Origin of the sequence: Mesorhizobium caraganae (assembly GCF_016836705.1) — a bacterium.
Lineage (GTDB): Bacteria > Pseudomonadota > Alphaproteobacteria > Rhizobiales > Rhizobiaceae > Mesorhizobium > Mesorhizobium caraganae.
This window is the reverse complement of sequence record NZ_JAFCGY010000032.1, coordinates 1-57,671: the sequence shown is the minus strand read 5'-3', so window position 1 is coordinate 57,671 and position 57,671 is coordinate 1. Positions and strand designations below refer to the sequence as shown.

The window sequence follows — 57,671 nt, the reverse complement described above, 5'->3', positions numbered from 1 at the left end:
GTGAATGCCGAGGGCTTTAGCCTCGAGGAAGTAATCGACCGGTTTCGTAGACAAGAGGGCGAAGGTCTGATCGTCGGTCAGCTCAGGCACCATATAGTGATAGTTAGTGTCGAACCATTTGGTCATTTCCATCGCGGTCAAGCGGTGGCCCTGAGCCGCATGCTCGTGGCCGGCATGTCCACAACCCGCGGTCTCACCCTGCTTGCCGCGGGCCATCGCGAAGTAGATGTCGAGTGGGACCTCGCTACCCTTCCAGGCGTAACGGGACGGCACGGCACCGACCATGGCTGCGGTGTCGAGCACATGGTCGTAGAGTGAGAAGTCGTTCGACGGGATTTTCGATACGCCGCGATCGTGCTGCTCCCTCCAGCTAGCGGCACGCAGCGCCTTCGCCGTCGCCAAAAGGTTGGCAGCGGAAGATTTTCCGGACCAGTAGCTTTCAAGGGCGAATTTCAGTTCTCGGCGGCGGCCAATGCGCGGCATGCCGAGGGTTGCTACAGGAACTTGCTGAGAGATAGTCATGCCATACCCCGATGGTTGGGGGCGTGGGGACAAGGAAGGCGCTAGCAGGCCGGCACAAAACCCCCGGACTGCCGCGGCCACCGAGACACCCCGCCCGTGGACGTTGTTTGCCGTGGCAGGTCTCCTGGCTCGCGGGTCATAGCCTCTGCCCAGTCTTCCCGAGGCTATTTGCCTCAGTGACATCAATGGGGTTGGCTCGCCGCTAACAGTTGCGGGGGCAGCGCCGGCATCGCACCGGCTTCCCTCTTAGCTCCGCTGCGGCAACGCCGTACGGAGAACCACGACACGCAGACAATCACAGCAGTCCGTTCCTTTGTCAATGCCACATAAAGAAATGTTTATATGATTATGCGAATGCGCCTTTTGCGCTGTCGACGTGTTCCCAAAGTTGCGTGGATGAGGACCAAGAGGGCGACCTCTCCGACGACCAGACTGCGGGCTGTCAGCAGACGCACCGCATGGGTAGCCGAGATCGTAGGCAACATGCCTGTCGAGCACCGTCGTTTCCTTCTTTCCTTCAAGGCCGGCGAACCTAACTGGGACCTACTCGGAATAACGGGAGGCGCGTAACTGCCGGCGGTGCATTGGAAGGTCGATAAGTAGGCCAAACTTTCGGAGGACAGGCGCGGAAAGCTGCTGTCAGGTCCTCATGAGAGGACTTCTGAGCCTGGACACCAAGATCCGCGACGGAAAACCGCCGTCTCACGGGGATGCGCCTACGACATTCGATTTACCCGCGCTCCCCTGGACAGCCTGCACAAGGGGGAGGTCAGCAGCTCGCCCTTAAAAATGTCCGCCTAAAGCAGCCCAGCCTGTTCCGCCTCGCGGCGCAGGTTCTGGCGCGGGCGCGGGCCGATCTGCTGGATCACCAATCCGGCCGCCAGTGAACCAAGGTCGCCGCAGGTCTTGAGGTTGCGGCCTTGCGTGTAGCCATGCAGGAAACCGGCGGCGTAGAGGTCGCCGGCGCCTGTCGTGTCGACCAGTTCCTCAATCGCGGTCGCCTGGATGACCACGGTCTCGTCGCCGCGCACGATGACCGAGCCTTTTTCCGATCGGGTCACGGCGGCGATCCGGCAATCCTTGCGGATCTGCGCCAGCGCCTCGTCGAACGACGATGTCTGGTAGAGCGACTTGATCTCGTGGCTGTTGGCAAAGACGATGTCTACCGTGCCCGAGCGCATCAGATCGAGGAACTCGTCGCGGTAGCGGTCGACGCAGAACGAATCCGAGAGAGTCATCGACACTTCGCGGCCCGCCGCGTGCGCCAGCTTGGCTGTCTGCCGGATCGCCTCCTTGGCGCGCGGCGGATCCCACAGATAGCCTTCGAAATACGTGACCTTGGCGCCGGAAGCCTTGTCGGCCTCGACATCCTCCGGCCCGAGTTCGACGCAGGCGCCGAGATAGGTGTTCATCGAACGCTCGCCGTCGGGGGTGACGAAGATCATCGAGCGCGCCGTCGGCGGCTCGCCCTGGAGGGGCTTGGTGTCGAAGGCGACGCCTTGCGCATGCATGTCATGGGCATAGATCTCGCCGAGCGGGTCGTTCGACACCTTGCCGAAGAAGGCGGTGCGGCCGCCGAAGCTGGCGATGCCGGCCGCCGTGTTGCCGGCGCTGCCGCCGGAGGCTTCGATCGCCGGCCCCATGCGGCTGTAGAGCAGCTCGGCACGCTGGGTGTCGATCAGGTTCATCGCCCCCTTGATGATGCCGTTGGTCTCGAGGAACGCCTCGTCGCTCTGGGCGATGATGTCGACAATGGCATTGCCGATGCAAAGCACGTCATATTCGGGCATCAAAGTCTCCGCTCAACAGTCCGCTGGCCTTCTGCAATGCCGGCCGGGCGCGGGTCTAGCGATTTGGAATCGAGGTCCCGCATGCCGGCGGATCCAACATCGGCCGTCACGCAGCTGCCGGTCCTGCCTCACGCAGCAAGTCGTCAGCTCTGTCCGTTCTTTCCCAGGTGAACTCAGGCTCTTCACGGCCGAAGTGTCCGTATGTCGCGGTCTTGCGGTATATCGGGCGTAAGAGATCAAGCATCTTGATAATGCCCTTCGGTCGGAGATCGAAAAGCTCAAGAACGACGCGCTCGATTCTTTTTTCCTCGATCCTTGCGGTTCCGAAGGTGTTGACGAGGATAGACACCGGCGCGGCCACGCCGATCGCGTAAGCAAGCTGCACCTCGCAGAGCTCCGCAAGTCCGCTAGCGACGATATTCTTCGCGACATACCGGGCCGCATAGGCAGCCGAGCGGTCAACCTTGGACGGGTCCTTGCCCGAAAAGGCGCCGCCGCCGTGACGCCCCATCCCACCGTACGTGTCGACGATGATCTTGCGTCCGGTGAGCCCGCAGTCGCCGCGCGGCCCCCCGACCACGAACCGGCCGGTTGGATTGACCAGGAACCTGATCCCCGTCGTGTCCAAGTGGGGCGGCAAGACCGGCTTTATGATCTCCTCGATGACGCCTTCGCGGACTGTTTCTTGTGAGACCTCCTCCGCATGTTGCGTCGACAGGACTATGGTATCCAGCGCCACGGGGCGCAAACCTTCATAGCGGACGGACACTTGAGATTTTACGTCCGGGCGCAGCCAGTCAAGCTGTCCCGCCTTCCGGACCTCTGCCTGCCTTTTCGTCAAGCTGTGAGCGAGCTGGATCGGCAAGGGCATCAGTGTATCGGTCTCGCTGCATGCGAACCCGAACATGAGGCCCTGGTCCCCCGCTCCTTGGTCGAGATCCTGCCCTCGTCCCTCGTCTACGCCCTGGCTAATGTCGGGCGACTGCTCGGTGAGAGCCAGAACGACGGCGCAACGCCTACCATCAAAGCCGATCGCATCGTCATCGTATCCAATATCGAGAATCGTCTCGCGGGCAACTTGGCTGTAATCGACCTGCGCATCGCTGGTGATCTCGCCAGCCAGAACAACCATCCCTGTCTTCACCAACGCTTCGCACGCGACGCGCGCCTTCGGATCGGTGCGCAGGATCGCATCCAGGATGCCATCCGAGATGTTGTCGGCCATCTTATCCGGGTGTCCGGCGCCGACGGATTCGGAAGTGAACACGAACTGCCTGGTCATCGAATGTCCTCGCTTCAGCTGTTGGAGTTAGGTGGCGACCTTCGATTGCCCGCCTTACCTGTCGGTGATGCCGGGGACCTCAAACGCAGCGCAGAAGTCCGCAACCTCTCTTCGCACCCTGGCATGGACATCAGGGGCGTCGGGCTGGCGGCAGACCAGGTCGATGAAGGCGGCAATCTGCGCCATTTCCGCCTCGCGCATGCCCATGGACGTCGCTGCTGGTGTCCCCAGGCGAATTCCGCTTGTGACCGCCGGATGGCGCGGGTCGCCCGGCACCATGTTAAAATTCGTAATGATGCCTGCCTTTGCCAATCGCTCGGCATAGGCTTTGCCTGACAGTGGTCGATCGCGAAGATCAAGGATCAGCATATGATTGTCAGTCCCCCCGGTGACCAGGTCATACCCTCGCTCCAGAAGCGCCTGGGCCAGCGCCTTGGCATTCTTGACGATCTGCTGACCGTAGACACGGAAGGACGGGTTCGCGGCTTCCTGCAAAGCGACAGCCAGCGCGGCGATGATATTCAAATGCGGTCCGCCCTGCAGGAGAGGGAACACCGCACGGTCTATACGTTTGGCGAGATTGTGTTTGCTCTTCGGATGATAGAGCGCCTGATAGCGATCTTCATTCCTTGACAAAATGAAGCCCCCGCGGGGACCGCGGATTGACTTGTGAGACGTGCTGCTGACGACGTCGCAATGGCGGACGGGGTTCGGATGCGCTCCTGCGACAATCAGGCCACTGATGTGTGCGATGTCGGCCACCAGATAGGAGTTCACTTCCGAAGCGATTTCGGCCATTGCCGCATAGTCAAAGATACGCGGATAAGCAGTTCCGCCGACCCAAATGAGTTTCGGCCGTTCCCGCTGGGCCGTCTCGCGCAAGCGGTGATAGTCAATCTGCTGCGTCTTTTCGTGCAGCCCATAGGGGACGCGTTTGTAATCAGTGCCTGAGAAGTTGACGGCCCATCCATGTGTCAGATGACCCCCACCGGGGAGGGGCAAGCCCATCACTTTGTCTCCCGGGCTCAACAGTGCTCGATAGATGGCCTGATTGGCCGGCGAGCCGGAATAAGGCTGGACGTTGGCGTGTTCGCTGCCAAATAGTGTTTTCAAGCGCTCAATGGCGAGGTTCTCAAGCTCATCGACGATCTCGTTTCCCGCGTAGTAACGCGCACCGGGGTATCCCTCGGCGTACTTGTTCGTAAAAATCGAGCCGGTCGCTTCCAGCACGGACGAAGAGGCGAAGTTCTCGGAAGCGATCAGTTTGAGCGTCGTCCGCTCCTGCCGCTCCTGTCTTAGAAGCAGGTCGTGCACGCGGCAATCGACGGCGGCCAAGGAAGACCGTCTGTAGGTGTCGGGCTGCGCGGTCGCGGCGTCTGCGGAGTTGTCCATGACAGTGTCGCTCCCACTGGATTGATCTATTTCACGATCACGCGGGCGGGCCCCTTCGACCGCGCGTCGTGTATTGCTTTGAGGCGTTGCAGGTCTCGTTTATGAAAGCCATCGTCGTGGGGCAGGAGATCGATCAACAATTGAACCAGCCCACCGTCCTTGCTCCCCGCTTTGAGATGGTACGAGGGTCGTCGTTCGTTGGAGCAAAGAAAGTCGGCTCTGGCGAGCAGCCGGACGTGTCGCAAAACGTACTCGCGACGCCGCCCCAGAATCTCCGCCAGCTCGCAAACCGTTAGGTCCGCATGCGCGCAAAGGCCCAGGATTCGAAGACGATCAAGATGCGCTGCCGTCCGCAAGCGACTGACCAGTGCCATCATTGGTCAGCATCAAGCCATATGGAAAAGTTGGGCGTCCGTCTTACTGACCTTGTCATTTGGCGTTCTCCGTATGTGCGGCTTTCGAAAAGTTTATTTTGTTGGACCGAGGTCAAGATGCTTGTAAAATATGCGGCATCGCAAATAATAAATATCCTGTTCTCTCATATCAAGATAAAAACTCCTGTTGACATCGCCTTTAAATCGAGATGCAAGCTGTTCGGCGGTCGGAGATTGCACGGCATTACGGTTTTGACTCACTGATTTCAGAGGCTTCGATAAGCGTACCATTCCAAGCGGTTTAGAGTTGCTAAGAGTCTATGAATTTCTTTGAAGAATCTGTTGCAACGCCGGCGCGCGCATTGGCAAGGTGCTGATCAGGCGGCGAGCAGGGGAAGGCAGGCGGCCAAATCAAGAAGCGCCTAATATGCCGGACAAATCATCCAGGTCGCAGCCGTCACCGCCATTATTGCGATCGCCGTCTCAGCATTCAGGAGTGTCGGTAGACCTTTTGACCGGCCTGCTCGCGGTCGCGCCCAGAGAGCGCAGCGCTTCTGTCAGGCCTGGACGGCGACTGGCACGATAGTGTGCGAACCGCTCGTTCATTATTGCCACTATCGCGCGGGGCTATTCTAGAAGGTCTCGACAGAGTCGACGCGACAGGGAGGAGATGGGGCTCGCTGCTTGTCCGTGCCATGGCGTTGGTGGCCTTGGAACAGCCAAGTTTGGCGTTTCACCCGCGCTGCTTGGGCATCGGCGAGCGCGACCGGCAAGATGTTCGATGGCATAGTCGCGTCATCATTGCCGCGGTGCGTCCGCGAACCCTGAGGATCTGGTCGAGTTCGCGCCGGTCGAAGCGCAACTGGCTGGTCGCGGCGCGGGCGTCGCGCCTCGATCAGCCGATGCTTCCCCATCCTCCTGCCGCTGTGATTGATCATGCCCCGACCGATCGATTAAATCTGCGTCGGCTTTGTTCGCGGTTTCGCGTCTGATTGCAAAGGCCTGCCGAGCAAGCCGGCACAGCGCTATTTCCGAAACGTCCAGTCACGTTTGCGAAGTGCGTGTCGGAATTGGTGATTCTATGACACATTATCGGCACCATTTAGCCGCGCCATTGCCCCAATGTCCGAAGAGATAGTCGGCGTTGCCTGAGACGGTTCGGTCCGGCACCGGCTCGTAAACCCCAAGCCCCCCGCCCACGGGTCAGTGCCGGATCGAACCACCTGCATTTTTCTTGGAAAGAATCAGGTGCAACGATCCCAAAAGATAATTGGCCGGCGGCAGTAGGCCTACTCCAAGGGGACAGCGCATTCGCGCCGCGCCGAGCGAATCCGACCAACAGAGGAAGCAAACCACAGGGGGCGTGCTCGCGCTTGAGGCGGCTACGCGAGACGGGCCATAGGACGTGTGGACTCTTGAGATTGAAGAAGGGCGCTGACACAAAGGCTGGGCGCTCGCCTGCAGCCAGTCCGCATGGCCCAGCAGCAAAACGGTTATGATTGCGGCCTCTTTGTGCTGGATGGCACGCGGGAGCTGACTCGACGGTTGGCGGAACAATCGCGGCCACGGCTCAATCTCGAAAACCTCGTTACCGATCGGAGAGCACTCCAGCAGCGACTCTCGCGAATTCGATGACCCGCTTTGGGGGAGCCGGCATGAGGCCCCACCTGGCCATCGTGAGGTTTGCCTGCGATTACTGAAATGAACCCGCGGAGTGGGACGGCTTGAGCCGGTTTGTTAGTTGGAAACTGACCCCTCAGACGTCGGTCTCGAAAGACTGGCCGACTTCATCCGCGAGCACAAAGCTAATCGCGGCGACGGCCAAAAATGGCGCAGCCGACGATTGTGCGCCACATTCCCTTGGTGGACCTTTTGTCGCCCTCCCTTGCGGTGCGTGTCGGCAGACGCCCCAAAAAACGAGCTGCACTGAACTGACAAGGTCCGGGAAATGCTTCGAAGTTAGTGTTTGCGGACGGGCACTAGCTGGTGGCTCCCACCTGATGACGACATAAGAGCCCGATTTGCGATTCCGTTTCTGGCATGCGCGTGCGAGTCTGGTGCATGTGCACAGCTATCGTGGTTGTGCCAACGTACTCCGTTCGGACTTCCCGTCAAACGCAAGCGACAGGTTGAGATTGTGCTGCACCATCTGATTGCCTTTTTCTGTTTCGAGAGCTTGCCGATACAGCACTTGTGCCGCGTCGTGCCGCCCTTCAATATCCAAGATAACTCCCTTCGCATTCAATGCACGCAAGTTACCTGGATCCGCAGCTAAGACGCTGTCGAGTACCTGAAGCGCCTCATGCGGGCGTTTCTGCGCCACCAAAGCATTCGTAAGACCGATCGCCGCATCGACATGGTCGGGATGCTGCTTCAGATCATCCCGCAACGCTCTCTCTTGAGCATCCTGACTGACTGCGCGCAGAATGCGTTCGCGCATAGCCGGATCGATCTTATTGGCGCCTAGCAACTCTGGGGGCGACGTCTCCTTCACTGAAAGGGCCGGCTTGTCCCAGCTGGCGCAACCGCCAAGAGGCAGAATGGCGAGTATTGCGAAGAGAAGTGAGCCCAGACGAAATGACAGTAACGGCGGAGCGAGTGTATTCTCATGTAAATTCATGCTTCGTTCTCAGCTTTCATCGAGTGCTGTGCCTTTCAGTTGGTGGGCAGCCCGGATAGTGGGAGACCCCCCTAGCGTTCCACTGTTCATTCCAAGCGGAAGCTTGACGGATCCGGCGGGCTGAATCGTAAAGTCGGAGGCGAGGTCCTGATAAGACAGTACGGCAAGATCGATCCCGTTTCGGGTGAGAAAACCGCGGACGAAGCGTCGGACATCCATTGAAGTTAATACAACAGGGCGGGTCTGACCCGGTGCTGTGCTGGAAAGGATCTGACGCATCTGTGACAGCAGCGCTTCGCTTTGCCGATCCTCTAACACGAGGTAGGGGCCTGCAGCCGAATCCCGAACCGCACTGCGCACCACATCCTCAGTCTCACGTTCGATGATAAAGGCGGGTACGATACCGTGTGTGGCATAGCGGTGACAGATCTGCCGCTTCATACCAGAACGAACGTATTCCGTGAGCAGGGCGACGTTTTGCTCACGTTCGCTCCACTCGGCCAATGCCTCCAAGACGAGCCGGGTATTGCGGATCGGGATACCTTCATCCAGTAGGCGGCGCAGCACATCGGCAATCCGAGGGATCGGCGTCGTGCGCAGCACCTCCTTCACCAGATCAGCATATTCCCGCTCCATCCGGCCCAGCAATTGGCGGGTCTCTTGGATGCCCACCAAGCGCGGTGCATAGCGGGTCAACGTCGCATGGACACGCAACGCGAGGAGTTCGCTAGGCCGGTGATGCCCGATGCCGGCGGCATTGAGAGCCGGTGCATGGCTTTGTTCGACCCAGACTCTGTCCGTTTCTGCATCATGCCGAAAGGGGATGCCGCTCGATTCAATGTTCGCCAGATCGTCTGTGAGCGTGAGCTGTGTCGGATTAATCAAATCCTGTTCGACCGGCACGCCCTCGACATCTATCCTGAATTGCGACTCGGGCAGTTGCTGGTCGGCCGCGATTGGGATGCGGGGAACGATAATGCCGAGATCGGCTGAGACTAGTTGCGAAACGCGTGCAATGTGCTGTTGCAATTCGACTTGGTCGATCGCATGCGTAAGGCTCGGCGCAAGGAAGAAGGCGATCGGACATGTCTCCGCAGGCACGTTTTCCTTTTGAGGCTCTACGGAAGCTGCAATTTTAGCATCGACATTGCCGGCGCCCAGCACATTACCCTTGGCAAGGCTTGCCGTGGCGAAGACTGCGGCCAAGATCAGAAAGACGGGCAGAGGGAAACCAGGAACAAACCCCATCACAACCAAGACGCAGGCCGCAAGCCGCAATGCTCGCTTACTGGCGGTGAGTTGATTGACTATGTCGGTACCAAGGTTGAGGCTCGCAGCCCCAGTTACTCGAGTGACGATGGTCGCTGCGGTAATTGAGAGCAGCAGGGCCGGAATCTGCGAGATTAGCGCATCACCTATCGTCAGCAGAGTGTAGTGATGCAGCACCTCGCCGAAGGACATACCCTTCGAGAGCAGGCCGATCGAAGTCCCACCCAGCATGTTGATGCAGATAACCACCAGCCCGGCGATGGCGTCGCCCTTCACAAATTTCATCGCGCCATCCATCGCGCCATAAAGTTGGCTTTCCTTCTCCAGTGCGGCGCGCCGCCTGCGAGATTCGTTGGCATCGATGTGGCCGTTCCGCAACTCTGCGTCGACCGCCATTTGCTTGCCCGGCAGAGCGTCGAGCGTGAAGCGCGCCGCCACTTCTGCTACGCGTTCGGCGCCCTTCGCGAGGACCATGAATTGCACCATGGTCACGACCAGAAATATGACAAAACCGACGACGATATTGCCTGAGATTACGAAATCGCCGAACGTGTGGATGATGCTGCCTGCCTCCCCCTCGGCCAGGATCAGTCGCGTCGTTGCGATGGTGAGCGCCAGACGGAATACTGTGGAAATCAAAATGACGCCGGGCAAAGAGGAAAAATCAAGTGGCGTGCTGACATACAGGGCAACCATCAGCAGCAGTATGGCCAATCCCATATTGAATCCGATCAGCGTGTCGATCGCCACGACCGGGACTGGCATGACCATCATAGCTATGGCCAGAAGCAGCATCAACGCGACCATTAAGTCCGGGTTGGCCGGCGCGCGCTTGATGAAGTTACGCAGGACGTTGGCCATGGCGGCCCCTTTATGATCGTTTAAGAATTGCTCTGCTGCTACGCAGCTTTCGAAGACCCACCAGCGCATGGCTACGCTTGAGACTGAGAGGCAGGCGTGAAGAGAGCTGGCCCTGGGGGTATCCAGTCTTACACCGCAGAAACCTTCCTTGAGTGCATAGCCGAGAAGCCACAGCAGTTGAACATCCCGAAAATCACGGTGGGCAGCGAGCCGCATCAGGGGCAAGTTTCGTGCGCTTTGCCCACACGCAAGGTGGACGTAGGAAAGGGCGCGGAAGAAATCGCGCTCCTGCTCGGGGATCAGCACGCCGGTTTCGGAAACGTTCGTCGGTCACATTGAAGCGTTGCGCTCGATCCGGGTCCACCATCGGCTGATCAAGCCGGTTGCGGTTCTGCCGGAGCAGAACCACCCGCCGTAACCCGTTCCGCAGGACGACAATGCCTTCACGCACCGCCGATTGATATCGAGCGCGACAGGATAGGTGGGGCGGCTTGACCATTGGAGTTCTCCTTAATATGGCCTGCAAATCTGGAAACTTTTAATACGGGAGAGAAGCAAGGCGGCCATTTCGGCTCAGCAGCACGCGGCCATCCTCGATCCGATCGACCGTCCATCCATCCTCCAAAAGGGCGCCGACAAAGTACTTCTCACCATCGATGACAACATACGGCAGGGAGCCACGCCAAACAGCTTCAACGGCGATTGCGGCTGGCGCCTTCTCCTCTTTGATGACCACCCCATTGACCAGTGTTAGAGCGCCCTTCGTGCGATGATCGAACCACTGCTGAGCCTTCTGCCAACTGGTGGCCGACGCAGACGTGACGGTGCCCTCAGCGGTCACAACACCCTTTGCGGAGCCGATCTTAATATTGAGCAGGCCCTCTTTATCGACTTCCTCTTGCAGGTCTTTGGCCGCTGCCACGGTAGTCTGATCGTCAGCGCGGTTATTGGTCAGCTTGGACTCAAGTTCGGCACCAGGTGAATTGGCGCTCAATGCACCAGCGTTGCCGTAGTAGGAGAAAATGGCCGAGAGCGCGCCGATCCCGAGAGAGCCGAGCAACACCAAGGCGAGCACGGAGACGGAGATGGATCGGCGTGGTATCCCGATCGAACCAGCTGGCGCTGCATCCTGCGCTGACCAGAGAATGGACATCGCGCCTGCGTGAATGACGACAGGAAGCGGAACCACAACGCACTCGCCTGCGGCAATATTCCTGTTGCCCTCCACGCCGAGTCCGGCTGCAAGGGCCTCGACCTGGATCGAATTGCCAAGAAGAGCGATACGAAGATGATGCCGCGCAAGTCCTTGCTCGACGAAGATTATATCGGCATCGAGGCCACTACCGATTAAGCTCGTTTCGAGAGACGCCTTACCGGTCAGTCCGCAATAGAGCCCCGACAGAACTTCGAAATGAAGGGAAACGGCATCATTCAAGGATGATCTTCCGAACAAGGAGGAAGCCGCATGGCAATTGCCATGCGGCTCGTTTCGGTTCTACATCGCGCCAGCGCGATCGAGGCTCTAGAGTCCCGCTTTCGACGTTACTGAACGCGTTCGTCGGCCGCCTTCTTGATTGTCTGGAGTTCCATCGAAACAGTGCGCAGCTGCATACTCCTAGCCGTAGCCTCCGCGCTAACCGCCGCTAGATCCTTGATTTGCTCGTCGAACGCAGCAGCCCCAGCGCCTCGGGCAGCTGCGGTCCCAGCAACCGAAGCAGCGGTGCCAGCCATACTAGCAACGGTTCCAATGTTACCAAAGCCACTTAGGATATTGGCCATATTGTTTCCCTTTCTGTCGAATTGTGCCGTCAAACGACACGCCACGTCCTGACGAGGACCATCCAGCGTCAGGTATCCTCTTCCGTTTCTGCCATAGCGTCCTCGGCATCAGCCATGACATCACTCATAATGGTGAGCGCAACGGAACTGAGAGCTGCTTGGAAGGCTTCGCTTTGAGTTGCAGCTTGCGAGCCGTCCCCAGAGATGGTCGGACTATCCGCCCGATCGCTCCCGCGAACCGGCCTGTTATGACCAGAAGGCCCGCCGGATTGGTGCGGCGGCTGTCCATTCGAATGTCCATGACCCCCTGTACGAGCCAATGAAACATCGATGCTGCCAACTCCACTCCCAATTGCTGCGACCATCAGGTCCTCCGTTAATCGTCAATTCCGTCGACGGGCGACGATGCCGTGTAGGCATCGACACCCTCAAGCTATAGCCGCCAGCTTTCGACAAGCTGACGAGTCTCAGCAAGAACGGCGCTGTCGCAAATCACGGTTGCGGCGATCTGGCCTCTTCCTGTTGAGGCAGATTTCTTCCCAGGCATCATTTTCGCCGCGAGGTGGGGTGGGGCGGTGCGTTCTACTGCAGGCACCGGATCAGCTGTCGTGATCTTGAATTGTAGTGTCGCCTAGGCTGGCGCGAAGGAGACAGCGTTTGTCAGCCTGTGATCTATCGCCCGGCCGCCTGCGGGGTCCCGTTTACACGTCACCGGTCTCCAACGGAATTGTCAGCGGTGCTGTGTGGCCGTACTCCTGTTTTCAGCTCAGTCTCGGTCACCGAGTGCACGCACGCGGCGCCTGTTTGTGCCGAATAGTAGACGTCCGCGATCGGTGCGTCGGCCGCCAACGTTCGGCGCTAATGCGTCCGCATCACCTGGCTCTTCCATTCGGTCGTCCTACGCTCCCGGCGCGTCCAAGCCTGCGCGACCGCGATATCAATAGGCCTGAAGCTGCCGGTCAGTGACCCGTCCGCCTGAGCGCGCATGTGCCGTCCCGCCTTCGATGCCAACTTTTCTTCAGCGGGCCACCGACGCAGCTTCGGGGAAAATAAACGCGGTTTCCACTGGATCATTGCCATGCTTGTGAAAGTCGTCAGCTTCTCGAAAGCTCACGCTCGTTATGAGAGCGTGGACATCAGGCAGAAGGCCACGCCGGAATCGAAGCGACCGCGAAGAGAGGCGGCGGTTGCGGTTCATCTAGGCCAGGGAGCGCTCGACGACCCAGCGCCTTTGGATGGCCGACAACACTTAGGTAGCGCATTCTCGCCTGTATCGGAGATGGAATATGACGGGGATTGGCCGATCTCGCAAATCGCGCGTTGGGAATGCTGGAGCGGACAGCACGTGGGGATCGAGCAGTTTGCGCCCGGAATCAAGTCTTGCCCTTGCGGAAGGCAGTCAATCGTTCGATTCCGTCGTGGAGCGGATGCGCTCTGGGCCTCAAGATAGAGGGTCGTCCTCCGCTCAAACTGCGCCCGGTGCCGATGATGCCCTTGGCGACAGGTTTTCCGGCCTCTCCGTTGGCCCACAGCGGCTCCTGGACCCTGCGATACGCGCAGCCGCTGCCCCACGTGCAGGCACTGCGCGGCGGCGCGGTTTTCCCTCTATGTCGGAGGGTGAAGCCACGGCGCCGGTCGCCAGCCCGCCGCCAACTTCGGGTGTGGCAGGCGCCATTTCCCTGTCAGGCGAAGAAATCAACGCAACAAAGCGACAAATGGACGGACTGCTTGAGGGACTTGACGCTTGCCGAAACGCGGCCTTGCAAGCCCAGAACTCGGAGGAGGCGCAGGAGCTGATCGATCGGCTCGTCAATGCAGGCTCAACAGTTCTGGACTATTACGCGAGCCTGCCCCCGGCTGTGGCGCGGAGCATTCTGTCCGACGATCGGGCGCGTGGACTCCGCGACGAGGCGCTCGATGCGGCGAACCAATGCAACGAACTGGCCACCGCGACTCTCTACAACTTGGAAGGGCGCAGGAAGAGTGCGACCGCCGTGCTCAACGGGATGCAATCCAAAGCTACCCCCGACCAGCTGAGCCGAGTGGCTTCCAGTGTGGCGAAGCACTATGTGGCCTGCACGCAGTGGTGGGAAAAGAAGGCACGTCGCTGCGAACGAATGCGGTCGGTCTGTGCCGCCACTGCCAATTTGCCAAGTGCAACTGCCGAGATGCGGCAGGACGAAGAGGCCGCGCTGCGGCTGCACACCGGCTGGGCACTGAATACGAAGGTTATGCAGCTGCAATCGCGGGTCGCTCTCGCGCAGGTCAAGATTGAGCCGCACGCGAGCACGTTCGAAGCACCCGTGAGGGAAATCCTCATGGGTGAGAACGGGCAAGTGCGTCTGCTGGGAACCTTCATCGGCGACGTCTTTCCGGCATTCAACTCGACGTCCGACGCTGTTCTGAACAGCAAAGGACGCCCACTCGACGCAGAGCACTGCGCCGTTCTGGAAGGTGTCATGGAGCGGCTTTCGGGATTTGCGTCGGCGATGCACGACATCCTTGCCAAGCTTAGCGATGACCGAACAGGCCTCCCATTGGAACTATTGGGCCAGATCGTGGAGGGCGCGTGGATCACTGCGGACGAGGTCATGCACCTCCTGGCACTGCAGCCGAAGCCGCAAGCCACCATTGCACCGCCGGCCGACGCTAGCGCTGCGATGCCGGCCGACACTGCCGGCAAGGCTGCAGTGGCCGAAGGCACTGCAACGCGCAGCAGAAAGGGAAAAGGCAAGAGCAAGCCGGCCGCTGGCGCCGGGAGTTCGGCCACGGGGCGGCCGGAACCGCAAGTCGCTGCGGGCGTCGGCGACACGGCGCCTGCAGCCAAGGTTCTGGTGCGCCCGGATCTAGGGAAGAAGCTCGTGAGCGCGAAGGAGGCGCACGCGAGTGCGGCGGCGGCGGCAGACTTGGCAATCTGCCAGGCCCCGCCGTCCATGGGGGTCCTGACGCCACGACTGGAGCGGTTGGACGAACTTTTGCAGTTCGATCTGGCTGGTCAGCAAAGGACCGTCTCGCAAGCGCGCCAGATGAAACCCGAGGACGCCGACCACACCGTGGACACCGTGGTCAAGCGCCTGCAAACGCAGGCCACCGAGATGCAGGCCTGTCTGGCCGCGTTGGAGGAGCCTCGTCGACGCGTCCTACTCACGCCTGCGCAAGTGATTGAAGTGGACGACAAAACAGCCCGGCTCAAGGTGTTGTTATCCGAGGCCCAGAAACTGGCGAAGGCTGTGAACTCGGAACCAAGTCTTGTCCCTGGGAAAGGCAGCCAATCGTTCGATTCCGTCGTGGAGCGGATGCACTCTGGGCCTCAAGAAACGTCCTCCGCTCACATTGCGCGCGGTGCCGATGATGCCCTTGGCGACAAATCTTCCGGACCCTCCCTTGGCACACATCGAATCTTGGGCGCTGCGCCAGGTGAAGTCACTGCGCCGCGGCGCGGTTTTCCCTCAGTGCCGAAGGGTGGACCGCCAGCTCGAGAAGAAACCTCTTTGGGTTCTGATGGCAAACCCTGGCTCGGCCATCAAGGACCCAGAAGCTCGCAACCAGATACGCTGCTACCCCATAGGCAACCCGAGTCCGACCCGGGTGCAGGACCGGGAAGGCGGCGTTTCGACCAGGTAGCCGCACAGAGCTTCAACGAAGCATACTCGGAAAACCTAATTAATAACGCTTTGCATGACATTTCTTTCGCTCGCGACATCACTAGATTCTCATGCGCTGTGGTGGAGTATGACAGGAAGCTGCAGGGTCGAGCGCATCACGCAACATTCCTGCAAAGGGCCGCTTCCGAGTTCAAACGCGAATTTGTCCCAAGATGGGAACAAGATATCCGCGCCCGCAATACCTGGGGGTATGCCACCTCATGCAACGCGATGAGCCGGGAGCCTGGTGGTCAGGCAGGCATGGAAGCTTGCAGGGCCATGGCAGCTCAGGTGTCGAGGCTCGGCAATGCGCTAAACGATGTCGAAAGCAAAACGCTTTCGCTGTTCGTATTGTCGTTCAGTCGCTATCCCAGGGTGGCGGAATGTCGCAATGGAATGATTAGAATCGCCAAGTTTTTTCGTGAGCGCCGCGGAGCGCTTTCGGAGCTCAACAGTCAAAGTCTCGCCCTGCTGGTCAACGGTTTCAGCAAGTGGCCGCAACAGGAGAACTCTCGTGAGGCCACAATAGCAGTTGCCGCCGAGATTCGCCGTCGCCCTCCCGGGCTCTCTGATTTTGGTCCGCAAAACCTAGCTAACGTTGTGAACGGTTTGAGCAAGTGGCCGGAAGAGGCGGAGTGTCGCGGTGCAATAAGGGCAATCGCCAGCGAGATCCGTCACCGCGCTGACCGCCGCGATGTCTGGCTCTCCGACTTTGGCCCGCAGAACCTGGCTACCGTGGTGAACGGTTTGAGCAAGTGGCCGGAAGAAGCGGAGTGTCGCGGTGCTATAAAGGCAATCGCTAGCGAGGTCCGTCACCGCGCGGGTCGCCGCGATGTCTGGCTCTCTGATTTTGATCCACAGGCGTTGGCGAACCTGGTGAACGGCTTTAGCAAGTGGCCGCAGGACTGCCGAGACGCTATAGTTGCAATCGCCGACGAGGTCCATCACCGCGCGGGCCGCCGCGATGTCTGGCTCTCTGGTTTTGATCCACAGGCGTTGGCGAACCTGGTGAACGGCTTTAGCAAGTGGCCGCAGGACTGCCGAGACGCTATAGTTGCAATCGCCGACGAGGTCCATCACCGCGGCGACCGGCTCTCCAGTTTTACTCCCCAGCACTTGGCGAACCTGGTGAACGGCTTCAGCAGGTGGCCCGAGGGGGCGAAGTGCAACGACGCTATACTTGCAATCGCCGGCGAGGTTCGTCGCCGCGCCGGCCGAGCGGACCGGCTCTCCAGTTTTACTCCCCAGCACTTGTCGAGCCTGGTGAACGGCTTCAGCAGATGGCCAGAAAGGACAGACGGCCACAGCGTTATAGTTGAAATCGCCGACGAGGTCCGTCGCCGAGCCGACCGGCTGTCTGGGTTTGATCCGCAGGCGCTAGCGAACCTGGTGAATGGTTTCAGCAAGTGGCCTGACGAGACGCGCTGTGGCGACGCCACACTGGCGATCGCCGGTGAGCTCTGTCGCCGCGCCGACCGGCTATCTGGGTTTGATCCGCAGGGTCTGGCGAACCTGGTGAATGGTTTCAGCAAGTGGCCTGACGAGACGCGCTGTGGCGACGCCACGCTGGCGATCGCCGGTGAGCTCTGTCGCCGCGCCGACCGGCTATCTGGGTTTGATCCGCAGGCGCTAGCGAACCTGGTGAACGGTTTCAGCAAGTGGCCACAAGAGCAGAACTCACGTCACGCCACCGCTGTGATCGCCGGTGAGGTGCTTCATCGCGCCGACCGGCTCCCCGATTTTACCTCTCAGCACTTAGCGAATCTGGTGAACGGCTTTAGCAAGTGGCCACGAGAGGAGAACTCACGTCAGGCCACCGTTGTAATCGCCGATGAGGTGCTTCGCGCCGATCGGCTGTCTGATTTCACTCCGCAGGGTCTGGCGAGCATGGTGAACGGTTTCAGCAAGTGGCTGCAAGAGCAGGACACTCGCCAAGCCACAGTCGCGATCGCCAACGAGGTCTCTCGCCGTGACAACCGGCTCTCAGATTTTACTCCGCAGGGACTGGCGAACTTGATGAACGGGTTTAGCAAGTGGCCGGAAGAGGCGGCGTGCCATGGGGCGATAATCGACATGGCGGGCAAACTCGGCTCGGGAGACGTGCGATTCGGAGCGTTCACCACAACTCAGCTCAGCATGATCGCCAATGCTCTGGGGCGAGGTGTCACGAGGGGAGAGGGCACCGGAGAGATCATAGAGACCGCTCTGCTGAAGAATCGGCTGCACGATCTGGCCCACTACCTTCACTATGCCAGTGATCGTCTGGAGCAGGCCCAGGTGCTGAACATCGCCATGTTTTTCAAGGCGCTGGCTAAGGCTCAATTGTTTGACGATCTCGGTTTGCTCGCACGCACGGGGTTAGACCGGTTGACCGAACTGCATCATACCCCTGGTTTTGCCGCTGAGAACAACCTCGAAATCATGGGCAATCTGTGCGTCGCCCTGCTGCCGCTGGCGCGCAGCCCGCGCAAGGACTTGCGCTGGCACCGGAGGCAGGCTCTAAACTTGCTCAACGACATTCAACCGATCATCGAGCACAAGATCGAGGGGCATCTCAAAGCAGGCGATGCCGAGCGGACCCGTGGGCCGTGCTCGAGCCGTTGTCCCGCCTTGTCGATCTATCAAACGCTCAAGGCCCGTGCGGTTCTGGCGACAATGTTCAGGCGACCGTATGTCGAGGGCAAGAAGTCCGATTTGCGGGTGAGGCAGGAAGAGCTGCAGTTCAAGACCAAGGAGATTTTGGACAAAACGGGCGGCCTCGTCGAAGGCGACCTTTCCAACATGAGCTGGAACCTGATCGCGGAGATCGCGGCGGAGACACCGGTCGATGCGCTGGACACGTTCGTGGCGCAGAATGCAGCGACGGTCCAGGCCCAGCATCCGGCGTCCGTCTTCGACGTCCATCAAGTGTTGCGAGCCATGGACCATGAGCCCAGACCGCCGCAGGGTGAGGCGGGACTGATGCAGTTGCAGGTGGTGGACATGCAAGGCCGGCCAGTGGCCACGGAGCCCGAGACACGCTATTCGATTTTTCATCGCCTGACCTCGGGGGTTTTGCCCGTCGTCGCGGTGCAACTGCCAGGAAAGCCGAGCGCTTTCATGCTGGCACGCACGGTCACCGTCGAGGGTGTGCCATACCGCATGGACCTGTTCGGCGGAAGCAAGTTGAAGCCGCCGAAAAAGCCCGTTTCACAGGTCGCCGCCCGCGTTCCAGGTATGGTGGGGGCAGAGTCTTCCGGGGGGAAGCTGCTGGCGATTCCATATGCCGAAACCGCACCGGGCACTGCCTTCGAGCAGCTATCGCGTGCCTGGGCCCCTTTCAAGGAGGCTTATTATTACACTCAGCGCAGGGGTTTTGCCGCGCCGCCGGCAATCAAGGGCCTGGGGGTTCACGACTACGCGCTGGAGGGCACCTTCAAACTGTCGCTGCTGCCGGATCGCCCTGCCAACCAGGAGCATCCCTTCAAGCTGACTGGGCCGGAAGGCCCGATTGCCTTGCGACCGCATGACGGCTGCGGCTTCATCAAGGCCTCGCTGGCCAACCGTATGACAGCTGTTCGCCGGGCCGGCCGGCAGGAAGGCCCTGATCGGATGCCTGCTTTTGCTGAGGGAAGAAGAACGTCCGTTCCCGCATCAGCGCTGCAACACTATCCCCGCAGCGAGCCGGTGGCCGATGAGGCGCATGAGAAGGCCAAAACCTGGCTTGAGAGCAGACAAGGGCGAGGTTTGACGTCTGAAGAGTTGTTTCGCACCGTGACGGCCGGACACATCGACGGTCCCGGCGCTGTTGCCGTACCGTCCAGTGATGAGTGTCTCCATGTGCCGACGCTCAAGAGCGACACGTTGGGGACGAGCGGCGTGCTGGTCGGGCGATCCCCCTATGACAAGCCGAACCTGCGCCCGTTTGCCGCCCAACGAGTCAAGGCAGCAGTTGATGGGGATCCGACCGCTGTGTTTCTCGATAACTGCACAGCCATCCAATACAGTTTTAATGTCGCCCAGAAGTCGGGGGAAGAATTGGCGAGCGACGATCCGGCTTTTTTTGCCAAAGGCATTCTGATCGTTGTCCCGGATAAGATGTGGCCGGCCGCCTACGCCGACCGTGGACTGGTCATGTCTGCCGAGGACGTCAAGTGCCATTCGAGCTGGACCTCGAGCAAGGACCGCGTCAAGGTGGACACGCCGCTCGACTGCCTCGGCATCCTGCAGGCGACCGAGGTGTTCGCCCCTGGCTCGTTGGTTGCCGTCCCGACCGGTGAGCAGAAAAAGCTTGACGGCGACTTCGACGGGGACACCGTTGTCATCGTCGGGGACCGGCCCCAGCTTTATGAGCATGTGCGCCAGTTCGATCATAAGGAGCAAGCTCTCGGACGTCCGTCGCTGAAGCCGCCAAAGTCGCATACCCCGGCGCTTGAGGGCGACAATTACCAGTTCGGTCGTGCCCGCCAGATCCTCGCCGCCACGCAGGATGTCCTGGAAACCTATAGCTGCCTGCAGCGAAACTTTCTGGCTCAATCCCATGAAGCACAACGCTGGTTTGCCGAGCGTGCCGTCTTTGGCACCTACGAGGGCGTTCACCACGAGCTCAGGCGAGAGATCCGTCAGCTGTTGGGCCAGGAAGAGGTGAGTAGCCAGGAGATCCAGAACACGTTTGCGAAAGCGAGGCACGAGATCGAGGTCGCCAAACATCCGGTTGCTCGCGAAATGGCCGAGTTGCTCCTCGCCGACCTTGCGGCATGGGCAATGAAGCCGAATGAGCAACTCCGGCCCGAAACAATCGAAAGCGCGAACGCCGCAAACCCGACCCTCAGCGCAAGGCTCTGCGAGCTTTTTGCGGATCTGGTGGAGACCTATCCGGCAACGCCTCAGCCACGAGACCGCATCCAGGTTTTGCTCGACCACTATCCTCCTCGCATCGACCCTCGCCCGGATGGTTACAATCCGGACGACCTCGTACAAAGCGCAACCAACTTGCTGAGCCTTGGCATCAAGGTCGGCACCGACGCCTACAAATCCGATACTGGCGCCAACCTCTTTTTCAAGAAGAGCCAGAACCTTCAGCGGCTGCTGCATGCGACACCGGGTTTGAAGTCCGTGCCCTACGTCAAGGGCGTGGCGGCGACCCTCGCCCAGGGAAGGTTTGATGTCGATGCGACCTTGGAGGATCTGAGGGACAACCCCACGCTGGCGGCTTCAATCATGGAGACCTCGATCAAACTCGCTGCGGAGCGGGGCATTTTGCCCAAACCCTCCGGCCTCCGGCCCGCCGCCGAGGATGCTGACATGATCACACTGACCCGCGAGGAGGCCTCAGAGCGCGCCCAAAATGAGGCTGACCGCGCTAGGGCCGAAGAGACGAAAATCACCGAGGCGGCACTCGGCGTTGCCGCAAGCCTCGGAAAGACGGACATCCAGGTGAAGATGCCCCATCTGGATCACCGCTTGAAATCGCATGCCTCCATGACAGATCAGTTCACCGGCATGAGCATCCCGCCCGGCAGCGCTCCACAGCTCATCAGCAATGCTGTACGCCATGTCTTCGAAGTCTCTGACAAGGATTTTACACGAGCCTTCAAGAAAGCCATGCTGGCCTTCGAGGAGCGGGGCTACGCCGAACGCCAGACAACCAACTGGTTCAGAATGCGCAGTCCGACTTTCATCGGCATCAAGACAGTGCTCACCACGCCGGAAGCTTATCGCTTCGAGGTGGAGTTCCACACGCCAAGCAGCTACAGGGCCAAGCTTGCCAATCACGACACTTATAAAATCCTCGACAGGCTGCGGCGGCAAGCGAGCGGGGATGCTTTGGAGCAAGCTAAGGCCGAGGAACTGGTGCAGCGGACGAGAGAGGTCTGCACGGAGATTGAGATCCCCGATGACGTCCTGAGCATAGCTCACTGGGGAGCCGAAGGGGATCGTAGGGGTGGCGCCTCCGCGGCATTTGGATTGCGAGCTGTCGAACAATCAAGAATGCCCGAGATCGCCAGGTCACCGGAGGCAAGAGAGATTGTCGAGGCCCTCGACGTGCGGCCGATCGTGCTCGTCGGCATGCCAGGCGCCGGAAAATCCACCATTGGCTCAGCCATCGCCAAGCGACTGGGCCTGCGCTTCATCGATACCGACCAAAAAATCAAAAAAGAGGCCGGCAAATCGATATCGCAGATTTTCGTCGACCATGGCGAGAACCATTTCAGGGAGCTCGAGGCGAAGGTAATTGCGCGTGTGCTCGAGCAAGGGCCCGCGGTGATCGCGACTGGTGGAGGCTCGTTCATGCATAAGCAGACCCGGCGCCTCGTCGGCGAGAAAGCGGTCTCGCTCTGGCTCGATACCAGCCTGGACATAGTCCAACGTCGCCTCAGGAACGATACCAACCGCCCGCTGCTGCAAGGCCCTAACCCGGATCAGGAAATCACCCAACTAATGAGCGAGCGCAAGCCGCTTTATACACAAGCCGATGTCACGGTCGTCCCGCCCCACGAAAAAGATAAAAAGAACGTGGATCCCTGCGTTGAGGCGCTGCACGTCTATCTTCGCGGCGAGGCGACCGCGGACCGCAGCACCGCGAATGTCGTGGGGATGGCAGAATAACCGACAGCGAACTCCGCCACAGTCGAGGCCGTCCTCAGCGACTGTCCAGCGTCAGTGCTGATTGGACCGAATTGGCTCGAGTGCGAATGGAGGATTTCTGGTTCATCGTAGCCCTGAAGAAGGGAAGATAAGACAGAAATCCGGGACAGGGAAGCGCCACTGGAGAAGGACATCAAAGGAAATCCGCCGAGCGAGCCGCTCGCATTATTCGGCCGGGGCGAAGATCGGGATCGTTCTAGAAGGGTATGCAGTGGGGAATCGATTGCTGTGCCGACGCGAGCGAATGCCGAGAGCACACTACAACAGGTCGAAGGAGACTTCCGGCAAGCCGGGAAGGGCGGCTTGCCGGCGGCACGCTAAGTGTCGTGGACCATGTCATCCAGTGGCGCTCATCCCGATCCATCGAGTACCGCCACAATCCGCCGACCGACAACAACACATTCCCGCAAGAAGAGCAGGCGCGAAATTGTATTTCCTGGAGCAATAGTCCCTTTGGCAGTTGACCAGTGACCCCTTTCCTTACGTGAGCTTGACTCGGTTCGGTCAAAATAAGCTCGTCTAACCGCATCCATAGCCGGTGCGCAAGGAGGTTGCGGACCTGCCCTGTGGGGACGATTGAGCTTTGCTCACACCCTCGCGATTTGTCTGCACTTTTTTGCCGCCAGCGCATGATGGTTGAACGTTTCCAGGCCAACATTGTCGCCGAGCGATCCCGCCGGACTTCCCGATCCGGAACGCAGGTTCATAATCTGGTTTGGAGCTCCGGCCGGAAACCGGCGACACCGCAAAAGCGGCCGATGCTGCCTGCCAGCAATGACACGCCGATAAGGCTAATGGCGGCTCGCCTACCGACACGCTGCGTTGTCGCCTTCGATGATTGGACCTTTCGTCGCAAAGTTTTCAGGCCACGGTCTTGAGGTCCTGCTCCTGATGTGCGCCCAGGGCAGGGGGTTGCCGATCTGGCCGTTCGGGTGGCAGTTGATGATCCTTGCGAGCAGTCGGCCAGGTCGCCGAGTGGCTCAGCCGCACATGAGGGCCTGACAGAAGACCACGCTCGATCACGCGTCGAAAAGGGCAGAAGCCTCTTGCAATACGGGCGGCAACCACAGAAGGCTCCACAGCTATACTAAGCCTGCGGCGAAAAGTGCTTTCGCGACAGGCTCGAAATGTTGCGTAGGAACGGCGTCGCCCAGCTTCGTTGTGCTGATGAGCTGATGCGTAAGCACGTGATCATCGACAATGTGGAGACGTAGCGCCCGCGCCTCATTTAACCTGTCTGAAGCAGCCTCGCCCTCGGCGCGGCAAACCAAGACCGGCACCCCGATCTCGCTACGAACGTATCGCAGACCGACCAGTATCGCCCTCCCTTTGAAGATCAACGTGGCGCGGTGCACCCCAAGCGGAGGCTCGCCAGCAGACTCGTCGCGGAGGCGGCGTCGTTGACGCTTCAACTCCGGCGTACCTTGCTGTTCCTTCAACTCGCGCGTCACTTCGGTCTTAGTCATGCGCATTTCGCGCAGAAACAATGCACGCTGCAACAGGATATCGATCAGTCCGCCGACCAGAAGTGCACCGGCGCCGATTGCCATCAGCAGTTTCGCCTCCGTAAAGACGAAGCCGATACAGCCCATGCCACAGACCGGCAGATAGACCATCGTCTTCCATGTGCCGAGAAGGAAGAGGAGAAAGGTTGTGCTGAGGACCAATACCTTAAACAGCGTCTTCCCAACCTCCACTGCAGAACGCGCAGACGCCATGCGCTTCAGCCCTTGAAAGGGGTCAATTTTCTCAAAGTTGAGTTTCATCGGCTCTAGAGAGAAGACAAATCCACCATTGACTATTAATCCGGCCAAAATTACCGCGGCGACGAGAGTTCCAAGCAGCGGGCCAACAGTTTCCAGTGAGAGTTCTGTCAGCAGGACCAGTGCCTGCCGGACCGCGACATTGAAGGGCAGATTCTGCAGATTGCCGGTTAATAGTAGCGCTTCGTGGCATTTGTCTAGGATCACGCTCCCTCTTAGCCAAATGTAGCCGAGCCCAGCGCAAGTGGCGACCGCGCGGACGAAATCGGCGCTGCGTGGAATCTGCCCTTTTTTGCGCGCTTCGCTTAGCTTCTTCGGGGTGGCGGCGCGTGTCTTCTCTTCACTCGTGTCGCTCATTTCAGCAGCTTGTCGAACCACTCAAGCGCGCCATTCGCTTGTGTGATCTCCAGGTTCATCCCCTCGATGAGATAGGCAGTGTAGGTAATCATGATAATCGGAAAGCCGATATTCTTGATCGTCGGGGACAGTTGGCTCGACTTGAATTGGGGCGCAAAGCGCCGCAGTATCATCATTGACATGTCAACCAGCACCAGGAAGGACACTACAGGCCCGGAGACCAACAATGTCGTGCGCATGATGTGATCGAGGAGCCTTAATAACTCCGTGGCTCCTTGCGTGGTCAATGTGGGGTGAAACCGATACACGGGCCAGATCTGGAAGCTGCCATAAAGGGCGCTGATCATAGCCTCCAGGCCTCCTGATGCGACGAAGATCGTAATTGCAGTGATCCCGAGAAAAACCCCCATAGCGGAAGCCTGACTGTTCGTCGCGGGGTCGGACGGAGCAGACGGGCTGGTGATGCCGCGTTGGTTGTCGACAAACTCGCCGGCCGCCTGAAGGCTCCATAACGGGATGCCGAGAAAAGTGCCAAGTAGCAGGCCGACAAAAACCTCCTTCAATCCGAGCAGAGTTACCTGGATCAGACGTGTTTCAGGATCCAGCGCCTGCAACCCGTCACTGACGTGTGCCAAGCATGGTAGTCCGAAGGCAACAGCCAGGCAGCTGCGGATCAGCCCGCCGATCTGTGCCCGTGTAAACACAGGAAGAACCATCATAATGCCCATCGCGCGGCCCGCGCCAAGGCCGGCGGCAACGACGAGTTCGATAGCCGCATGGATCAGGATTTGAATCTCGGCCGATGACGCATACATGGTGGAAGCTAATAGCTAGGTGTCATTGCGGGAAACTCCGTAAAGACTTGGTCGGCCAGCCTTATGAGCGGGGCGCTCAGCACAGGGGCAAACAGGCCAATCACCGCCACAACGACCAGAAGCTTCACGGTGAGGGGCAAGCTTTCATCCTGGATCTGCGTTGCCGCCTGGACGATGCCAATGCCTAGGCCAACAATCACCGATGCAATGAGCGGTGGCAGAATCCAGATCATGAAAACCACCAACGACTGGCTCATAAGAGTGACAATACTGGATTGGGTAATGATCAACCTCCCGGTGTGGTGTAACTCAATACAAGTCCGTGCATCAATCTCGACCAACCATCAATAGCGACGAACAAAAAGAGCTTGAAAGGGACAGATATGACTGTTGGGGATACCATCGACATACCCATCGCCATCAAAATTGTCGTTACGATAAGATCGATGACGATAAAGGGAAGATAGAGAAGAAAGCCTATTTCGAAGGCACGCTTGAGTTCTGAAATTAGAAAAGATGGTACGAGAATGGCAAAATCATCAGGTGTGGCTCTGGCGCGCATTTCCTCTGGCCAGACTTTTTCGGTCGAGGAGAGGAAAAATCGCCGCTGCTCTTCGTTTGTGAATATCTTGAGATGATCGCGCAAGGGCTCACCTCCCGCTTTGGCAGCGCTTACCCAGTCATCGAGTGTCTGATAACGGAGCTTCGGATCCGTCATCCGATCATAGGTCTGTTCAACAACGGGCGCGCTAACGAACATGGTGAGGATCAATGCCGCGGCGTACAGTACTATGTTCGGTGGAATCGTCTGGGTGCCGAGCGCATTGCGGACGAGGAATAGAACAACTGATACCTTTACAAACGCCGTGGTTGTGACGACCGCTAAAACCAGCAGACCGAGTCCGGCGGTAACCGCAAGAAGCGACAGGATTGCCGGCTGAACCTCAGTCATTGGATGCCAACCTGCCGCGGAGTCTGATGCCCAGCTCATCTCCGATGCGCACGATGTCGCCACGACCGATACGCCGACCATTGGCAAGTATGTCGACCGGACCGTCAATCGGCCGACCAAGTTCGAAAACATGGCCTTCCCCGGCACTCCTCAGCTCCCCTAGAGGGATAGGCCAGCGGCCGCACTCAAAGACAAGCACGATCTCAACATCATCGAGATCGGCTTCCGACGGCCCTGGTTGCGATTCGGGTTGTGTCATATGCGCATTCTCCAAGGGGCACGATCGTGGGCGGAAAGGCCCCCGCAGGATTAGGTGGTCGCCCTCAAGATCTGCCCCGGCCCATAACTGGCCCACGGACAGGGTGATCTGGCCGCGGCCGAACGGCGATATGTCTGGCAACAGAGCATCCCCGACACATGCTTTGCGAAGAAGCGCCGCTGGAACGCGAAGCGTGCCGATCTCTCCTGCCACTGTGACCGGGAGCTCTGGGAATAGCTCGCGCGGCTGTCGCGGCAGCTGGCCAAGCAGTTCGCCTAACGCGCGGAAGGCAGACGGCACCAAGCCATCAAGAGGCGAGAACAGGAACAGACGACCCTTGCCATTGACTGGGCCGAAGACGATATCCAATTCGAGATGAGGAGCCAATGTCATGGCTTCACGGACATGGAGGAGTTGCACGTTCCGCTGCATCTGATCCTCCAGTCGAGCGATAAGCGGCTCGAATGCAAGTTGGAGAATGAGCGAAGCAGTTGGCTCGGAAGGGAAAGCAAGGCCGCTCTGCACTGTCGAGACGAGCGCCTCTAAAAGCCGTCGCGACAGCGACAAGACGATCGTTTCAGCTCCTACGCGCCAAATGCAGTCAAGCATCGGAATGGCAGAAGGTTCCTGCTGCCAGACAAGCCCTTCCATCCGCACCGATAACGTCTTGTCGCCGATCCGGCTCTGAAACGGCCTGCGGTAAGCCGCTATATCATTGAGCCACGAGACCACCACGTGAGACAGTGTTAGCACTGGTTCGAATATAGCGGGTCTGACCACAGTGGTTACCAAAGCGGGCTCTAAACTGCACGATCGCGTCACCCAGAGAACCTGCGCTTATCGGATCTGGTTGCGCGACATCTGGGCGAGCGAAAGCCTCCCATACCGAAGCGATATCTCGTCGTCGGCCTCAATTTCGCCTGCGGCCTCCGAATGCATATCGACGGCGCGCCGGACGTCGTCCTCGATTTGTTGCCATTTGCGCCTTGCGGCCGAACGTCTGACCCATAGGGCCCTGGTCTCAGATGCCGATGTCTCGGCCTTTTCTTGAGCGATGCGCGCATCATCAAGCATCTGGCTTTTGAAGGTGACCTCAGCCGCAAGCCGCTCAATGTGAAGGTGGTGATGGTCGAGTGCTGCGATAGCCAAGGTGTCGAGCGACATCAGTTCTTGGTAGAGTTGAGCTTCCGCCCTTGCGCGCTGTTGCCGTGCGATTGCAAGCCCCTGGAATGCATTCTGTACGGCTAGGGTGGCCATGCGGCGCTGACCTTCCTTCTTTGACAGCTCCCTCAGGGCGCTGCGCTCTTGCATTTCCTTCAGAAGCCGTAACCTCGAAGCGTGAACACGATTCACCCCGTCAAACGCGACATCCATGCGACCGTTTCCTCAAAATCTGACGCCTCGTCTTCGCTCTGGCGCAAAAACTCCCTCAACTCGCCAATCGATGCGACAGCCCGGTCAGTGAGGGGATCGCCGCCTTGCTTGTATTCGCCGACGTTGATCAAAAACTCGGACTCTGCATAGCGCGAGAGGAGATCACGGAAGAAGGATGCTGCCTTGCGATGTGTCCCAGAAACGACCGCATCCATTACGCGGCTGCGACTCTGCAGCACATCGATCGCGGGGAAATGCGATCGCGCCGCGATAGCGCGTGAGAGGACGACATGGCCGTCGAGAATGCCGCGCGATTCCTCGGCGATAGGATCGCCTGTGCCATCACCTTCGACAAGTACAGTATAGAAAGCCGTGATTGAGCCGCGCTCACCCATGCCGGCGCGTTCCAGCAGGCCTGGCAGCATGGCAAAAACGGAAGGAGGAAAGCCCCGCCGGGTCGGCGGCTCACCCGCAGCAAGACCTATTTCGCGCATGGCGCGGCAGAAGCGCGTGAGCGAGTCCAACATGAGTGCGACGCGTAGCCCTTGTTCGCGAAAGTATTCCGCGAGCGCGGTCGCCATAGGAGCACATTGCGCCCGCTCCACTGCCGAGCGGTCGGAGGTTTCAACGACAACGACCGTACGGCGGAGGCCCACCTCCCCAAGATGCCGCTCAATGAATTCACGAACTTCACGTCCACGCTCGCCTATCAGCGCGACTATGACAACGTCGGCGGCGGCACCTTTTACGATCTGCGACAACAACGTCGACTTGCCACAACCAGGCTCGCCATAAATCCCGATCCGCTGGCCCTCGCCGCACGTGAGGAGACCATCCAGGGCACGAACCCCGAGCGGGAATGGCAGCTCAACCATGCGCCTTGTCATTGGATTGGGCGCCCTGCCGTGCAACGGGCGAGTTTCGGCGGTTTTGACTTCGCCTTTGCCGTCGAGTGGGCGGCAACGGCTGTCAATCACACGGCCAAGCAAATCAGGGCCGACTGGCACTTCACGCATTCGTCCAGTCGACACGACTTCTGCGCGACTGGACAGGCCCACCAGGTCACCGATCGGCGTGAGCAACACGCCATTGTCCAACAAGCCGATCACCTCGGCTTCGAGCGCCAGCCCGGTTCGCGTATCCTGCAGCAGACAAAGTTCCCCAATCCGAGTATCTGGCAAGATGGCATGGACAAGTGTACCGGCAGCGCGCGTAATCCGTCCGCGCACGGCACGCGTGTCGATTTGCTGTGCTGCAGACCTCAAAGACGAGATCGCCGGATCGGAAGCCCGGCTGCCAGCCACTTTATTATGCTGTGGTACCGGCGTGGTCACAGTTCGCCTTCTTCAGGATGCGACGCAAAGCCGAGGCGCAGCGCGCGCATCTGTGCATCAAGTCCAAGATCGACATTGCCATACTCGCTCCACAGCACGCACTGTTGCGGCGACAACGTCGGATCCGGATCAATCTGAACCCTCGGCCGCCCCTCCCGTCCGTCGCAACCAGCAAACTCGCGCGCGAGCATATCGACTTGCGTGGGACACACATGAAGGCAAACTTCCGCGCCGCTATATTTGCGCTCAATCGCGTGACGAACAGCCCTCACCAACAGCTCGCCCGGATCGAAAGCGCCCAGAAGATCGCTTAGGATCTCTATCACGAGCTGTGGCAATTCCTGCTCCAGAACCGCCTTTCGTCGCGCCACTTCGGAGACTGCCCGTGCAATCAACCGTGCCATTTCCTCGGCGCCTGCATTCAAGCCCTCGGTATGGCCGCGCGCCCGCTCACGCTGATAAGCGGCGCGTACCCAGCTGCGAACCTGCTGCTGATGCCGTTCTGCTGCATCACGCGCTTCTGCGGCGCTGTGCCAGACCTCGAGCTCACTCGCCGGTATCAGTGGCCCCACCGGGCGCATCTGCGGCGCGACGGGCGCTGCGGAAACATCGGTTGTCACACGGGGATCTCCGTCTCAAAATGGGCTACGACAAGCGAAAACAACCGGCCCGAGGCATTACTGTGTTCGGGCGCTGGAGTCTCGGCGGGGGTTCCGACAGGCAACCGTAGAAGCACGCGGCTACGTTCAAGCGCTGGACTGTCATTGAGCCAAGCACCAAGGCAGGCATGTCCATCGTGTTCAATTTGCTGGGCGAGTTTTTCCGGATCAGCGATCAAGCTGTTTGCGATGGCATGCGCCAGATGTCGGATGCCAAACGCGTGGGCATCAGCGCCGATATGTCCAATAAGCACGGTGAGGTGAGGCTTTGTAACAAGCTTCAGCAGCGAACGGGCATGCCAGATACTACCGGCAAGGAGAGCGGCCCGACGCGGATCATGTCCGCGCAGAAGATCCGGCCCCCAGCCGCTTCCGTTCGAAGCCCTTTCATTGTCAAGCAGCAATTCTGCCAGTCTTGGCTGCAGCCTGGGACTCTTCTGCAACTGCACCAATGTCGCAGCGGACAACGCCGGATCAAGACGTGCAGCAAGACGAGTCGGATGGGCCAAAGCAGCAAGATCGCTCAGGCGCACGGAACGCAATCGGAACGACTGATCGTGTTCGGCAGTCTGTATCGGTATCGACATTGGGAATGTTACCTACGCCGTATCGCCGATGATCTTTTTGTGAATGGCCCCGACAGCGGAAACACCCGAGCGGCCCTCGACCTTGGATAGTTTGCCCGATGATTGCTTGCGCCGACGCCTAAGAACACTGGCTAAGAGATAGCACGCCACTACGAATACAGCTGCGGCAACACCGATCACGATTGCCAGCAGTGGCGCCGGAACGAACCTAGATGCTTGGGCCGAAACAGTCGCCGGTACGGCCCGTTGCTCATGCGCGGAAACCACTGGCACCAAAACCACTTCGACCTTTTCGTAGGACAGGCCTTCGATGCTGTCGGCGACGAGCAGCTTTATCTTCGGCAGCAGAACTGAGAGATTTGCTTTGGCGTCGTGCCGGATAAAAACCGAGGCCGAGGATGGCGTGCCGCCCGCTCGTAACAGGTCGTTGTTCGGCAAAACGACATGAACACGTACTGAGAAGACGCCATCGATATCGCTGATCGTACGCGACAACTCTTCGCTCAGGGCATAGACGTAACGAGCACGCTCCTCGGTCGGCGAGGCAATCAGGCCCGATCCATTGAATATCTCGCCGAGGTTCTTGAAAGACTGGCGCGGCAGCCCCTTGGCATTCAGGAGGTTGATTGAGAAGGCAAGCAGCTTTTCGTCGACCTGGATCGTGCTGGTCCCATCCTTGGCGGCAACCCGGACCGCATCAACCCCGCTGTCGATCAGAAGCGCGAGCATCTCATTCGCCTCGCGCTCCTGCAATTGCGTGTAGAGATCGACCTTGCACCCTGTCAGAGCGAGGAGAAGCGGCAGCACGACAAAATGAAGCGATCGCCAACCGGACGGGCGACTATGCATAATTTCGCCGTGGGCTAAGCCAATCATGTGCGCCGTTCATCCTTCCTTTAATAGTTTGTTCACAGATGAGGTGATGCCGCTGACACCTTTGGAAATAAGATCAACTTGGGTGACGCCGTTGTAGACATCCCGCAGATCAGCAATCATCGATTCGAAATCATGCCCCGCTTGCGGAACGCCCGACATCCGCATTCCCGCTCCCCCACCTTCGACAGGGAGCTTCTGCGCCGACACAGGTAGAGCGGCGCCCTTCGCAAGGCCTACCTGATGGTCAAGCGCGGCAGAAGTAACTGCATTGTCCCGGTACATGGAAGAAATCGTCTGGAGCACGCGATCGCCCAGTGGGCTTGTCTGCGCAGTCGCGCGTTGAACATCCAACTGTGGAGGAACTGGCACCGCTCTCCCTGGCCCCGACGCGGTATCGTTTTTTATCGAGGCGGCCGCCTGCGCCAGCGCGCGCTCAAACTGGGCCTGCTCGCCGAATGACGGTGACGCGACCCTGGGAAGAGAGTCCGTCAGACTGGCAGAGATCGACGCGACAGGCATCATCATGCAAGGACTCGATTGCTTTCTCTTTGACTTGGGATGAGTCCAGCCCCGGTTATCACCCGCTGTTGCGGTCGATACCTAGAGAGGCAACCTGACGACAAGCTGACGGGAGCGTCGTTTAGTCACGTAGTCATGTAAGAAGTCACATTGGCGACTTTAGTGATTGTGAGAAACTCAGCCTTTGGTTTATCAGGACGAGATGTCAAGAACGCTCATCCGATCCGCCATCCTGCACAGCTTGAAGAGACTTCTCTGGGTCGGATCTTTTCTCTCCATCGGAATCCACACAACTCTCGGCGTCCCTCTGTCGTTCCCCTCGACACCCTATAGGTATACGGTTCTAGATCAGGATCTCTCTGCCGCGTTGCAGGAATTCGGCACTAACCTGAATATCCGAGTCAACATCAGCGCCGAGGTGAAGGGGCGGATTCGCGGGCGTATGCCGGATTTGCCACCGCGCGAGTTCCTCGATCGGTTGACCAAGCTGTACGATCTCCAATGGTACTATGATGGGCTTGTGCTCTATGTGTCCGCTGCAAAGGAAGCCCAAACGCGGATGCTTGTGTTGACTCCGATTCGCTTCGACGCGTTCAAGGGCGCCCTCGATGAGCTTGAGATCTCCGATGACCGCTATGCCGTGAGACCCGCGCCGGGAAATGGCCTCGTCTTGGTTTCCGGTCCACCGCGCTTCATCGCGCTCGTGGAGCAGACGTTCAACGGCCTCGTGGCGGAGGCGCAGGCGCAGCCTCACGTCGCTGAGACGCCGCCAAGGGAAACGGTGCTGATATTGTTTCGGGGTTCCTCCACCATGGTCGTCCGCGATGGACGACCGGAAGCCTCTTATTCTTCTGACGTGCCGCAACCGGATGGCGTTGGCGGGAAGCCTGAACTGGGTCAGAAATGACATCTATGGATACGCCGCAGCTTCTGGAGAAAACATTACCGGCAGCCGCCTCCTCTTTATGAGTTCTTTTGAATCCGTCAGGTTCTCGAAAGCTGAACCGCTCATGATGAGACCCAGTATCAACGATCGCCGGCCATTGTGCTGGAGTTGAACCTTGGAGCCATCCAGGAGCGGAGCAATTAAAGTACGGCCAGGGGCAATTTGGTGACCCGGCCAATGCTCGGAATTGTCAACGTTCGTGAACACATTTGGCGTCGCCCTTGTGGGGGATTGCAAATTCACATCTGAGGAGCCAAAATTGTTAATCAATAACGCCACTGACGTTTACAACGGCCCGAACCTCCCGCAGTCCAACAGCCCGAACCCCTCACAGGCCGCACGGGTCTGGTCGGGCCCGATATCTGCGTTCGACAAGACCCAGCAAAACGCATCGTCCTTTGATGCGATGCTGTCCATTTACCGGATCGGGGGAATGGCCGGTCCCTTCGCGCTCCGGGACCCGCTGCCGGGGAATCTCGACTCGTCGATGGAAGGATTGTACCGGCACCCATCGGAATCGCTGTTGCCGGATGTCGAGTCGTCGTTGGAAGAATTGTGCCGGCACCCATTGGACCTGCTGCCGCCACATATGAGGGCAGCAATCGAATCAATGGAGCAGGACCCGCAGCCCTCTGCGGTTGCCTCCCGTTCCGTTGCGCCGGCGCCCATAAAAAGCGAGAGAATCACGTGGAACGGTGGCTCGCTGACCGAGCCCGAGTTGCAGATAGTGGCAGTGCTGAACCGTCACAAGGACCAATGCCCGCTCAGTTGGAAATCGTTGGGGGACAAAGCCAATGATCCCTCTACGCCGCCGGATCTGAAAGCGGCGATCGAGGGATTGCAGCAGGATCCAGAGCTTTTTCATGCGATCGGCTCGCAGGGCGATGGCTGCTGTGGCGGCAAGATCACGGAGAAGGATTTGTCCGGATTCTCCAGCCATCACTCACAAATTGCCGCATTTCAGGACCGACAGGCGCAAAGCTACACACAGAACTACATACCGTCCGACAGCACCGGAAATCCTCAGCCGTCGGTCATGACGTTGAGCGATGCCTTGCGCGAGCTTTACCGGTACTCCGACAACCTGCCCAAGGACCTGAGCCTGGCTGATTTCAAGCAGATCGTCGATGGCGAAGCGAAGACCGGCAAATGTCCGCCCCAGGTCATTGCGGCAGCTCAATACTTCGTCAGTCACCCCGATGCCTGGAAGCAGCTGTGCGGTGGTACGACAGACAAGGTCCACAAAGAGGACTTCCTGCAAGCTGCTTCATCGTCAATGAGCCTCACGCGAACCGAGCTGAATACGCTCAAGACGATTAACAGCCATCAGGACGCCTTCTTTGGACGCGGTGACCTGACTCGTGACAAGCTGGCGAGCATGGCAGACGACAAGAGCCTCGATCCGAAAGTACGGCAAACGGCCTCGCAGCTCCTCTCAGATCCTCTTTTGTTCGGTCTGCTGAACAATTCGATTACGGGCTATACGACCCACAGTGGGTTTTTCGACTTCGGCGGCGGACATACGGTCGATTCCGGTGACGTCAGCAAAAAAGACTTTGCCCACTTCAACGACAGCATGTCGTCTGCGAACCGCACCGTTCAGCAGCCAAAGACCCATGCGCCCAAAACCGCTGCAGAGCAGGACGCCGCCTCGGACATGATGATGGGCCGGGCGGACCAGCCTGATGTCAAGTCAGCCAAAAAGAACGGCGGAGCCTTCATGCACGCAGTCGACTCCGTACTCAAGGTGCACTCTCAAGTGCTTGACTGGGCTGCAACGGCGGTGGGATTGCTCAGCTTCATCCCGGCCATCGGACAAGTAGCCGATCTCGCATCGATGGCGCTTGCATCACAGGCGCAAGCGGAAAATCTTGTTCGTACAGCCATTACCGGAGGCAATATGAAGCAGGCGCTGGTACAAGCTGGCATCGGTGTCGGAGCGCAGGCGCTCAGCCTTGTCGCGGGTCCCGAGGTCAAGCTGGCAATTAAAAACGGGCTCGTGAAGAAGGCGATAGAAGAGGCCGCGACGGCCGGGATCAATCTGCCGGTTCCCATGGCGCAAACCTATGCGGAAGGCTATTTGAACAACCTGCAAGCACGCCTTGCGGCCGAGCCTGTGCAAGCCGCTGGCGTTCCCAGCCAGATCGGAACAACGCCATTATTCCAAGACGTGGCCTGACCAACAAATGCGCACCCTCCGCGTGCTTCGTCCATTCTATCAATCAGCCCGCCGCGCAAGTTTGCCTTTACCGCGCAGATCTGATCGGCGTCTGGAAGATCGGACGGTCGCGATCTAGCTGTGAGCTTTCAGTAGGTTGCCCATCCGGTCCAGACCGGGAAAGCTGAGGTTGTCGAAGCTTCAGTGATTCTCGGAGGACCGGATGAACGTTCATAAGAATGCCCGGCTTATGCCACGCGGTCGAGAGCGAATTGTAAGGCAGGTCGAGAGCGGGCAGACGCCGCAGGCCGTCGCCGAAGCCGCAGGCGTCTGCCCGCGGACGGTGCGGAAGTGGGTCGTTCGTCCCGGCCGTATCGCGGCGCCGGCCGACACCTGCAGCGATTATCGAGACCATCGAACGACTGCGCCGCCAGCGCTGGACGGGCAAACAGATCGCCGCTGAGGCCGGCGTCTCGCCAGCGACTGTCAGCCGTGTTTTACACCGCCTGGATTGCGCAGAAAGTTAAGCGCCGCGCCGGCCAGCTCGATCGCGCCGTGGACACCGGCCGCACGCCGGCAAGGTGTCCATGATAACGATGCCATCCAGCTTCACGATCGGGACGAGGACCTGCTCGATAGTGAGGAAAGGGAGCCTTATGGCACCATCAGTTGCGCACAGCGCGATCATGCTGATGAGGTGCAGCGCCCGTGAAGATGGGGGCCTCCGGTGGCCATGGGGACCCGCAACACCTGCCGCGTGGCGCGCGGCCACGTAGCCGCGCCACCTTGGTCGACACGACCTGGCCAAGATCGAGGCCGCCTGGCCATTGAACCAAGTCGCCGCGCTTCCAGGACACGCGAAGCCTTCAAAACCCCGCCAACAAAGATCGCCGCTCAGTGCTGTTGCTGTCGTCCCCATCGCCAAAAGGGTGCTTGGGGGGATCCGTCCCGACTCCGTCACACCATCAGCGTGACAGTGACCGCAGTTTCACCAAGCAAAGTCGCCAGCGCCGCGCCCACGCAAGAGCGCCGTAGTGAGGTGAGGCGCCAGGCTATTACCATCTGGGTCATCGAAGCTCAATGACCTCGATAAGGCGACGATCGTGCATTGACACGGTCTGCGCATCGCCAAATGCTACGACGCGATGGTGCGTGCTTGAGCAGGTGCCAGAGTCTACCGGGCGAAGAGGAAAGGACCTGGCGGCATCAGTCGCCACTTTTCTCCGTCGTGAATGTCCTGTATTTGGCAGCTGGTATGGCAGCGCGATCACCATTGCTTGGCTTGACTGCCTTGTTGTCGAATAAATCGCGCGGATCGTTGACCATCACCGCGAGGTTATGGCGTGTCGAACAGCCAAGCGTCTGGTCGAAGGACTTGTCATTGAGTAACGGACTGGAAAACGACGGACAGACAGGGGGGCGGGCATGATAGACGATCGCCTCTATTCGCGCTGCGCCCCCGACGTGTTGGTCGAGCAAATGGATGTTGTACGCATCGATGCCCATCTGCCTGGCCTGATGGATTGCCTCTGCGCTGAGCCGGGCCGACCCGCTGATAAGCAGATGAAGCGCATCGCGCCGACCGCGACTGGCCCTCTCAAGGAAAACACGCAAACGCTGCCGTTCGGAAGCGCGAAGACTCTCTAACATCAGGACGGCGGTCTCCTGCCGGATAAGGATCGGGGTCGATGGCTCGACATAGATCGGCGGGCTTACGCAGCCACTTAGGCTTGCCGTAAGAGCGACCAGGAGAACTTTGATCCGCAACGTCATTCGACCACAGCTATTCGATGATAAAGCCGGCACTGCCCTTGGCGCCTGGCGCGCCGGTGCGGGTAGTAGCGCCGCTTCGCGGCGGACTTGCCGGCGAATTCGTCACAGTGGCCCCGCCGTCCAAAGCCGGCGCGATCCGGTCCGTGGGTGCGCTCATCTGGTCGGGGCTGGAGCCCGGCCTTACGATGTAAGGCGTAACCAAAATAACCAGTTCCGACTCTTCCTTTTGAAACGAGGACGAACGGAACAGGGCGCCAAGGATCGGCATTTCGCCGAGCCAGGGAAAAGCACTGATATCATTGCTGACGTTACGCCTGATGAGACCACCGATTGCAAAGCTCTGCCCGCTGGCGAGTTCGACGACTGTATCGGCTCGGCGCGTGGAAACTGCCGGCACGGAGATACCGTTGATTTGAACGGCACCTTGTGACGATAGTTCACTGACTTCCGGCTTTACGTGAATGTTGATTAGATTGTTGTTGAGAACGGTTGGCACGAATTCCAAGCTGACGCCGAAGTGACGGAATTCAATCGAGACTTGCCCATTTTCCTGGGGGACAGGAATGGGGAATTCGCCGCCGGCGAGGAAGCTGGCGGTTTCACCGGACATCGCAGTGAGATTCGGCTCAGCCAAGACGGAAGCGATGTGCTCCTTGGCGAGCGCGTCGAGAACCGCGCCGACGCTGATATTGCCATCGTTGAATCCTATTTCGGCTGTACCACCACCATTAGCTGCACCAGAGCCAGCACCTCTGGCGCCGCGTAACAAACCCACTTTGAAAGTGCCGATTTGACCGAAGGCGGACAGGTTAATACCGAGTTCCTTCATGGCGTTACGGGAGACCTCCGCTACGCGCACACTCAGATTAACCTGCAAGGACCCAACGACCTTGATGTTATTGACGACCTGCGCACCGTCACCGAGAAATTGCTGAGTAACTCTTTTCGCAGTGTCGACGACTTCGGCATCGGGCGCTGTACCGCTAAGGATTGCGCCGCGCGGGGTATACTTGACGCGGATCGGATGGTCGCCGACCTGATCCCTCAACATGGCCCGCAGATCTCCAATCGGTTGCGTGACGACGATATGCAACTCGGCGAGAGCCTCGCCGTTGTCGTCCAAGGCGAATAGGCTGGTCCGCCCGGATTTCTTGCCAAAGACGAAAATGGTTTTGTTCGAGGGTGCCTGATAATCCGCGATCGTCGGGTCGGCGACAAAGATGGTCGCGGCTGGCGCGGGCAGATGAACTGTCTTGCCGAGCGAAGAGGAAAGGTTCAGCGTGGCATTGATACTATTGGAAGCGGCACGCGGCGCCCCTTCATCCCCGTTGTTTTGGGCCACGGCAGAACGTGGAGATAACAGCATGAGCGCGCAGAGGAGAGGGCCTAAGTAAAGACAAACGGTAGCTCTCGAACCGTCGATGAGGGTCGGCCGCCGATTGGTGCCAGGATGACGAGTTGGAACGATTTTCAAGACAGTCTTTTCTTTCACATTCGACCAACTATGCGGATGCCGCGCCCGGCAATTCAAGAATGTAACCAATGCCACGCACGGTCCTGATCCGTGGCGTTGCACCTGACCCACTCAGATGTCTACGTAAGCGATAGATTCCGACTTCAAGCGCGTTGGTAGATACCTCGTCGTTGAACGAATAGAGGTGACCCTCCAACTGCTCACGCGGCACGATGCGGCCTGCACGGTTAAGCAGATGCTCTAGAATACATAGTTCGCGGCGTGCGATCGTCAGCGGATGACCCGCAACGGAAACCTGTCGGCCGATCGGGTCGAAGGTGAGATTGCCAAACACAAGGATGGGGTCGGTCATCTGTATCGACCGGCGCTGAATGGCTCTCATTCTGGCGATGAGCTCAACAGGACAGACGGGCTTGACCAGAAAATCGTCCGCGCCACCGTTGAAAATGGCAATTCGGCTCTCGATATCGTTGATGTTACTCATAATGACGGCAGGAACTGAATGACCCTCGCTCCTTAGCTGCCTCAGCCAGTCCAAGCCATCGCCATCGGGCAGAGCCATCTCCAGCAGGAGAATTTCATAGCTCGCGCAATGAAATGCACTCGACGCCTGTTCCAGAGTACAAGCTACATCAACGGCGAAACCGCTATCCGCGAGCGCAACGCGCACCGCGCGTGCAAGATCCGCATGATGATCAACGAGCAGCGTTCGCATTTCATCTCTTAATCAAAGTAGGAGAATCCATTGAGCACGTCACCGTCGGCTATGAGGCCGGCGACGACAGCAGAAGTCGCGCAACTCGTCGCAGTACTCGTAACCGCTCTTTCGAACGGGTAATCGCAGGAGCATGCAAGCCGCACGCCTGCAATAGTCGCGGATAAGAGCATGTGAAGGCCTGTTGACGGAGCGAAACTGACGGTCGGCCGACCCAAAATGCCACCAACCCCGCCTGCGATTTTTCTGCGCATCGATTCTCCTACGTGCAGCCCCCCTTGATTTGTTAGGCCAGCGTCGCCGTCCAGAGCCTCATGATTCCATGACTAGGAGGGTTAGCTTTCGAGAAGCAGATCTAACAAATCGATTGTTCGGATGGGTACGCATCCACATGGTGGATGCTTCCCGCATATTCACCTCAGGTCTGGCTGCTAGTCCGCACGCTGCCTGCCGGTCGCATGAAGCATTCGAACCGAAAGGCAGGCCTCGATCCGATCGAAGAACGCGAGACGACACTGAAGGGATTAAGAACACACTCGGGATCCCGCATAACGGGCAAACCGAAGCGAGGACGCCTCGGAGAGGTTGACATGGCCGATCTGGGAAGTATCCCGTGTCCGGAGGGCAAGCCCGTGCTACGTATTTTCCGAAGTTGAAGCTGGCTGTCGTCGCGGTTTTTCCGGCATATTGGCAGTAGGCGCTTCCTTTTTGGCCCCGACAAACTCTCGGTCGCCCGGATGTCAAGGGTGGAAAGGATGCGGTGCTGAAGCGACCGATGGATGCCCGGAGCCTTTCCGGCTTTGGCGAAGGCCGGACGGACCTCTCGGTCGTCCGGCCTTCGGCTGGGATCAGTTCGTCTTCGTCACCTGGCTGAACAGCTCAGTGAATACGGTCCTGGCCTTGCCGACCTGCTTGACGGCCTGCGCCGCGTCGAGGTTCACGGGCTTGCCGATCACGATCAGCGCCACCATGCCCAGACCGTAATGCGGATTGCATTTCACGCCGTAGACGCCCTCTTGCGTCAGGGTCACGGTGATCGTTTCACCAACCTTGCCCTTGAACTCCTGGGCGCCGTCGGGGATCATTCCCTGGATGGTTTCGACATTGTGGGTCTTGTCGCCAGGCACAAACTTGACCGTGTCGCCCGGTGCCGCCTTCATGAAATTGGGCTGGAAGACCATGGAACCCTTGTCTCCCTTTGTCAGCAACTGGACAATGTGTTCCTCGGCATTTGCGGCGCCGGCAAGAGCGAGCAGGGCGGCGGCGGCGGTAATCAGGCGAAGTTTCAAGGGAAAGTCCTTTCTTGAGTGCGTCACGGCTTCAACCGCTGCAACTTTCGAGCCCACCGCGCGGGCTAGCGATTTGCGCTGGCGCAACTGCTGCGCGAAATATAGCTGGCCCGTCTGGCGCCGCTGTGGAGTCATGAGGCAGTGAGGAGCTGAGTTTGCCGCTTGACCGCTCGGTTATCGCGCGACTGTCGCTGTTCGGGGGCCTGAACTCCGCGGAACTCGACAGCGTTCTCAACGACCCCCGTCCGTACGGTTTGCGAAGGAGTCGCCGATCTTCGAGCGGGAGTCCGAGGCGCGCTCATTCTATGTGCTGCTTGCCGGGCATGAGCGGTGGGGTCGACTGCGTGGTTCCGGTTTGGCCGAACGCCGTGTGGCCGGATTTATCGCCACGTTTCCCTGTCCTTGCCGCGGGAACATTCAAGACGGTTGGCAGCAGACTTAGGAAACGCAGGCGCGGGTCATGGAATTGGCAACCGAACAGGTCGAGCAACGCTTGGCTAACGCGCTTCTTCGACTGGTGAACCAGACCGGCAAGCGACGGCTGAAGATCTTCAATGCGCTGTTTTTGGCGCTCAGTAAGCGCGGCCATGCCGGCGATGCCTACGAGCGCGATGGAGAAATTCACGCGCGAGCAATTATAGGCGATACCCATCTGGGTCTGGACATACAAATAGTCGGCAGCCACCGCACCGTGCGTCAGCATGGGTACATGCGGCCGGCGCCAGACCTGCCAGCATCAACCCCGTTTGCCGGCGGATCGATCCGGGTTTCGACCGCAAGAATACGGTTTCTTGGCAGGATGAGGGTGACGTCGAGCTCGAATCAAAGATCGCTGAGATTGCGGCTGCGATCATCGTGGCGAGCGAGAAAGAGTTTCGCCTTAGCCTGCGGGAAGCCGAGGAGCGTGCAGAGCGGGAGCGGATTGAAAAGGAGAAACAGCGCCAGGAACGGCTGGTTCAACTTAACCAAAAGCGCCTGCAAAAACCTGCGGAACAGCGGAGAGCTGCTACGTCAAGCTGAAGACATTCGCGCGCTTGTTGAGCGCGTCCGTCGCGCGATCGATGAAGGTTCGGCCTATATCGACGCCTCGGCACTGGAAGCATGGCAACGTTGGGCACTCGCAGAGGCAGACAGGATCGATCCAGTGCGGTCTGGTCAAATTTTGACGCATCTCAACGAGCCGTCGCTATAGTAAGTCGACGACGCCTTTCTGACCGACTGCCCCGCTGTTGGCGAACATCGCAGGGAGCGATATCGAATAGCGAAGTGAAGAGACGCGCGGAGCCATGGATCTTAATCTACGAAGTTTGCACCTTAGCATTTTCAGATCGCGCAAATGACGATCGAAGAACGCAAATATCCCGGTGAGCTTGCATCCCCGCAGCAGCTTCACGAGCTGGCGGAGGAATATCGCAAGGCGGCAAACTTGCTCCTTCAACAAGGCCGTCCCGGCAAACCGTTGACACGCGCGCCGTTCAGATTGTCGGCGATCCATGCGATCGAACTCTATCTGACCGCGCTTTTGCTCCACTGTGGGCACAATCCCAATCAGGTCCGCAAAATGCAGCACGACCTGTCGGCGCGAACAGAACACGCGCTGGCAGCCGGGCTGCGCCTTCGCGCGAAAACCGCCACGCATCTTCAGTCTTTAAGCCGGAACCGGGAGTATCTCGTTACCCGTTACGGCCCTGAACTGGCGGCAACCGCCTCGCAAATAAACCGCCTTACCGCCACCCTGGAAGAGGTGGCGGCAAAGGTCAAGATATTGATGGCGCTGCCCCCTAAAACGCCGCGGTAATCAGAGCTTGCTGCGGGCGAGGTTTAAGACCGGGATTCGGCGGCCTCTCTGTCCGCTTCGGTTGCCAATCCGATGACGTGATGCACCAGGAAGACGTCGATGTAGTACGCAACTTCGTCGCGCCGCATCGGCAACTTGTCGGGGGTGATCAGATCCGTAAACAGTTGATTGTCGACGTAGTCACCAGCATCCCAAAGGCCTCTGGTTAGCGCCTCATTGTTGGGTTCAATCCGCTCAAGGACAGCCTCGAAAGCCGCGTTGGCGGCAGCAATAAGTACAGAGCGGTCGGCCCCGGCGACTGGCAGGGACGCAATAACGGCATGGGAATCCATGACGAGTTTTCCTCTTGAAATGGCGGTCTCTTGCCTCAGCATTTTCGGCCGCCATGCCGACGCTGGTTCTTAAAATGGTGGCTGGTCGAGGCGCCAGGCGCCACCTTGTGCTCACGTGCGCTGCAGCAGGATACGCTGGAATTCGGCAGAAGCAATCCCAAGCGACCGCCGATGCGGTGGGGGTGGACTACGACGTATCAGCGCCGTGGTGCCGCTCATAACGCCGCCCACCTCGCGCCAATCGGACGGTGGCACGACAGACGGGCGATCTTCGATCAGATGGCGTGCTACGCGCGTTCGAGCTGCTGCGCGCACGCGCATCCAGTCCAAGTCGAACCGCGACCGCCTTGCCGTTGAAACTGCTGACTTTCGCGATTGGAGCGCAAAGCAACCTTACCGACAAGGAGGAAGAATGGTCCAGTTTTGATGTCGTTGAGCTGTCAGCAATGTCTCCATCTTGGCGGTCAGTCGTTGCCCGGGATCGAAGTCGGTGACGAAATCAATCCCGAAGATGCGCATGCCGACCGCCAAGTAGGCGGTGTCCTCTTCGCGGTATGGTGGCTCAAAGTGGTGATCATGGCGGCGAGAACCCGCGATAAGGACGGCGCTGAATTCGCCTCGGCCCTTTCGCACGAATTTCTTGACCGCAGCCATCTCCGGCGTGCTCGCAACTGCTGGACCGAGCCAGTAGACAGCAACACCGAAAGCGACTTTGTAGAGCGCTCTGACAAATTTTGGATCGTCCCCGAACCGCTGGGAGAACTTGACGGTCGCAAAGCCGTCCGTCGCCTTGAAAGACAGGTTTTCCAGATCCTTCGTCGCCTGAGCAGGCTTCAGTCTCTTGCCGAACGCTTCGGCGGGTCCCGGACCCCCATTGATGTGCAGTTCTGGCCCGGCTTCAGTATAGCGCCCAAGGATCGAACTCCAGCTGTCGAGCGATGGAGCCTTTCCGCGCTTTCGGGGGACGTTTCCGAGAAAGGTAATCAGCTCGAATTGGCGCAGTAGGGCTCGGTCGAGGTGCCCGAAACCGTTGTTGCACTTAGCGCAGACGTCATTGGAAAGTACGAAGCCGGGTGGGCATCCCAACGCCTCCGGGAGGATGTGCTCCAGGGATGGGTCGAATGTAGCAGCCCCGCACCAGATGCATGGTGCGGAATCGAAACAGCGGCGCTGCGAACTCGCAGTCATTTCTTCGGCGACGTTCACCGGACTCTCCATGCGCACAGACTCAATGGCGGATCATACGCTAAGCGGCGCGACCCGGACCGGGCCTCGGCAATCAAGGCAATCGCGGCCCTGGAGAAACAGTTCGACCGGATCATCCCGGTGGACGCCGCCGTTGTCGAGACCGGTGATTCAAATCACCTACTTTGTCGCCGGTGATCAAAATGCCCGACCGCTACGTCGTGTCTCACTATGATTTCGTTGTTCGCAATATCCCGTTGATGCTCGTTAGACAGCATCGAAGATCGTGTTCTCGTCGCATGCGGTTCAGGCGCATTTTGAGCCCCCGCACGTTCTCATCTGCTGCGCACTTCGCCCTGCGGACAACAGACGGCGAAGCCACCACGGCCGCGAAAATCTCGCGACGGCGTCTCGATGCCGGTACCGGCCTGCCATTTTTGAGAGGTGATCCGTGCAGGTGCCTGACGCAAACCATGCCATCCCGTCCCTGACCATATCATAGCCATCGCCCTCTTTCAGCCGGGCGGGCCTCCCGACCGCCGGATCGATGATGACGATCCCCCTGGAGAATATTTTTCTTTGAAGAGCGTGACGGTCTGCGCCGTCTTGTGGTGCCTCGGCTTGTACAATGGCCTCCTGGCCTTCCGTGACACGCAAGCGATGAGGTTCGGTTACTCTACCGTGCAATGGCGTTCGGAAATACGACAGGCGAACCACAATAGTCATGTTTAGGCTGAAGACTTTTTAGCGGACCGCGAAAAAAGAAAACGACCAGTTCTTGCAAAGCGTTCGAACTCGCTTTCGTTGGAGAAGCGTCGTCGCTAGTCCAGCTCTATCGATCGTCACTCGCTGTCATGTGACTGCATGCTTCGAGAGCTTCTCGAACACAAACAGTTTGGCGTCACGCACGCTGTCTTCAAGCGGGCTTGCCTTTGCCAAATGCGCCGCAATCGCACTGGCCAGCATGCATCCCGTCCCGCGCATTGATGTAGCAAGGCGCGGTGCGTCGAAGCGGACTGGTTCGTGATCGGAGCGCAACAGGATATCGGTCGACCGGGGTCCCGATGCATGGCCACCCTTGATAAGCAGAGCCCGCGCGCCGGCTTCCAGCAATTCCCGGCCTTGCCTGACTGCGCTGTCCTCATCGACCGCCAGTTCCGAGCCAACCAGGAGCGCCAGTTCGATGAGGTTGGGTGTGACCAGGCGGCAAAGCGGCAGCAGATCACGCTTCATGACGGCGATGGCGCCGGCTTCCAGGAGAGACCGGCCTGACGTCGACGCCAGCACCGGGTCCAGTATCGCCGGCACGTGCGGATTTTCACGCAGCACCGCCGCAACGGCAACGATGATCTCGGCAGTCGCCAGCATGCCGATCTTGATGGCCGTCACCTCGTTGGCCTGCAGCGCCGCGCACATTTGATTGGCCACCAGACGAGATTGCGAATGATGAATTTCCATGACGGCTTCGTGCGTCTGCACCGTCAGCGCGGTGACAGCAAGGCAGGTGCGCACGCCAATGGAAGAGATCGTCTCGATGTCGCGCGCAATTCCGGCACCACCGCTGGAGTCCGATCCACCGACAACAAGCACATGCGGTTCCCGCCTCAGCGCCATTGGTCCGTCTTTTCGATCCATTTCCGCGCGCGCGCTTCGGGATCGGCATTCAATGTGATGTCGGTGACCACCGCCGCGCTGTCCGCACCAGCCGCGAAGACTCCGTCGAGCCGGTCAGGGTTGAGGCCGCCTATGGCGACCAATGGGATCGGCGCGACCCGGCGCTTCCACGCGCTGATCCGTTCGACGCCTTGCGGAGCCCATTTCATCTTCTTCAGGATGGTCGGGTAGATGGGGCCGAGCGCGATGTAGTCTGGCTCGGCGGCCTTGGCCGTTTCCAGTTCGAGATGATCATGGGTGCTCAGTCCGAGCCCCACGCCGGCTGCCCGTATCCGCGCGAGGTCGGCGGTCCGCAAATCCTCCTGGCCGAGATGCACGAAGTCGCAGCCTTCCTCGATTGCCAGGCGCCAGTGGTCGTTGACGATGAGCTGGCACCGGTGTCGAGCACACAAGGCCTTCGCTTTCCGGATTTCGGTGCGCAACCCGGCTTCATGCATGGTCTTGATGCGGAGTTGCACCAGCTTGAGGCCAAGCGGCACCAGCCGCTCGATCCAGGCAGCGCTGTCGACGATCAGGTAGAAGGGATCGAGCTTCATGAAAAAACTGCCCTGCCGATCGTCGGTGTCGATGGCACGGCAACGTCGCGCGGTTCGAGCATTCCCGAGCTGAAGGCTTCACGACCGGCCTCGACCGCTTTGCCAAATGCGCGCGCCATGCCGATGGGGTCGGCCGCCTTGGCGACCGCCGTGTTCAGGAGCACGGCGTCAAAGCCGAGCTCCATGACGGTTGCTGCATGCGACGGTCGCCCGAGGCCTGCATCCACAATCAGTGGAACGTCAGGGAAATGCCTGCGCATCGCGCGCAACGCCGTGATGTTGACCGGCCCGAGGGCGGAGCCAATCGGCGCGCACCACGGCATCAGGACCTTGCAGCCTGCCCCAAGCAGCCGCTCGGCGACGACAAGGTCGTCGGTGGTATAGGGGAGTACTGCAAAGCCGTCTTCGCACAGGACGCGTGCAGCTTCGACCAGGCCGAACACGTCCGGCTGCAGCGTATCGTGATTGCCGATCACTTCGAGCTTGATCCAGCTCGTGCCGAAGACTTCGCGCGCCATTTTTGCGGTCGTGACCGCTTCCTTGACGGAGTGACAGCCAGCAGTGTTGGGCAGGATTTTCGTGCCAAGCGCGCTGATCAGCGCCCAGAATTTTTCGCCGGCCTTGCCGCCGGCCATTTCACGGCGCAACGAGACCGTCACCACCGACGTGCCTGACGCCTTGACCGCATCGGCAAGGATGGCAGGCGAAGGATATTGAGCCGTGCCGAGAAGCAGCCTGGAGGCAAGCCTCGTCCCGAGAAGGTCGAACATGCTAGCCTCCCTGCATGGGTGAAAGGATTTCGATCCGGTCGCCGTCGCTCAACTGGAACTCCGCCCGGTTGGCTTTGTGCACGAGATCGCTGTTGACGGCCGTTGCCAGCCAATCGCCCTCATAGTCGAGCGCGGCAAGCAATTCGGCCAGCGTAATGGCGGCAACTTCATGCGCTTCGCCGTTGACCATCAGTTTCACGAGCAAGCTCCTTGTTTCTGTCTTGACTGAAAACCAGGTCGGCAGCCTGGCGCGCCATGGCGGGGGCGAGGAGAAAACCGTGGCGATAGAGCCCATTGATCGCGACGCTGTCTCCGCTCGTTTCGACGCGCGGCAGGTTGTCGGGAAAGGCCGGACGAGCACCTGCGCCTGTCTCAATGATGCCAGCTTCGCCGAATGCCGGATGGAGAGCATAGGCCGCGCCCAAAAGCTCCATCATTGAACGCGCCGTGACCGGCCCTGTGGACTGGCTCTCGATCATCGTCGCGCCAACCATGAAACAGTGGTCGTTGCGCGGCACTATGTAGACCGGAAAGCGCGGATGAAGCAGCCGGACTGGGCGCGACAGCGAAATGTCCGGCGTGCGTAGGATCAGCATCTCGCCGCGAACGCCGCGCAGGCCGTCGTCTTCTGCCGCCATCCCCGTGCAGTCGATCCGGCGATCGAAACCGGAAATGTGCCGGGCATCGGCGCCGAAGCGGAATTCGACACCCATGGCAGCGAGCCTGTCATGAAGTGCCGCCATCGCGTGCCGGGGGTCGAGATGAGCCTCATCGGGGAACAACAGTCCGCGCCTGAAGCGGCCGGCGAGGTCGGGTTCCAGGAGCGCAATTTCGTCTTCATCGACACGCCGATGCCCCGACGTGCGACTTGCGAACCGGTCGAGTTCGCCAGTATCGCGCGGCGCGGCCACGACCAGTGTTCCGGCCCGCGTCACCTGACCGGGCAGCACCGCATCCCACCAGTCGGCAGCGTCGCATCCGAGATCCAGCACAGGCTGCTCGGCGCTTTCACGCTCGCACCATGGCGCCAGCATGCCGCCGGCGAACCACGATGCGTTGCCACCGATGCCATGCCGGGTCTCGGCGACTGTGACCGTCGCGCCGCGGGCGGCGAGTTCGAAGGCGGCGGTGAGGCCGGCAACACCGGCCCCTTTGACCAGCACCCTCATGACGGTTCCGGCGCCTCTGGCATGACCCGTACGCCGGTCTCGTCTACCGGCAGGTAGAGATCGCCGCCCTCGCGGTATTTCGCCGCCATCGCCGCCATGCCTTCTTTCTGTGCCTCGGCGCGGATGTCGTGGGAGATACGCATGGAGCAGAATTTCGGCCCGCACATCGAGCAGAAATGCGCCAGCTTGTGTGCCTCCTTGGGCAAGGTCTGGTCGTGGAAGGATCGCGCCGTTTCGGGATCGAGCGACAGGTTGAACTGGTCTTCCCAGCGGAACTCGAAGCGCGCGCGGGAAAGGGCATCATCCCTGACTTTCGCCGCCGGATGGCCCTTGGCGAGATCGGCGGCATGGGCGGCGATCTTATAGGTGATCACGCCGGTCTTGACGTCATTGCGGTCGGGCAGGCCGAGATGCTCCTTGGGCGTGACGTAGCAGAGCATGGCCGTGCCGAACCAGCCGATCATGGCAGCACCAATACCTGAGGTGATGTGATCGTAACCCGGCGCGATGTCGGTCGTCAGCGGTCCAAGCGTATAGAACGGCGCTTCGCCGCAGACGGCGAGCTGCTTGTCCATGTTCTGCTTGATCTTGTGCATCGGCACGTGGCCGGGCCCCTCGATCATCACCTGGCAATCCTTCGCCCAGGCGATCTGCGTCAGCTCGCCGAGCGTTTCCAGCTCGGCAAATTGCGCCGCGTCGTTGGCATCGGCAATCGAGCCGGGACGAAGGCCGTCGCCGAGCGAAAAGGACACATCATAGGCGCGGCAGATGTCGCAGATCTCCGCGAAATGCTCGTAGAGGAAGCTCTCCCGGTGATGATGCAGGCACCATTTGGCCATGATCGAGCCGCCGCGAGAAACGATACCCGTGACGCGGTCAACGGTCAGCGGGATGTAGTGCAGCCGCACGCCGGCATGGATGGTGAAATAGTCGACGCCCTGTTCGGCCTGTTCGATCAGCGTGTCGCGGTAGACCTCCCAGGTCAGGTCCTCGGCGATGCCGCCGACCTTCTCGAGCGCCTGGTAAAGCGGCACCGTGCCGATCGGCACTGGCGCATTGCGCACGATCCATTCGCGGATGTTGTGGATGTTGCGTCCCGTCGACAGATCCATCACCGTGTCGGCGCCCCAGCGGATCGCCCACACCATCTTTTCCACTTCCTCGGCCATCGAAGAGGTGACTGCCGAATTGCCGATATTGGCGTTGATCTTCACCAGGAAATTGCGGCCGATGATCATCGGCTCGCTCTCGGGATGATTGATGTTGGCGGGAATGATCGCCCGCCCGCGTGCCACCTCGTCGCGCACGAATTCGGGTGTGACGAAATCGGGGATCGCCGCGCCGAAGGCTTCGCCATCGCGCTCGAGCTTGCCATGCAGAATCGCCCGTCCAAGGTTCTCGCGGATGGCGACGAACTCCATTTCGGGCGTGATGATGCCGGCGCGCGCATAGGCAAGCTGGGTCACCGCCTTGCCGGCCTTGGCTCTGAGCGGGCGGTTGCGAACGGGAAACTCCGGCGTCAGGCGCTCGCCCGCCGCGAATCCGTTGTCTTCCGGCCGGACATGGCGGCCGTCATAGGCTTCGACGTCGCCGCGCGCCGTAATCCATTCGTGCCGACGCCGTGCGAGACCCTTTTCGATGCTGGTTTCGACAGTCGGGTCTGTATAGGGCCCCGACGGATCGTAGACGGTGACGGGCGGTTCGCCAGCCGTCGGATGGACGGCGATTTCGCGCATTGGCACCTTGATGTGCGGGTGGAGGACGCCGGGCTTGTGGATTTTCCGCGAGGCGGGCAGTGGTCCCGTCGACACGGCGGGGGTGAGGGCATTCATCGTGAGGCTCCTTTGCTCATGCATTGGAGACCCAGTTCTGTGCCGGAAGGATGAAAAGACGCTTTGGCCGGCCTGTTCGAAACAGGACTTCGGGCGTGAACTCCCGCAAAGCGCTTGCACCGTCCCTACGCCAGTATGAACTGGATCAGGTTCAACGGGTCACTGCGCCGCGAAAGCCAGCAGTATCTCAGCCCCTTGCCGGGACTCCCCTTGGTGAATGCCTCGAATTGAGCGGGCCGTCGCCGCTTTGTCAAGCGGCTTCGGGCGCCTTGGGCCGCGGCGACGATCTGCGGCCCGTCAGACCTGGGAGGAAAGCTCGCATGTGTCGGGCGCACGCCCGGGACACGAGGCAGGGATGAGGGGATCGCCAAACCGTCGGACTAAAGATCGATCCTTATGATGATCACGCCTTCAATCGGCACCAAAGGTTTGCGCGTAGATCGCCTCGATCCGCCCTGCCTCGTCATTGGTCAGCGCGGCGAATTCCTTTTCGCTGGCGCGGTTCGAAAGGTGGCCACCATTCTGGTGAAGGAAACCGAAGAGCAGATCGGTCAGCCGCTCGGGCATGTCGATAAAGGCATCCACCTGTTGCCGGAATTAATCGTAGCGCTGCACAAAAGCGGTTTCGTCGGGAAGATCCCGTTCGATCGTCCGCTGAACGCAGGCATAGAGGAATTCGGCGTGCGGGGCTGCATCGAGAATCGGTAGAAATCCCCGGTGTCATTCAGCACCCGGACGTTGAATTGCGGCGTCGGTTTCCATTCGATCAATGGCAGAAGGCGCTGCGAATAGCTCTCGAGCACGCGCCTGTACTCGTCGATCTGGTCTAGGATCGCGGCCGAGACGGGAAACACCACTCCCGGCGGATTGAAACGTGCAGGGCAAGGACATGGTGGATTAGGTAGCGGTGAATGCGGCCGTTTCCGTCCTCGAACGGGTGGATATAGACAAAGCCGAAGGCGAGGATTGCGGCGGCGATGATTGCATCAAGGTTTTGCGCGGGGCCTTGATCGAAGGCCACCATCCCATCGATGAGTCCTCAGGCCGAGCGCTGATGTGATCGGGCAGGGGCATGCGGTTGTCTCGGTCATGCTGGCCGACGAAGCCTCCTTCCTTTCGCAAGCCAAGTCTCACGAAACGGGCATCGCCGAGGACTCAGCAGCTCATCGCCATCGATCGGTTGGCGGCCGGCTTCGCCGATGGCGCGGCCCCAGCGTTGGATTCGGTCTTGCGGCGGGCGCTCGCCCTCGATCGCGTAGCTTGATCGCGAGGCTTTGAGCAAAAGAAAGGCGGCGGTCCGAGCAAGGAGGTCGCGCGGGACGTCCGCTACGATTGCCTCCGCGCGCCGCGGCAGTTCAAGGCCGATGAATTTTTCGAGAGTCCTGGTGCGAAACACCAGAGGGCAGAACTCAGGCGTGCCGGGGAGATTGTCCGTTATGCGGAGCGCGAAGCGGTCTGCTACCGTTCAGTAATGCGATGATGCTGGCCAGTGGCGGACAACGTACGAGGCAAGGGCACAGCGAGCCCGTAGGCTCCTATTAGGACGCTGTACCCGGCCGGGTCGCCGTCTCAGGAAGGCGTATTGCTGAGATGCCGCTACCGGCTTAAGGAAGCGCCTTCAGATAGCGAATGGCGCGTCCGGGACCGACAGCCCGGCCGCATGCTGAATGGCGTCAGCCTGCTTGGCAATTACCTCGGCTGACCCGTCTCAACGCAGGCTGTCGAATCTGCCCGTCAGCGCGGAACGACCGGCGCGATGGGTCACGTCGAGCGCCTGCTGGCGCCGCTGTCGCGCGACTGCGCAATAGTCACCGTGATCGACGGTCACCACGCGACCATTGCCTGGATCGGCGGTGTGAACGGCCATCGCGTCAAGGCGGCTGGGCGCAACAGGGCGGTGTTTTGTCTGAGCAGTAGCAACCCGGTGCCGATCATGCTGGACGGGCCAGGGATCCTTCCGCGCTCGAGCACGGCCATCGAAACGAAACGACCTGATCGTCCGCGCGAGCATAGGAGTGCGGCTGATCGGTGGCGACCAGCGGCTTCGCCCGCGTGCAATGTCATTGTCTCAGAGCCGACGGCGACCTTGAGACTTCCTTGCACGATCGAAGCAAGCTCACGAGTGCCCGACTGTGAGCGGCCGAGCGATGAACATCGTCCGGCCTGAGGTCTAGGCTTCCAATCTCGCTTCGATTCCATCCTATTTCTCTTAGAGTGTTGCGGGATTGGTCCGTTCAATCGGACGCCGAGATTCAACTTTTCATTCATTAGCTAGAATGCGCTTTGGAAACGGAGGATGCCGCCGACGCTGTTCTTTTTGTCAGCGTCAGTCCAGTTTGCGTTGGAAGGGCCGACCATGCCGACGCCGAAGTTGCCATAGTGGTCATAGTAGACTTCGACTATAACCGTGAAACCTGGGACGACCGTATAGGCGACGTTTGTAGCCAGACCATAGTTCTTGAGCTGATCACCCGAGACCTGAAGGTTGAACGAAGTTGTCTCGTTGAACTTGTAAGTGGCGCCGGCCCAGAAAGCCCAGTTGCCGCCCCAAATTTTGTAGAAGCCACGACCATGAGCGTCGATTGCGTTGGTCGAGTCATCGTTGAGCTTGCCGTTGGAGCCGTAGCCGAACATTCCGAATAGCGACAGTTCGTTGGTGACATCGACGTCGACGCGGACCTTGCCGGCCACCGATTCGTAGTTGCTATCATAAGCGACAACACCGGTGATCGCGCCCCAGCCTTGGGTGTATTTCACGCCGCCCACGACGTGCGGAACATAGCTGTTGATAGTGCCGACCACGCCCGAGCCCTCTTCGAGTGAAACCAAAGCCGAAAAGCCGTTATCGGCGTCAAAGTAGTACTGAACCACATTGGTATCGAAGTCGCCGTACGGAACAGCCATCTGATTGAGGACGTTGCCAGGGTAGCCAATAAACGTGTCGAAGGCCGACCAGTCCTTACCAACTCGGAGGCCACCAAGCTGAAGCCAGGCGAAAGTCAACTTGATGCCACTGTTGAAGGCATAGTTCTGAGGACTGTCCAGACCCGAGTAAGCGTTGCGGTTGCCGAAGTTCATGCCGGTTTCGGTATAGGTTTTCAAAGTGCCGAGTTCGGTCTCCTGGCCTGTCCAAGTTTTCAACGTGAAGCGCGTGTTGTTTCGCCATGTGCCCTGATCCTCGCCTGTCCTCACATCCGAGGTTCTTGCGCCGTCATACGATCTGACATCGCCGAGGCCGATGTCGTAACGGACATAGCCGCCGATACGCACGCAGCTCTCGGTGCCACGAATATAGAAATAGCCCGAACCGTAGACGTCGCAGATCTTGACATATTCGGTCGGTTCCGGCTCGGCGGCCGTCACCACGTCGGCGGCGCGAGCACCGGAAACTGCGATCAGGGCCGCAGCTGAGCCGAGCAGAATGCTCGTGATGTTCATTCTTGATCTCCGTTCAAAGCTTGAAAATGGAGGAAATGACGTCAAAGAACGAGAATTGTTCAAGAACAAAGTTGACGAAGCTAAAGTAAGATTTTTGGTATCTGTCCCATTTGTTTCTGAGCGAAGATTGGTTTCTGCAGTACTGCGCATTTGTACGATTAGGTGAATTGTAGACTTCGTACATGACCTGGAGCGCTAGAGAACTGGCCTGAGTTAGGCTCAAAAAATCGCAACATACTGCAGCTCTTTCGCCTCGGCTCGCTGCGCCTCGACGCAGCTCTTCAGCTAAAGTATTCGGTTGCCCCGGGGGAATTCAGCACTTCTGAGCCAATCGCCATGGTCATCTCCGCTAGTTCTGGGTAGACCGTCAGAACGGCTTCCAAAGTTGACTGCGCAAGTGACGTGCCATCCTGAAGACGTAGCTGCGCGCTGACACCCAAGTTGGCCGGCGCACTTTGGTCGCGCTTCATTCTTTTTGGCTTTGAGGTCAACTGAGCACGAAAAGCAAACGTTTAGGATGTGGTTCGTCTGTTCGATACGCGACAATTTCGTTCAATGGCGACAGCTTTTGTTTGCTATGAAACCTCGAGATTGAGACATCATGCGGCGGCACCGTCTCGGTACATCAGGCGAGATGCCCCACTGACGCCGACATAATAGTCACGAGCGAGGTCGGGCATGCGGCTCTTGGAGCATGGCCTCGGCCGTAAGCGTCATCGTTAGGGCGGAGGGCCACGCCCAGGTCGTGGCGAAGCTGGTCATGATCCCGGGCACCAACTTGCCAATCAGATCCGGACAAAGTGATTTTCGCAAAGCTGGGAAGATCGACACGAACCGTTGTAAATCGCCTCTGGATCGGAAGCCGTTGGCCCGTTCTGTTTTTGCAGCAGCACATGCGAGTTCTCGGCGCGATTGTTAAGCCCCCTTGTGCGAGCGATGCTCGACTTGCGGCACCACCTGGCGCTTTGCCGCATAGGAGCGCGATTTGTCGATGATCATTTGCTCAAGATCACCCGGCGCGGCGCGGCCACGCGGCGCGGCGCGGCCACGCCCGGTTCGCGTCACCTGGCCGGGCGTTGCCGCATCACACCAGTCGGCGGCGTCACGTCCAAGATCCAGCACCGGCTGCTCGGCGCTTTCACGCGCGCACCACGGCGCCAACATGCGCCGGCGACCCATTGCCACCAAGTCTAGGCATTATCTCCGCAACGGTCACTGCCGCACCGCGTATGGCGAGCTCGTAGGGCGCGGTGAGGTCGGCGACGCCGGCGCCTTAGACCAAGGACATTCATGATCGCTCATGCGCCTCAGTCGGATCGGTGCGCCAACGCCGGCGGCGCAGTATGCCGAACGAGCGCGCAGGAAGAACTGCATCGGAAAGAAGGGGCGAGGATTCACGGCTCCGTTCAGGGACCGGTTCATCAACTCGTCGATCTTGACCAGGCCGCTTTCCGCTTGTTGCCGAATGTCGCGAACTGGTTTCTTCGGAAAACGTCTAAATATGCCGTCAGCAAATCCTCTACTCACCCGTCCGGCGGACTCACCGATGCTCTCGACATGTTATTTGCCGAATCCCTCGAGCGTCTCGGCGACAAATTGCCAGCCTTCTCGTGTGACCAGGAACTCACTGGCGCTTTAATCGACGGTTAGCCCTTCTTCATCAAGGCGCCAGCCACCCCCTTATCAGGACGAAACGAAGTCCCATGCATCTCGATGCCCCGCAATGGGATGCGGCCGCCGGAAAACACGAGGTAAGACATGAACAGCGCACGGGTGCGTGGCGTGTCGTTCTTCGAGTCATTGTTGTCCCGCCCCCAATTGCCATAGTCGGCGAGGTTCTCGTATGGATAAGGATCGAAGCTCATCGCTGACGATTTCTCGCCGTCGATGGCGACAGCCAGCGCGTCGATGATCCGCTTCGCCGACTCTTGCTCAATGTCCAGCATGTTTGTCCCGTTGTCCTATCGCGCCGGTGATCACGACCCAGATGTAGCACGTGTGTCGGGCGCACGCCCGGGAGACCAGGCAGGGATAAGGGGATCGCCAAACCGTCGGACTAAAGATCGATCCTTATGATGATCACGCCTTCAATCGGCACCAAAGGTTTGCGCGTAGATCGCCTCGATCCGCCCTGCCTCGTCATTGGTCAGCGCGGCGAATTCCTTTTCGCTGGCGCGGTTCGAAAGGTGGCCACCATTCTGGTGAAGGAAACCGAAGAGCAGATCGGTCAGCCGCTCGGGCATGTCGATAAAGGCATCCACCTGTTGCCGGAATTGATCGTAGCGCTGCACAAAAGCGGTTTCGTCGGGAAGGTCTCGTTCGATCGTCCGCTGAACGCAGGCATAGAGAATTCGGCGTGCGGGGTTGCATCGAAGAATCGGTAGAAATCCCCGGTGTCATTCAGCACCCGGACGTTGAATTGCGGCGTCGGTTCCCATTCGACCAATGGCAGAAGGCGCTTTGAATAGCTCTCGAGCACGCGCCTGTACTCGTCGATCTGGTCTAGGATCGCGGCCGAGACGGGAACCGGCGGATTGAAGCCGTGCATGGCAAGGACATGGTGGATTAGGTAGCGGTGAATGCGGCCGTTTCCGTCCTCGAACGGGTGGATGTAGACATAGCCGAAGGCGAGGATTGCGGCGGCGATGACTGCATCAAGGTTTTGCGCGGGGCCTTGATCGAAGGCCACCATCCCATCGATGAGGCGCGGCAGGTCCTCAGGCCGAGCGGCGATGTGATCGGGCAGGGGCATGCGGTTGTCTCGGTCATGCTGGCCGACGAAGCCTCCTTCCTTTCGGAAGCCAAGTCTCACGAAACGGGCATCGCCGAGTACAATTCTTTGCAGGCGCAGCAGCTCATCGCCATCGATCGGTTGGCGGCCGGCTTCGCCGATGGCGCGGCCCCAGCGTTGGATTCGGTCTTGCGGCGGGCGCTCGCCCTCGATCGCGTAGCTTGATCGCGAGGCTTTGAGCAAAAGAAAGGCGGCGGTCCGAGCAAGGAGGTCGCGCGGGACGTCCGCTACGATTGCCTCCGCGCGCCGCGGCAGTTCAAGGCCGATGAATTTTTCGAGAGTCTTGGTGCGAAACACCAGAGGGGCAGAACTCAGGCGTGCCGGGGAGATTGTCCCTTATGCGGTAGCGCGAAGCGGTCTTCTCGGGTCCGGACCACTGCAGCTCGGGATCGACAACCGGAACGTAGCGTCCGGCATCCGCGTCGGGGAGATCGATACGCGCGCCCGTCAGCCATTCATATAGAAACCAGATGCGGCGGGCATAACTGCCGGTCGGGCGTTCACGGACCAACGCCTCGATCGGTGCGGGACCGGTCACCTGGAACAGCCGCTTGAGGACGGCAAGGTCGAGCCCCTCGTACTTGAGCGCGAAGGTTAGGTGGCTTTCGACGGTTGGATGTGGGGGATGGCGAACCATCGATGAACTCTGGTCGGTCGTGGCCAACTGCCTCGCAGCTTTCACAGCCTAGGAATGCAGGCCCTATTTCGAGGCAGCCGGCCATGACCGGAGTAAGTCGAGTCTGCTCTAGATTAGAAGTGATCGGGAGATGCCTATTTTATAGTTCCTTACTAGTTGAGTATGAAATATTATGTTTCATAGTGTCATTACTTAAGCTTTCTAATTGCGGCAACAGAGCCTCGTTGTTTGCTCGCCGCTGCCAAAACTTCCGATTTAGACATATTCTTTAATTTGCCAGGGCTCTCCAGCAGCGCGTGCACCGCTTGCGCTGCGCACGCCTTGCTCAGAATTTCGACGATATCGTCCTTGCTGAGCTTCTGGCGGCTGAACTCCAGCTTCGCCAGCGCCTCCGCCTTGTCCAGCAGGGTCTGCACCGCCTGCGCCGCGCCCACATTGCCCAGGATCTTGACGATATCGTCCTTGCTGAGCTTCTGGCCGCCGAACTCCAGCTTCGCCAGCGCCTCCGCCTTGTCCAGCAGGGTCTGCACCGCCTGGGTGGCACCATCATTGCCCAGGATCTGGACGATATCGTCCTTGCTGAGCTTCTGGCCGCCGAACTCCAGCTCCGCCAGCGCCTCCGCCTTGTCCAGCAGGGTCTGCACCGCCTGGGTGGCACCCTGATTGCCCAAGATCTTGACGATATCGTCCTTGCTGAGCTTCTGGCTGCCGAACTCCAGCTCCGCCAGCGCCTCTGCCTTGTCCAGCAGGGTCTGCACCGCCTGGGCGGCGCCAGCCTTGCCCAGGATTCTGACGATATCATCCTTGCTGAGCTTCTGGCCGCCGAACTCCAGCTTCGCCAGCGCCTCCGCCTTGTCCAGCAGGGTCTGCACCGCCTGGGCGGCACCATCATTGCTCAGGATCTGGACGATATCGTCCTTGCCCAGCTTCTGGCCGCCGAACTCCAGCTCCGCCAGCGCCTCCGCCTTGTCCAGCAGGGTCTGCACCGCCTGGGTGGCACCATCATTGCCCAGGATCTTGACGATATCGTCCTTGCTGAGCTTCCGGCCGCCGAACTCGAGGTTCGCCAGCGCCTCCGCATTGGCCGGCAGGGTCTGCACCGCTTGGGCGGCGCCCTTGGTACGAAGGATTTTGAGGATATTGTCCTTGCCGAGCTTCTGGCCACCGAACTCGAGGTTCGCCAGCGCCTCCGCATTGTCCACAAAGGACTTCAAAGCACGGGATCCGCCGGTGCGTATGCCAACGCGTTCGCACTCCTCGCGCGACAGCCCAAACCCCGTCGCCATGGTTTCACTCACCGATTCGGGAAGCTCTTCATGGAGCTTCTTTCGACTCCGACGTTTCGGTTTCGAGCTTGAAGCCGCCTCCGGACGACTCTCCTCCAAGGCGATTGCCGGTCGCGCCCCGTGCCGCGCCAGCAACGCCGTACGATCGGCGACGACGTCTCGAAGATCCAGCGATGCGCCCTCTGGCGGCCGGCTGTTCGCCAGCCTGGTCAC

General features: G+C 59.5%; 48 protein-coding genes, 3 pseudogenes and 2 riboswitches (1 of these 53 running past the window's edge). Of the genes and pseudogenes, 10 read left to right on the top strand and 41 right to left on the bottom strand.

Annotation, left to right across the window (positions count from 1 at the left end):
- From metE to glyA, 4 genes are all read right to left on the bottom strand, one after another.
- Positions 1–522 carry the 5' end (the start) of a 5-methyltetrahydropteroyltriglutamate--homocysteine S-methyltransferase gene (gene metE / locus JQK88_RS30130; RefSeq protein ID WP_203280360.1) on the bottom strand. The gene continues 1,824 nt to the left of window position 1, outside the view, so 522 of the gene's 2,346 nt are visible here — the first part of the coding sequence; it begins with the start codon at positions 520–522; its stop codon lies off the left edge, out of view.
- Between the two features lie 97 nt (positions 523–619).
- Positions 620–820, bottom strand: a riboswitch (cobalamin riboswitch).
- A gap of 499 nt (positions 821–1,319) precedes the next feature.
- A complete protein-coding gene (locus JQK88_RS30125; protein WP_203280359.1) occupies positions 1,320–2,312 on the bottom strand; it encodes an adenosine kinase in 993 nt (330 codons plus the stop codon).
- A 106-nt stretch (positions 2,313–2,418) separates the two neighbouring features.
- Positions 2,419–3,594, bottom strand: a complete 1,176-nt coding sequence (gene metK, locus JQK88_RS30120) for a methionine adenosyltransferase (RefSeq protein WP_203280358.1) — start codon at positions 3,592–3,594, stop codon at positions 2,419–2,421.
- 54 nt (positions 3,595–3,648) lie between these two features.
- The gene (gene glyA, locus JQK88_RS30115) at positions 3,649–4,986 is read right to left on the bottom strand and encodes a serine hydroxymethyltransferase (protein WP_246750110.1); all 1,338 of its coding nucleotides are present in this window, start codon (positions 4,984–4,986) and stop codon (positions 3,649–3,651) included.
- Positions 4,987–5,087: 101 nt separating this feature from the next.
- Between glyA and JQK88_RS30110 the strand changes: the two genes are divergently transcribed.
- Positions 5,088–5,282: a hypothetical protein gene (locus JQK88_RS30110; protein ID WP_203280357.1), complete on the top strand. Its 195-nt coding sequence runs from the start codon at positions 5,088–5,090 to the stop codon at positions 5,280–5,282.
- A 1,551-nt stretch (positions 5,283–6,833) separates the two neighbouring features.
- Positions 6,834–6,995: a Ulp1 family isopeptidase gene (locus JQK88_RS30105; RefSeq protein WP_203280356.1), complete on the top strand. Its 162-nt coding sequence runs from the start codon at positions 6,834–6,836 to the stop codon at positions 6,993–6,995.
- A 436-nt stretch (positions 6,996–7,431) separates the two neighbouring features.
- Here the strand turns inward: JQK88_RS30105 and JQK88_RS30100 are convergent, their stop codons facing one another.
- The 3 genes from JQK88_RS30100 to JQK88_RS30090 all read right to left on the bottom strand — a co-directional run bounded on the left by JQK88_RS30100 (position 7,432) and on the right by JQK88_RS30090 (position 11,545).
- A complete protein-coding gene (locus JQK88_RS30100) occupies positions 7,432–7,980 on the bottom strand; it encodes a tetratricopeptide repeat protein (protein ID WP_203280355.1) in 549 nt (182 codons plus the stop codon).
- Between the two features lie 9 nt (positions 7,981–7,989).
- Positions 7,990–10,110 carry a type III secretion system export apparatus subunit SctV gene (gene sctV, locus JQK88_RS30095; RefSeq protein WP_203280365.1) on the bottom strand — a complete coding sequence of 707 codons (2,121 nt, stop codon included), beginning with the start codon at positions 10,108–10,110 and terminating at the stop codon, positions 7,990–7,992.
- A 538-nt stretch (positions 10,111–10,648) separates the two neighbouring features.
- Complete coding sequence (locus JQK88_RS30090; RefSeq protein ID WP_203280354.1) at positions 10,649–11,545, bottom strand: SctD/MshK family protein; 897 nt, start codon at positions 11,543–11,545, stop codon at positions 10,649–10,651.
- A gap of 1,630 nt (positions 11,546–13,175) precedes the next feature.
- Between JQK88_RS30090 and JQK88_RS30085 the strand changes: the two genes are divergently transcribed.
- Complete coding sequence (locus JQK88_RS30085) at positions 13,176–22,121, top strand: shikimate kinase (RefSeq protein ID WP_203280353.1); 8,946 nt, start codon at positions 13,176–13,178, stop codon at positions 22,119–22,121.
- A gap of 1,121 nt (positions 22,122–23,242) precedes the next feature.
- On the opposite strand, the gene JQK88_RS30080 is transcribed toward JQK88_RS30085, so the two are convergent.
- From JQK88_RS30080 to JQK88_RS30030, 11 genes are all read right to left on the bottom strand, one after another.
- Positions 23,243–24,280, bottom strand: coding sequence for an EscU/YscU/HrcU family type III secretion system export apparatus switch protein (locus JQK88_RS30080; RefSeq protein ID WP_203280352.1), 1,038 nt, complete (start codon positions 24,278–24,280; stop codon positions 23,243–23,245).
- On the bottom strand, positions 24,277–25,095 hold the full coding sequence (gene sctT / locus JQK88_RS30075; protein ID WP_203280351.1) for a type III secretion system export apparatus subunit SctT: 819 nt from the start codon (positions 25,093–25,095) through the stop codon (positions 24,277–24,279). Before sctT ends, JQK88_RS30080 begins: the two co-directional genes overlap by 4 nt.
- Before the next feature lie 8 nt (positions 25,096–25,103).
- A complete protein-coding gene (locus JQK88_RS30070; protein WP_203280350.1) occupies positions 25,104–25,352 on the bottom strand; it encodes an EscS/YscS/HrcS family type III secretion system export apparatus protein in 249 nt (82 codons plus the stop codon).
- A 29-nt stretch (positions 25,353–25,381) separates the two neighbouring features.
- A complete protein-coding gene (gene sctR / locus JQK88_RS30065) occupies positions 25,382–26,047 on the bottom strand; it encodes a type III secretion system export apparatus subunit SctR (protein ID WP_203280349.1) in 666 nt (221 codons plus the stop codon).
- Positions 26,040–27,059: a type III secretion system cytoplasmic ring protein SctQ gene (sctQ, locus tag JQK88_RS30060; RefSeq protein WP_312037358.1), complete on the bottom strand. Its 1,020-nt coding sequence runs from the start codon at positions 27,057–27,059 to the stop codon at positions 26,040–26,042. The genes sctR and sctQ overlap by 8 nt, the downstream gene beginning before the upstream one ends.
- Positions 27,060–27,143: 84 nt before the next feature.
- Complete coding sequence (locus JQK88_RS30055; protein WP_203280347.1) at positions 27,144–27,680, bottom strand: hypothetical protein; 537 nt, start codon at positions 27,678–27,680, stop codon at positions 27,144–27,146.
- Entirely contained in the window at positions 27,656–29,014 is a 1,359-nt protein-coding gene (gene sctN / locus JQK88_RS30050; RefSeq protein WP_312037357.1) for a type III secretion system ATPase SctN, read from the bottom strand. The genes JQK88_RS30055 and sctN overlap by 25 nt, the downstream gene beginning before the upstream one ends.
- A complete protein-coding gene (sctL, locus tag JQK88_RS30045; RefSeq protein WP_203280346.1) occupies positions 29,011–29,634 on the bottom strand; it encodes a type III secretion system stator protein SctL in 624 nt (207 codons plus the stop codon). The genes sctN and sctL overlap by 4 nt, the downstream gene beginning before the upstream one ends.
- Positions 29,631–30,260 carry a nodulation protein NolU gene (locus JQK88_RS30040; protein WP_203280345.1) on the bottom strand — a complete coding sequence of 210 codons (630 nt, stop codon included), beginning with the start codon at positions 30,258–30,260 and terminating at the stop codon, positions 29,631–29,633. The genes sctL and JQK88_RS30040 overlap by 4 nt, the downstream gene beginning before the upstream one ends.
- Positions 30,261–30,272: 12 nt before the next feature.
- On the bottom strand, positions 30,273–31,136 hold the full coding sequence (sctJ, locus tag JQK88_RS30035) for a type III secretion system inner membrane ring lipoprotein SctJ (RefSeq protein ID WP_203280344.1): 864 nt from the start codon (positions 31,134–31,136) through the stop codon (positions 30,273–30,275).
- Positions 31,137–31,145: 9 nt separating this feature from the next.
- Entirely contained in the window at positions 31,146–31,661 is a 516-nt protein-coding gene (locus JQK88_RS30030; RefSeq protein WP_203280343.1) for a nodulation protein NolB, read from the bottom strand.
- 196 nt (positions 31,662–31,857) lie between these two features.
- On the opposite strand from JQK88_RS30030, the gene JQK88_RS30025 reads away from it, so the two are divergent.
- The 3 genes and pseudogenes from JQK88_RS30025 to JQK88_RS30015 all read left to right on the top strand — a co-directional run.
- A complete protein-coding gene (locus JQK88_RS30025; RefSeq protein ID WP_203280342.1) occupies positions 31,858–32,562 on the top strand; it encodes a secretin N-terminal domain-containing protein in 705 nt (234 codons plus the stop codon).
- Between the two features lie 298 nt (positions 32,563–32,860).
- Positions 32,861–34,780: an HrpF/NolX family T3SS translocon protein gene (locus tag JQK88_RS30020; protein ID WP_376740475.1), complete on the top strand. Its 1,920-nt coding sequence runs from the start codon at positions 32,861–32,863 to the stop codon at positions 34,778–34,780.
- Positions 34,781–34,982: 202 nt separating this feature from the next.
- A pseudogene (locus JQK88_RS30015) lies at positions 34,983–35,265 on the top strand (IS481 family transposase); the annotation flags it as partial.
- Between the two features lie 700 nt (positions 35,266–35,965).
- Here JQK88_RS30015 and JQK88_RS30010 read toward each other — a convergent pair.
- From JQK88_RS30010 to JQK88_RS29985, 6 genes are all read right to left on the bottom strand, one after another.
- Positions 35,966–36,532, bottom strand: coding sequence for a CpaD family pilus assembly lipoprotein (locus JQK88_RS30010; protein WP_203280341.1), 567 nt, complete (start codon positions 36,530–36,532; stop codon positions 35,966–35,968).
- 10 nt (positions 36,533–36,542) lie between these two features.
- A complete protein-coding gene (locus JQK88_RS30005; protein WP_203280362.1) occupies positions 36,543–38,006 on the bottom strand; it encodes a type II and III secretion system protein family protein in 1,464 nt (487 codons plus the stop codon).
- Between the two features lie 28 nt (positions 38,007–38,034).
- Positions 38,035–38,721, bottom strand: coding sequence for a response regulator (locus JQK88_RS30000; RefSeq protein WP_203280340.1), 687 nt, complete (start codon positions 38,719–38,721; stop codon positions 38,035–38,037).
- Between the two features lie 848 nt (positions 38,722–39,569).
- Positions 39,570–40,010: a pseudoazurin gene (locus tag JQK88_RS29995; RefSeq protein ID WP_203280361.1), complete on the bottom strand. Its 441-nt coding sequence runs from the start codon at positions 40,008–40,010 to the stop codon at positions 39,570–39,572.
- 298 nt (positions 40,011–40,308) lie between these two features.
- Positions 40,309–40,713 (bottom strand): hypothetical protein, encoded by a 405-nt coding sequence (locus JQK88_RS29990; RefSeq protein WP_203280339.1) that lies wholly within the window; start codon positions 40,711–40,713, stop codon positions 40,309–40,311.
- A gap of 119 nt (positions 40,714–40,832) precedes the next feature.
- The gene (locus tag JQK88_RS29985; RefSeq protein ID WP_203280338.1) at positions 40,833–40,970 is read right to left on the bottom strand and encodes a hypothetical protein; all 138 of its coding nucleotides are present in this window, start codon (positions 40,968–40,970) and stop codon (positions 40,833–40,835) included.
- A gap of 376 nt (positions 40,971–41,346) precedes the next feature.
- Between JQK88_RS29985 and JQK88_RS29980 the strand changes: the two genes are divergently transcribed.
- Entirely contained in the window at positions 41,347–41,808 is a 462-nt protein-coding gene (locus JQK88_RS29980; RefSeq protein ID WP_203280337.1) for a hypothetical protein, read from the top strand.
- A 23-nt stretch (positions 41,809–41,831) separates the two neighbouring features.
- On the opposite strand, the gene JQK88_RS29975 is transcribed toward JQK88_RS29980, so the two are convergent.
- Positions 41,832–42,140, bottom strand: a complete 309-nt coding sequence (locus JQK88_RS29975) for a hypothetical protein (RefSeq protein ID WP_203280336.1) — start codon at positions 42,138–42,140, stop codon at positions 41,832–41,834.
- A gap of 393 nt (positions 42,141–42,533) precedes the next feature.
- A complete protein-coding gene (locus tag JQK88_RS29970) occupies positions 42,534–43,346 on the bottom strand; it encodes an HNH endonuclease (protein WP_203280335.1) in 813 nt (270 codons plus the stop codon).
- A 130-nt stretch (positions 43,347–43,476) separates the two neighbouring features.
- Here JQK88_RS29970 and JQK88_RS36555 point away from each other — a divergent pair.
- A pseudogene (locus JQK88_RS36555) lies at positions 43,477–43,582 on the top strand (phospholipid N-methyltransferase PmtA); the annotation flags it as partial.
- Between the two features lie 595 nt (positions 43,583–44,177).
- On the opposite strand, the gene thiD reads toward JQK88_RS36555, so the two are convergent.
- The 6 genes from thiD to thiC are packed head-to-tail and all read right to left on the bottom strand — an operon-like array spanning position 44,178 to position 49,306.
- Entirely contained in the window at positions 44,178–44,939 is a 762-nt protein-coding gene (gene thiD, locus JQK88_RS29965) for a bifunctional hydroxymethylpyrimidine kinase/phosphomethylpyrimidine kinase (protein ID WP_203280334.1), read from the bottom strand.
- Positions 44,930–45,535, bottom strand: coding sequence for a thiamine phosphate synthase (locus tag JQK88_RS29960; protein WP_203280333.1), 606 nt, complete (start codon positions 45,533–45,535; stop codon positions 44,930–44,932). Before JQK88_RS29960 ends, thiD begins: the two co-directional genes overlap by 10 nt.
- On the bottom strand, positions 45,532–46,305 hold the full coding sequence (locus JQK88_RS29955) for a thiazole synthase (protein ID WP_203280332.1): 774 nt from the start codon (positions 46,303–46,305) through the stop codon (positions 45,532–45,534). Before JQK88_RS29955 ends, JQK88_RS29960 begins: the two co-directional genes overlap by 4 nt.
- A 1-nt stretch (position 46,306) precedes the next feature.
- The gene (gene thiS, locus JQK88_RS29950; protein WP_203280331.1) at positions 46,307–46,504 is read right to left on the bottom strand and encodes a sulfur carrier protein ThiS; all 198 of its coding nucleotides are present in this window, start codon (positions 46,502–46,504) and stop codon (positions 46,307–46,309) included.
- A complete protein-coding gene (gene thiO / locus JQK88_RS29945; protein ID WP_203280330.1) occupies positions 46,473–47,474 on the bottom strand; it encodes a glycine oxidase ThiO in 1,002 nt (333 codons plus the stop codon). Before thiO ends, thiS begins: the two co-directional genes overlap by 32 nt.
- Positions 47,471–49,306, bottom strand: a complete 1,836-nt coding sequence (gene thiC, locus JQK88_RS29940; RefSeq protein ID WP_203280329.1) for a phosphomethylpyrimidine synthase ThiC — start codon at positions 49,304–49,306, stop codon at positions 47,471–47,473. The genes thiO and thiC overlap by 4 nt, the downstream gene beginning before the upstream one ends.
- A 105-nt stretch (positions 49,307–49,411) precedes the next feature.
- Positions 49,412–49,527: riboswitch (TPP riboswitch) on the bottom strand.
- Between the two features lie 178 nt (positions 49,528–49,705).
- On the opposite strand from thiC, the gene JQK88_RS37270 reads away from it, so the two are divergent.
- On the top strand, positions 49,706–50,014 hold the full coding sequence (locus tag JQK88_RS37270; RefSeq protein WP_312037356.1) for a hypothetical protein: 309 nt from the start codon (positions 49,706–49,708) through the stop codon (positions 50,012–50,014).
- 118 nt (positions 50,015–50,132) lie between these two features.
- On the opposite strand, the gene JQK88_RS37265 is transcribed toward JQK88_RS37270, so the two are convergent.
- From JQK88_RS37265 to JQK88_RS36550, 4 genes and pseudogenes are all read right to left on the bottom strand, one after another.
- Complete coding sequence (locus JQK88_RS37265; protein WP_312037355.1) at positions 50,133–50,330, bottom strand: Fic family protein; 198 nt, start codon at positions 50,328–50,330, stop codon at positions 50,133–50,135.
- Between the two features lie 684 nt (positions 50,331–51,014).
- On the bottom strand, positions 51,015–51,173 hold the full coding sequence (locus JQK88_RS29930) for a hypothetical protein (protein ID WP_192247434.1): 159 nt from the start codon (positions 51,171–51,173) through the stop codon (positions 51,015–51,017).
- Between the two features lie 404 nt (positions 51,174–51,577).
- Entirely contained in the window at positions 51,578–52,744 is a 1,167-nt protein-coding gene (locus JQK88_RS29925) for a porin (protein WP_203280328.1), read from the bottom strand.
- A 792-nt stretch (positions 52,745–53,536) separates the two neighbouring features.
- A pseudogene (locus tag JQK88_RS36550) lies at positions 53,537–53,734 on the bottom strand (DDE-type integrase/transposase/recombinase); the annotation flags it as partial.
- Between the two features lie 300 nt (positions 53,735–54,034).
- Between JQK88_RS36550 and JQK88_RS29915 the strand changes: the two are divergent.
- A complete protein-coding gene (locus tag JQK88_RS29915) occupies positions 54,035–54,394 on the top strand; it encodes a hypothetical protein (protein ID WP_192247440.1) in 360 nt (119 codons plus the stop codon).
- Here the strand turns inward: JQK88_RS29915 and JQK88_RS29910 are convergent.
- From JQK88_RS29910 to JQK88_RS29900, 5 genes are all read right to left on the bottom strand, one after another.
- Positions 54,391–54,690, bottom strand: coding sequence for a hypothetical protein (locus JQK88_RS29910; RefSeq protein WP_192247443.1), 300 nt, complete (start codon positions 54,688–54,690; stop codon positions 54,391–54,393). The genes JQK88_RS29915 and JQK88_RS29910 overlap by 4 nt on opposite strands.
- A gap of 141 nt (positions 54,691–54,831) precedes the next feature.
- A complete protein-coding gene (locus JQK88_RS37255) occupies positions 54,832–54,987 on the bottom strand; it encodes a hypothetical protein (RefSeq protein WP_312037354.1) in 156 nt (51 codons plus the stop codon).
- Positions 54,972–55,832 carry a Fic family protein gene (locus JQK88_RS29905; protein ID WP_312037353.1) on the bottom strand — a complete coding sequence of 287 codons (861 nt, stop codon included), beginning with the start codon at positions 55,830–55,832 and terminating at the stop codon, positions 54,972–54,974. Before JQK88_RS29905 ends, JQK88_RS37255 begins: the two co-directional genes overlap by 16 nt.
- Entirely contained in the window at positions 55,792–56,199 is a 408-nt protein-coding gene (locus tag JQK88_RS37250) for a hypothetical protein (RefSeq protein ID WP_312037352.1), read from the bottom strand. Before JQK88_RS37250 ends, JQK88_RS29905 begins: the two co-directional genes overlap by 41 nt.
- A gap of 161 nt (positions 56,200–56,360) precedes the next feature.
- Positions 56,361–57,671 (bottom strand): hypothetical protein (locus JQK88_RS29900; RefSeq protein ID WP_203280327.1); only part of this gene is annotated, 1,311 nt, incomplete at its 5' end.

Coding starts and splice junctions, on each gene's coding strand:
- JQK88_RS30085 (WP_203280353.1), top strand. CDS start 13,176: ATGACGGGGATTGGCCGATCTCGCAAATCGCGCGTTGGGAATGCTGGA.
- JQK88_RS30025 (WP_203280342.1), top strand. CDS start 31,858: ATGTCAAGAACGCTCATCCGATCCGCCATCCTGCACAGCTTGAAGAGA.
- JQK88_RS29930 (WP_192247434.1), bottom strand. CDS start 51,173: ATGGCCGTTCACACCGCCGATCCAGGCAATGGTCGCGTGGTGACCGTC.
- JQK88_RS30070 (WP_203280350.1), bottom strand. CDS start 25,352: ATGAGCCAGTCGTTGGTGGTTTTCATGATCTGGATTCTGCCACCGCTC.
- JQK88_RS29925 (WP_203280328.1), bottom strand. CDS start 52,744: ATGAACATCACGAGCATTCTGCTCGGCTCAGCTGCGGCCCTGATCGCA.
- JQK88_RS30000 (WP_203280340.1), bottom strand. CDS start 38,721: ATGCGAACGCTGCTCGTTGATCATCATGCGGATCTTGCACGCGCGGTG.
- JQK88_RS29960 (WP_203280333.1), bottom strand. CDS start 45,535: ATGAAGCTCGATCCCTTCTACCTGATCGTCGACAGCGCTGCCTGGATC.
- JQK88_RS30100 (WP_203280355.1), bottom strand. CDS start 7,980: ATGAATTTACATGAGAATACACTCGCTCCGCCGTTACTGTCATTTCGT.
- sctV (WP_203280365.1), bottom strand. CDS start 10,110: ATGGCCAACGTCCTGCGTAACTTCATCAAGCGCGCGCCGGCCAACCCG.
- JQK88_RS30080 (WP_203280352.1), bottom strand. CDS start 24,280: ATGAGCGACACGAGTGAAGAGAAGACACGCGCCGCCACCCCGAAGAAG.
- sctT (WP_203280351.1), bottom strand. CDS start 25,095: ATGTATGCGTCATCGGCCGAGATTCAAATCCTGATCCATGCGGCTATC.
- JQK88_RS30010 (WP_203280341.1), bottom strand. CDS start 36,532: ATGACGTTGCGGATCAAAGTTCTCCTGGTCGCTCTTACGGCAAGCCTA.
- sctJ (WP_203280344.1), bottom strand. CDS start 31,136: ATGATTGGCTTAGCCCACGGCGAAATTATGCATAGTCGCCCGTCCGGT.
- JQK88_RS29990 (WP_203280339.1), bottom strand. CDS start 40,713: ATGCTGACGCACGGTGCGGTGGCTGCCGACTATTTGTATGTCCAGACC.
- JQK88_RS30040 (WP_203280345.1), bottom strand. CDS start 30,260: ATGTCGATACCGATACAGACTGCCGAACACGATCAGTCGTTCCGATTG.
- JQK88_RS30110 (WP_203280357.1), top strand. CDS start 5,088: ATGAAAGCCATCGTCGTGGGGCAGGAGATCGATCAACAATTGAACCAG.
- JQK88_RS29980 (WP_203280337.1), top strand. CDS start 41,347: ATGACGATCGAAGAACGCAAATATCCCGGTGAGCTTGCATCCCCGCAG.
- thiD (WP_203280334.1), bottom strand. CDS start 44,939: ATGGCGCTGAGGCGGGAACCGCATGTGCTTGTTGTCGGTGGATCGGAC.
- JQK88_RS29910 (WP_192247443.1), bottom strand. CDS start 54,690: ATGCTGGACATTGAGCAAGAGTCGGCGAAGCGGATCATCGACGCGCTG.
- JQK88_RS29955 (WP_203280332.1), bottom strand. CDS start 46,305: ATGTTCGACCTTCTCGGGACGAGGCTTGCCTCCAGGCTGCTTCTCGGC.
- JQK88_RS37255 (WP_312037354.1), bottom strand. CDS start 54,987: ATGCCCGAGCGGCTGACCGATCTGCTCTTCGGTTTCCTTCACCAGAAT.
- JQK88_RS30105 (WP_203280356.1), top strand. CDS start 6,834: ATGGCCCAGCAGCAAAACGGTTATGATTGCGGCCTCTTTGTGCTGGAT.
- thiC (WP_203280329.1), bottom strand. CDS start 49,306: ATGAATGCCCTCACCCCCGCCGTGTCGACGGGACCACTGCCCGCCTCG.
- JQK88_RS29915 (WP_192247440.1), top strand. CDS start 54,035: ATGATCGCTCATGCGCCTCAGTCGGATCGGTGCGCCAACGCCGGCGGC.
- JQK88_RS30030 (WP_203280343.1), bottom strand. CDS start 31,661: ATGATGATGCCTGTCGCGTCGATCTCTGCCAGTCTGACGGACTCTCTT.
- sctR (WP_203280349.1), bottom strand. CDS start 26,047: ATGACTGAGGTTCAGCCGGCAATCCTGTCGCTTCTTGCGGTTACCGCC.
- JQK88_RS37270 (WP_312037356.1), top strand. CDS start 49,706: ATGATCACGCCTTCAATCGGCACCAAAGGTTTGCGCGTAGATCGCCTC.
- metK (WP_203280358.1), bottom strand. CDS start 3,594: ATGACCAGGCAGTTCGTGTTCACTTCCGAATCCGTCGGCGCCGGACAC.
- JQK88_RS37265 (WP_312037355.1), bottom strand. CDS start 50,330: ATGGTGGCCTTCGATCAAGGCCCCGCGCAAAACCTTGATGCAATCATC.
- thiO (WP_203280330.1), bottom strand. CDS start 47,474: ATGAGGGTGCTGGTCAAAGGGGCCGGTGTTGCCGGCCTCACCGCCGCC.
- JQK88_RS30125 (WP_203280359.1), bottom strand. CDS start 2,312: ATGCCCGAATATGACGTGCTTTGCATCGGCAATGCCATTGTCGACATC.
- JQK88_RS29975 (WP_203280336.1), bottom strand. CDS start 42,140: ATGGATTCCCATGCCGTTATTGCGTCCCTGCCAGTCGCCGGGGCCGAC.
- glyA (WP_246750110.1), bottom strand. CDS start 4,986: ATGGACAACTCCGCAGACGCCGCGACCGCGCAGCCCGACACCTACAGA.
- JQK88_RS30055 (WP_203280347.1), bottom strand. CDS start 27,680: ATGGATGTCGCGTTTGACGGGGTGAATCGTGTTCACGCTTCGAGGTTA.